The 56,794-nt window shown below is 38.0% G+C and carries 63 protein-coding genes and 1 pseudogene (1 of these 64 cut by a window edge); 18 read left to right on the top strand and 46 right to left on the bottom strand.

What is annotated here, in order from left to right; translation table 11 throughout:
* Positions 1 to 505, bottom strand: partial view of a ribose-5-phosphate isomerase RpiA gene (rpiA, locus tag EXE10_RS10440; protein WP_130113311.1) — the 5' portion only. The gene continues 167 nt to the left of window position 1, outside the view; only the first 505 of its 672 coding nucleotides appear in the window; its start codon is at positions 503 to 505; its stop codon lies off the left edge, out of view.
* 115 nt (positions 506 to 620) lie between these two features.
* On the opposite strand from rpiA, the gene ilvA reads away from it, so the two are divergent.
* On the top strand, positions 621 to 2,159 hold the full coding sequence (gene ilvA, locus EXE10_RS10435; protein WP_130113310.1) for a threonine ammonia-lyase, biosynthetic: 1,539 nt from the start codon (positions 621 to 623) through the stop codon (positions 2,157 to 2,159).
* 73 nt (positions 2,160 to 2,232) lie between these two features.
* On the opposite strand, the gene EXE10_RS10430 is transcribed toward ilvA, so the two are convergent.
* The gene (locus EXE10_RS10430) at positions 2,233 to 2,829 is read right to left on the bottom strand and encodes a hypothetical protein (protein ID WP_130113309.1); all 597 of its coding nucleotides are present in this window, start codon (positions 2,827 to 2,829) and stop codon (positions 2,233 to 2,235) included.
* A 62-nt stretch (positions 2,830 to 2,891) separates the two neighbouring features.
* A complete protein-coding gene (locus EXE10_RS10425; RefSeq protein WP_087553039.1) occupies positions 2,892 to 3,437 on the bottom strand; it encodes a hypothetical protein in 546 nt (181 codons plus the stop codon).
* A gap of 226 nt (positions 3,438 to 3,663) precedes the next feature.
* Between EXE10_RS10425 and EXE10_RS10420 the strand changes: the two genes are divergently transcribed.
* Both EXE10_RS10420 and EXE10_RS10415 read left to right on the top strand, forming a co-directional pair.
* Complete coding sequence (locus EXE10_RS10420) at positions 3,664 to 4,314, top strand: potassium channel family protein (protein ID WP_068973166.1); 651 nt, start codon at positions 3,664 to 3,666, stop codon at positions 4,312 to 4,314.
* 8 nt (positions 4,315 to 4,322) lie between these two features.
* On the top strand, positions 4,323 to 5,675 hold the full coding sequence (locus EXE10_RS10415) for a TrkH family potassium uptake protein (protein WP_068973167.1): 1,353 nt from the start codon (positions 4,323 to 4,325) through the stop codon (positions 5,673 to 5,675).
* 84 nt (positions 5,676 to 5,759) lie between these two features.
* Here EXE10_RS10415 and zapE read toward each other — a convergent pair whose 3' ends face one another.
* Together zapE and EXE10_RS10405 are read right to left on the bottom strand one after the other, a co-directional pair.
* Positions 5,760 to 6,908 (bottom strand): cell division protein ZapE, encoded by a 1,149-nt coding sequence (gene zapE, locus EXE10_RS10410; protein WP_130113308.1) that lies wholly within the window; start codon positions 6,906 to 6,908, stop codon positions 5,760 to 5,762.
* 104 nt (positions 6,909 to 7,012) lie between these two features.
* Positions 7,013 to 8,023 (bottom strand): AraC family transcriptional regulator, encoded by a 1,011-nt coding sequence (locus tag EXE10_RS10405; protein ID WP_130113307.1) that lies wholly within the window; start codon positions 8,021 to 8,023, stop codon positions 7,013 to 7,015.
* 153 nt (positions 8,024 to 8,176) lie between these two features.
* Between EXE10_RS10405 and EXE10_RS10400 the strand changes: the two genes are divergently transcribed.
* Together EXE10_RS10400 and EXE10_RS10395 are read left to right on the top strand one after the other, a co-directional pair.
* The gene (locus tag EXE10_RS10400; protein WP_130113306.1) at positions 8,177 to 9,700 is read left to right on the top strand and encodes a flavin-containing monooxygenase; all 1,524 of its coding nucleotides are present in this window, start codon (positions 8,177 to 8,179) and stop codon (positions 9,698 to 9,700) included.
* 55 nt (positions 9,701 to 9,755) lie between these two features.
* Positions 9,756 to 10,664 carry a lysine exporter LysO family protein gene (locus EXE10_RS10395; protein WP_087553042.1) on the top strand — a complete coding sequence of 303 codons (909 nt, stop codon included), beginning with the start codon at positions 9,756 to 9,758 and terminating at the stop codon, positions 10,662 to 10,664.
* 106 nt (positions 10,665 to 10,770) lie between these two features.
* On the opposite strand, the gene EXE10_RS10390 is transcribed toward EXE10_RS10395, so the two are convergent.
* The 3 genes from EXE10_RS10390 to EXE10_RS10380 form a co-directional block, all read right to left on the bottom strand.
* The gene (locus tag EXE10_RS10390; RefSeq protein ID WP_087553043.1) at positions 10,771 to 10,980 is read right to left on the bottom strand and encodes a hypothetical protein; all 210 of its coding nucleotides are present in this window, start codon (positions 10,978 to 10,980) and stop codon (positions 10,771 to 10,773) included.
* Between the two features lie 162 nt (positions 10,981 to 11,142).
* On the bottom strand, positions 11,143 to 11,838 hold the full coding sequence (gene pyrF, locus EXE10_RS10385) for an orotidine-5'-phosphate decarboxylase (protein WP_171478502.1): 696 nt from the start codon (positions 11,836 to 11,838) through the stop codon (positions 11,143 to 11,145).
* Between the two features lie 88 nt (positions 11,839 to 11,926).
* Entirely contained in the window at positions 11,927 to 12,475 is a 549-nt protein-coding gene (locus EXE10_RS10380; RefSeq protein WP_068973174.1) for a helix-turn-helix domain-containing protein, read from the bottom strand.
* Between the two features lie 113 nt (positions 12,476 to 12,588).
* On the opposite strand from EXE10_RS10380, the gene EXE10_RS10375 reads away from it, so the two are divergent.
* Both EXE10_RS10375 and EXE10_RS10370 read left to right on the top strand, forming a co-directional pair.
* On the top strand, positions 12,589 to 13,251 hold the full coding sequence (locus tag EXE10_RS10375) for an AzlC family ABC transporter permease (RefSeq protein WP_130113304.1): 663 nt from the start codon (positions 12,589 to 12,591) through the stop codon (positions 13,249 to 13,251).
* Between the two features lies 1 nt (position 13,252).
* On the top strand, positions 13,253 to 13,585 hold the full coding sequence (locus tag EXE10_RS10370) for an AzlD domain-containing protein (protein ID WP_068973176.1): 333 nt from the start codon (positions 13,253 to 13,255) through the stop codon (positions 13,583 to 13,585).
* A gap of 80 nt (positions 13,586 to 13,665) precedes the next feature.
* Here EXE10_RS10370 and EXE10_RS10365 read toward each other — a convergent pair whose 3' ends face one another.
* The 27 genes from EXE10_RS10365 to EXE10_RS10235 all read right to left on the bottom strand — a co-directional run bounded on the left by EXE10_RS10365 (position 13,666) and on the right by EXE10_RS10235 (position 35,159).
* On the bottom strand, positions 13,666 to 14,031 hold the full coding sequence (locus EXE10_RS10365; protein ID WP_068973177.1) for a lipopolysaccharide assembly protein LapA domain-containing protein: 366 nt from the start codon (positions 14,029 to 14,031) through the stop codon (positions 13,666 to 13,668).
* A 22-nt stretch (positions 14,032 to 14,053) separates the two neighbouring features.
* Positions 14,054 to 14,356, bottom strand: a complete 303-nt coding sequence (locus tag EXE10_RS10360) for an integration host factor subunit beta (protein WP_068973178.1) — start codon at positions 14,354 to 14,356, stop codon at positions 14,054 to 14,056.
* 159 nt (positions 14,357 to 14,515) lie between these two features.
* Positions 14,516 to 16,192 carry a 30S ribosomal protein S1 gene (rpsA, locus tag EXE10_RS10355; protein WP_068973179.1) on the bottom strand — a complete coding sequence of 559 codons (1,677 nt, stop codon included), beginning with the start codon at positions 16,190 to 16,192 and terminating at the stop codon, positions 14,516 to 14,518.
* Between the two features lie 128 nt (positions 16,193 to 16,320).
* Positions 16,321 to 17,010, bottom strand: a complete 690-nt coding sequence (gene cmk, locus EXE10_RS10350; protein ID WP_068973180.1) for a (d)CMP kinase — start codon at positions 17,008 to 17,010, stop codon at positions 16,321 to 16,323.
* Between the two features lie 11 nt (positions 17,011 to 17,021).
* A complete protein-coding gene (locus EXE10_RS10345; RefSeq protein WP_130113303.1) occupies positions 17,022 to 17,453 on the bottom strand; it encodes an SRPBCC family protein in 432 nt (143 codons plus the stop codon).
* 106 nt (positions 17,454 to 17,559) lie between these two features.
* Positions 17,560 to 18,102, bottom strand: a complete 543-nt coding sequence (tadA, locus tag EXE10_RS10340; RefSeq protein WP_130113302.1) for a tRNA adenosine(34) deaminase TadA — start codon at positions 18,100 to 18,102, stop codon at positions 17,560 to 17,562.
* Between the two features lie 5 nt (positions 18,103 to 18,107).
* Positions 18,108 to 19,229, bottom strand: a complete 1,122-nt coding sequence (locus EXE10_RS10335) for an enoyl-CoA hydratase/isomerase family protein (RefSeq protein ID WP_130113301.1) — start codon at positions 19,227 to 19,229, stop codon at positions 18,108 to 18,110.
* Positions 19,226 to 19,939: a uracil-DNA glycosylase gene (ung, locus tag EXE10_RS10330; RefSeq protein ID WP_068973184.1), complete on the bottom strand. Its 714-nt coding sequence runs from the start codon at positions 19,937 to 19,939 to the stop codon at positions 19,226 to 19,228. Before ung ends, EXE10_RS10335 begins: the two co-directional genes overlap by 4 nt.
* 72 nt (positions 19,940 to 20,011) lie before the next feature.
* Positions 20,012 to 20,608 (bottom strand): 6-pyruvoyl trahydropterin synthase family protein, encoded by a 597-nt coding sequence (locus tag EXE10_RS10325; RefSeq protein ID WP_068973185.1) that lies wholly within the window; start codon positions 20,606 to 20,608, stop codon positions 20,012 to 20,014.
* A 223-nt stretch (positions 20,609 to 20,831) separates the two neighbouring features.
* Positions 20,832 to 21,794 carry a type II secretion system minor pseudopilin GspK gene (gspK, locus tag EXE10_RS10320; protein WP_130113300.1) on the bottom strand — a complete coding sequence of 321 codons (963 nt, stop codon included), beginning with the start codon at positions 21,792 to 21,794 and terminating at the stop codon, positions 20,832 to 20,834.
* A gap of 49 nt (positions 21,795 to 21,843) precedes the next feature.
* Positions 21,844 to 22,455, bottom strand: a complete 612-nt coding sequence (gene gspJ, locus EXE10_RS10315; RefSeq protein WP_130113330.1) for a type II secretion system minor pseudopilin GspJ — start codon at positions 22,453 to 22,455, stop codon at positions 21,844 to 21,846.
* 47 nt (positions 22,456 to 22,502) lie between these two features.
* On the bottom strand, positions 22,503 to 22,883 hold the full coding sequence (gene gspI, locus EXE10_RS10310) for a type II secretion system minor pseudopilin GspI (protein ID WP_130113299.1): 381 nt from the start codon (positions 22,881 to 22,883) through the stop codon (positions 22,503 to 22,505).
* Positions 22,870 to 23,436, bottom strand: coding sequence for a prepilin-type N-terminal cleavage/methylation domain-containing protein (locus EXE10_RS10305; protein WP_130113298.1), 567 nt, complete (start codon positions 23,434 to 23,436; stop codon positions 22,870 to 22,872). Before EXE10_RS10305 ends, gspI begins: the two co-directional genes overlap by 14 nt.
* 5 nt (positions 23,437 to 23,441) lie before the next feature.
* A complete protein-coding gene (locus EXE10_RS10300) occupies positions 23,442 to 24,056 on the bottom strand; it encodes a TetR/AcrR family transcriptional regulator (RefSeq protein WP_130113297.1) in 615 nt (204 codons plus the stop codon).
* Positions 24,057 to 24,128: 72 nt separating this feature from the next.
* Positions 24,129 to 24,902 carry a TatD family hydrolase gene (locus tag EXE10_RS10295; protein WP_130113296.1) on the bottom strand — a complete coding sequence of 258 codons (774 nt, stop codon included), beginning with the start codon at positions 24,900 to 24,902 and terminating at the stop codon, positions 24,129 to 24,131.
* A 38-nt stretch (positions 24,903 to 24,940) separates the two neighbouring features.
* On the bottom strand, positions 24,941 to 25,282 hold the full coding sequence (locus EXE10_RS10290; protein WP_068973192.1) for a PilZ domain-containing protein: 342 nt from the start codon (positions 25,280 to 25,282) through the stop codon (positions 24,941 to 24,943).
* 37 nt (positions 25,283 to 25,319) lie between these two features.
* Complete coding sequence (locus tag EXE10_RS10285) at positions 25,320 to 26,300, bottom strand: DNA polymerase III subunit delta' (protein ID WP_130113295.1); 981 nt, start codon at positions 26,298 to 26,300, stop codon at positions 25,320 to 25,322.
* Positions 26,301 to 26,376: 76 nt separating this feature from the next.
* Positions 26,377 to 27,138, bottom strand: a complete 762-nt coding sequence (gene kdsB / locus EXE10_RS10280) for a 3-deoxy-manno-octulosonate cytidylyltransferase (protein WP_130113294.1) — start codon at positions 27,136 to 27,138, stop codon at positions 26,377 to 26,379.
* Positions 27,139 to 28,158: a tetraacyldisaccharide 4'-kinase gene (gene lpxK, locus EXE10_RS10275; RefSeq protein ID WP_130113293.1), complete on the bottom strand. Its 1,020-nt coding sequence runs from the start codon at positions 28,156 to 28,158 to the stop codon at positions 27,139 to 27,141.
* Positions 28,159 to 28,164: 6 nt separating this feature from the next.
* A complete protein-coding gene (msbA, locus tag EXE10_RS10270; protein ID WP_130113292.1) occupies positions 28,165 to 29,895 on the bottom strand; it encodes a lipid A export permease/ATP-binding protein MsbA in 1,731 nt (576 codons plus the stop codon).
* A gap of 3 nt (positions 29,896 to 29,898) precedes the next feature.
* Complete coding sequence (locus EXE10_RS10265) at positions 29,899 to 30,321, bottom strand: ExbD/TolR family protein (protein ID WP_068973197.1); 423 nt, start codon at positions 30,319 to 30,321, stop codon at positions 29,899 to 29,901.
* Positions 30,322 to 30,337: 16 nt separating this feature from the next.
* Positions 30,338 to 30,970, bottom strand: a complete 633-nt coding sequence (locus EXE10_RS10260; RefSeq protein ID WP_087553060.1) for a MotA/TolQ/ExbB proton channel family protein — start codon at positions 30,968 to 30,970, stop codon at positions 30,338 to 30,340.
* Between the two features lie 32 nt (positions 30,971 to 31,002).
* A complete protein-coding gene (locus tag EXE10_RS10255) occupies positions 31,003 to 31,893 on the bottom strand; it encodes a ParB/RepB/Spo0J family partition protein (RefSeq protein ID WP_068973199.1) in 891 nt (296 codons plus the stop codon).
* Positions 31,890 to 32,672: a ParA family protein gene (locus tag EXE10_RS10250; RefSeq protein ID WP_068973200.1), complete on the bottom strand. Its 783-nt coding sequence runs from the start codon at positions 32,670 to 32,672 to the stop codon at positions 31,890 to 31,892. The genes EXE10_RS10255 and EXE10_RS10250 overlap by 4 nt, the downstream gene beginning before the upstream one ends.
* Before the next feature lie 22 nt (positions 32,673 to 32,694).
* Entirely contained in the window at positions 32,695 to 33,327 is a 633-nt protein-coding gene (rsmG, locus tag EXE10_RS10245) for a 16S rRNA (guanine(527)-N(7))-methyltransferase RsmG (RefSeq protein WP_130113291.1), read from the bottom strand.
* Positions 33,328 to 33,453: 126 nt separating this feature from the next.
* On the bottom strand, positions 33,454 to 34,146 hold the full coding sequence (gene murU, locus EXE10_RS10240; protein WP_130113290.1) for an N-acetylmuramate alpha-1-phosphate uridylyltransferase MurU: 693 nt from the start codon (positions 34,144 to 34,146) through the stop codon (positions 33,454 to 33,456).
* Positions 34,146 to 35,159, bottom strand: coding sequence for an aminoglycoside phosphotransferase family protein (locus tag EXE10_RS10235; RefSeq protein WP_130113289.1), 1,014 nt, complete (start codon positions 35,157 to 35,159; stop codon positions 34,146 to 34,148). Before EXE10_RS10235 ends, murU begins: the two co-directional genes overlap by 1 nt.
* A gap of 119 nt (positions 35,160 to 35,278) precedes the next feature.
* On the opposite strand from EXE10_RS10235, the gene EXE10_RS10230 reads away from it, so the two are divergent.
* The gene (locus EXE10_RS10230) at positions 35,279 to 37,729 is read left to right on the top strand and encodes an LPS-assembly protein LptD (RefSeq protein ID WP_130113288.1); all 2,451 of its coding nucleotides are present in this window, start codon (positions 35,279 to 35,281) and stop codon (positions 37,727 to 37,729) included.
* On the top strand, positions 37,729 to 39,048 hold the full coding sequence (locus EXE10_RS10225; protein WP_130113287.1) for a peptidylprolyl isomerase: 1,320 nt from the start codon (positions 37,729 to 37,731) through the stop codon (positions 39,046 to 39,048). The genes EXE10_RS10230 and EXE10_RS10225 overlap by 1 nt, the downstream gene beginning before the upstream one ends.
* Before the next feature lie 596 nt (positions 39,049 to 39,644).
* Here the strand turns inward: EXE10_RS10225 and hfq are convergent.
* The 4 genes from hfq to tsaE all read right to left on the bottom strand — a co-directional run bounded on the left by hfq (position 39,645) and on the right by tsaE (position 43,797).
* Complete coding sequence (gene hfq, locus EXE10_RS10220; RefSeq protein WP_130113286.1) at positions 39,645 to 40,157, bottom strand: RNA chaperone Hfq; 513 nt, start codon at positions 40,155 to 40,157, stop codon at positions 39,645 to 39,647.
* A gap of 91 nt (positions 40,158 to 40,248) precedes the next feature.
* The gene (miaA, locus tag EXE10_RS10215; RefSeq protein ID WP_130113285.1) at positions 40,249 to 41,193 is read right to left on the bottom strand and encodes a tRNA (adenosine(37)-N6)-dimethylallyltransferase MiaA; all 945 of its coding nucleotides are present in this window, start codon (positions 41,191 to 41,193) and stop codon (positions 40,249 to 40,251) included.
* Positions 41,194 to 41,199: 6 nt separating this feature from the next.
* Positions 41,200 to 43,242 (bottom strand): DNA mismatch repair endonuclease MutL, encoded by a 2,043-nt coding sequence (gene mutL, locus EXE10_RS10210; RefSeq protein ID WP_130113284.1) that lies wholly within the window; start codon positions 43,240 to 43,242, stop codon positions 41,200 to 41,202.
* Between the two features lie 96 nt (positions 43,243 to 43,338).
* On the bottom strand, positions 43,339 to 43,797 hold the full coding sequence (gene tsaE / locus EXE10_RS10205; RefSeq protein WP_087553067.1) for a tRNA (adenosine(37)-N6)-threonylcarbamoyltransferase complex ATPase subunit type 1 TsaE: 459 nt from the start codon (positions 43,795 to 43,797) through the stop codon (positions 43,339 to 43,341).
* Positions 43,798 to 43,941: 144 nt separating this feature from the next.
* Here tsaE and EXE10_RS10200 point away from each other — a divergent pair, with 144 nt between their 5' ends.
* The 3 genes from EXE10_RS10200 to EXE10_RS10190 all read left to right on the top strand — a co-directional run bounded on the left by EXE10_RS10200 (position 43,942) and on the right by EXE10_RS10190 (position 45,817).
* Positions 43,942 to 44,859: an RluA family pseudouridine synthase gene (locus EXE10_RS10200; protein WP_130113283.1), complete on the top strand. Its 918-nt coding sequence runs from the start codon at positions 43,942 to 43,944 to the stop codon at positions 44,857 to 44,859.
* A gap of 105 nt (positions 44,860 to 44,964) precedes the next feature.
* A complete protein-coding gene (locus tag EXE10_RS10195) occupies positions 44,965 to 45,276 on the top strand; it encodes a type II toxin-antitoxin system RelB/DinJ family antitoxin (RefSeq protein WP_068973210.1) in 312 nt (103 codons plus the stop codon).
* Between the two features lie 97 nt (positions 45,277 to 45,373).
* Positions 45,374 to 45,817, top strand: coding sequence for a GNAT family N-acetyltransferase (locus tag EXE10_RS10190; protein WP_068973211.1), 444 nt, complete (start codon positions 45,374 to 45,376; stop codon positions 45,815 to 45,817).
* A 70-nt stretch (positions 45,818 to 45,887) separates the two neighbouring features.
* Here the strand turns inward: EXE10_RS10190 and EXE10_RS10185 are convergent, their stop codons facing one another.
* The gene (locus tag EXE10_RS10185; protein ID WP_087553070.1) at positions 45,888 to 46,604 is read right to left on the bottom strand and encodes a pseudouridine synthase; all 717 of its coding nucleotides are present in this window, start codon (positions 46,602 to 46,604) and stop codon (positions 45,888 to 45,890) included.
* Positions 46,605 to 46,821: 217 nt separating this feature from the next.
* Between EXE10_RS10185 and EXE10_RS10180 the strand changes: the two genes are divergently transcribed.
* Positions 46,822 to 47,280, top strand: a complete 459-nt coding sequence (locus EXE10_RS10180; protein ID WP_068973213.1) for a DUF441 domain-containing protein — start codon at positions 46,822 to 46,824, stop codon at positions 47,278 to 47,280.
* Between the two features lie 135 nt (positions 47,281 to 47,415).
* On the opposite strand, the gene EXE10_RS10175 is transcribed toward EXE10_RS10180, so the two are convergent.
* The 3 genes from EXE10_RS10175 to ftsY all read right to left on the bottom strand — a co-directional run bounded on the left by EXE10_RS10175 (position 47,416) and on the right by ftsY (position 50,194).
* Positions 47,416 to 48,009 carry a nitroreductase family protein gene (locus EXE10_RS10175; protein ID WP_087553072.1) on the bottom strand — a complete coding sequence of 198 codons (594 nt, stop codon included), beginning with the start codon at positions 48,007 to 48,009 and terminating at the stop codon, positions 47,416 to 47,418.
* Between the two features lie 188 nt (positions 48,010 to 48,197).
* On the bottom strand, positions 48,198 to 48,881 hold the full coding sequence (locus tag EXE10_RS10170) for a nitroreductase family protein (RefSeq protein WP_130113282.1): 684 nt from the start codon (positions 48,879 to 48,881) through the stop codon (positions 48,198 to 48,200).
* 203 nt (positions 48,882 to 49,084) lie between these two features.
* Positions 49,085 to 50,194 carry a signal recognition particle-docking protein FtsY gene (gene ftsY, locus EXE10_RS10165; protein ID WP_087553074.1) on the bottom strand — a complete coding sequence of 370 codons (1,110 nt, stop codon included), beginning with the start codon at positions 50,192 to 50,194 and terminating at the stop codon, positions 49,085 to 49,087.
* Between the two features lie 240 nt (positions 50,195 to 50,434).
* Between ftsY and EXE10_RS10160 the strand changes: the two genes are divergently transcribed.
* Positions 50,435 to 51,781: a M16 family metallopeptidase gene (locus EXE10_RS10160; protein ID WP_416346103.1), complete on the top strand. Its 1,347-nt coding sequence runs from the start codon at positions 50,435 to 50,437 to the stop codon at positions 51,779 to 51,781.
* A gap of 12 nt (positions 51,782 to 51,793) precedes the next feature.
* Positions 51,794 to 53,392 carry a M16 family metallopeptidase gene (locus EXE10_RS10155; RefSeq protein ID WP_130113280.1) on the top strand — a complete coding sequence of 533 codons (1,599 nt, stop codon included), beginning with the start codon at positions 51,794 to 51,796 and terminating at the stop codon, positions 53,390 to 53,392.
* A gap of 46 nt (positions 53,393 to 53,438) precedes the next feature.
* Here EXE10_RS10155 and EXE10_RS10150 read toward each other — a convergent pair whose 3' ends face one another.
* Entirely contained in the window at positions 53,439 to 53,765 is a 327-nt protein-coding gene (locus EXE10_RS10150; RefSeq protein WP_130113279.1) for a hypothetical protein, read from the bottom strand.
* A gap of 290 nt (positions 53,766 to 54,055) precedes the next feature.
* Positions 54,056 to 54,412 (bottom strand): hypothetical protein, encoded by a 357-nt coding sequence (locus EXE10_RS10145; RefSeq protein ID WP_068973220.1) that lies wholly within the window; start codon positions 54,410 to 54,412, stop codon positions 54,056 to 54,058.
* 225 nt (positions 54,413 to 54,637) lie between these two features.
* Between EXE10_RS10145 and EXE10_RS10140 the strand changes: the two genes are divergently transcribed.
* The 3 genes from EXE10_RS10140 to EXE10_RS10130 all read left to right on the top strand — a co-directional run bounded on the left by EXE10_RS10140 (position 54,638) and on the right by EXE10_RS10130 (position 56,018).
* Positions 54,638 to 54,871 (top strand): hypothetical protein, encoded by a 234-nt coding sequence (locus EXE10_RS10140; protein WP_068973221.1) that lies wholly within the window; start codon positions 54,638 to 54,640, stop codon positions 54,869 to 54,871.
* Positions 54,872 to 55,072: 201 nt separating this feature from the next.
* Positions 55,073 to 55,450 carry a DUF2750 domain-containing protein gene (locus tag EXE10_RS10135; protein WP_068973222.1) on the top strand — a complete coding sequence of 126 codons (378 nt, stop codon included), beginning with the start codon at positions 55,073 to 55,075 and terminating at the stop codon, positions 55,448 to 55,450.
* Between the two features lie 136 nt (positions 55,451 to 55,586).
* A complete protein-coding gene (locus EXE10_RS10130) occupies positions 55,587 to 56,018 on the top strand; it encodes a CBS domain-containing protein (RefSeq protein WP_130113278.1) in 432 nt (143 codons plus the stop codon).
* 60 nt (positions 56,019 to 56,078) lie between these two features.
* Here the strand turns inward: EXE10_RS10130 and EXE10_RS21475 are convergent.
* Positions 56,079 to 56,794 (bottom strand): annotated as a pseudogene (locus tag EXE10_RS21475) (MoeA protein); the annotation flags it as partial.

Here is a 56,794-nt window from a genome sequence, read left to right as displayed (position 1 = left end):
TGCCGTTATCCGTTACCACACCTTCACGGTAAACAGGATCACCACCAAGTGATACGATTTTACGCGCTACAGCAGAACGTGCCATTGGAATCACTTCGACAGGAAGCGGAAATTCACGTCCAAGTTGCTCAACCCATTTAGAGTCATCCACGATACAAACGAATTTTTTTGCAATTGAAGCCACAATCTTTTCACGGGTTAATGCTGCACCACCGCCTTTGATCATGTGCATGTGACGATCAATTTCATCAGCACCATCCACATAAGCATCTAAACCGCCTACATGGTTCATATCAACCACTTCGATGCCAAGTTTTTTTAAACGTTGTGCAGTTGCTTCAGAACTTGCCACCGCAGCTTCAAGTTGTAGCTCAGGTAAAAGCTCGATGAGGAAATTCACAGTACTGCCTGTACCTACACCCAAAATGCCCCCTTTTGGTAAGTGTTTTAAAGCAGCTTTGGCTGCTGCTTGTTTTTTCTCATCTTGGGTAGCATAAAGACTCATGACATCTCTCAATAAATTTTCAAATTTCTGCACATTTCGCATAATTTTAAATCGCAAATGCGCAGGGGTTTGTTACAATCAATGCTCATTTTAAACTGTTATATGGAAAATTAACATGCTGTCTCGTTTGGTTCGACAAATATTACAGGCAACGGTCTATGACGTTGCGATCGAAACCCCACTCGAAGCAGCGCCACGAATTAGTGAAAAACTAAACAACAACATTCGCTTCAAACGCGAAGACTTGCAACCTGTCTTTTCCTTCAAACTGCGCGGTGCCTATAACCGCATCAGTCAATTACCGAAATCTCAGTTGGAACGTGGCGTTATTACTGCTTCTGCGGGTAACCATGCACAAGGCGTGGCACTATCTGGTCAAAAGTTGGGTATTACCGCCATTATTGTGATGCCAAAGACGACACCTGATATTAAAGTTCAAGCCGTAAAACGTTTGGGTGGTCAAGTTGTTCTACACGGCGATTCTTTTGATGTTGCCAATAAATATGCAATTCAACGTGCTGCCGATGAAGGCATGACCTTTATTCCACCATACGATGATGAATTGGTCATGGCAGGTCAAGGGACGATTGCAAATGAAATTTTACGTCAATGGCGTGATGTCGATTATGTATTCGTCGCCGTTGGTGGTGGTGGTTTAATCGCAGGTGTCGCTGCTTATTTGGGTGATGTCGCACCACATGTCAAAGTCATTCCTGTGGAATATGATGAATCAGCATGTTTAAAAGCCGCTTTTGAGCAAAATGAACGTGTGATTTTACCCACTGTTGGCTTATTTGCCGATGGTACAGCTGTTGCGCAAATTGGTGAAAAACCATTTGAAGTCATTCAATTACAAAAATCAGATAACTCAGGTCCAATTGTTGAACGTGATGTTGTACTTGTGAATACCGATGAAATCTGCGCTGCGATCAAAGATACTTATGACGAATGTCGTAGCATCGTTGAACCATCGGGTGCAATGGCTTTGGCAGGGATTAAAAAATACGTTGCTGAACATGGTTTAGAAAATAAAAATATGGTGTCGATTGTTTGTGGTGCCAACATGAACTTTGACCGTTTACGTTATATCGCAGAACGTACTGAACTTGGTGAACGTAAAGAAGCGATTTTTGCTGTGACCATTCCTGAAGAAAAAGGTTCATTCCTCAACTTCTGCCGTGCCTTACAAGGTCGTAACATCACTGAATTTAACTATCGTGCGAGCAGTTCTTCTGCAGCACAAGTTTTTGTGGGTATTAGCTTAAAATCGGGTGACAAAGAACGTCATGACATTTATGAAGCACTAAAAATGCATTATGACGTAGATGATTTATCAGATGATGAAGTGGCTAAACTACATATTCGTTATTTGATTGGTGGTCATGCAAATATTGAAAATGAACGTCTATTCCGTGTCGAATTCCCTGAGCGTCCTGGTGCATTACTGACTTTCTTAGAACGTCTAGGACCAACGCATAACATTACCCTATTCCATTACCGTAACCACGGTGCTGCGGAAGGTCGTGTATTGGTGGGCTTGGATGCAGAAGATGCACAACAAAATCCAGATGGTTTGATCGAGACTTTAGAAACGATCACTTATCCATATCAGGAAATTACCAATAACTTAGGTTATCAGCGTTTCTTAAAATAAATTTGTCTTCCAATGTATCTCAGGCTCTTGTCAAATAGAGCTTGAGATATCTAAGTATTTTTAACTTGGACTATCAATCATCATCTGACAAAAAACTACTCAAATTGAATGGTTTAAATCGTTCATAATATTCGATAGATGGACGCGATCCAATAAATTGCTTACGAAATAACTTTATAAATTGTGCTATTTTTTTCGGTTGATCTGGTACAGCCATCCAAATCTGTTCAGATGCGTAAATCAACAACATTCGATAGCCGTGCTTTCTCACCTCGTTGTAAATTTCTTCCAAAACAATATCGTAAACATGGCTTCGTAAAGCATAAAAATTACCAATTAAATCTTTATATTTTTCATAATGTTCGAATAATGGTGCTGTCCTCAACTCGATCCTATTTTGTATTGCTTCAACATCTACATTTAAATCCTGAAATAAAGCACAAACCTCAATACCATTATCAAAATGCTGATCACGGTCAATACTTAAGAAATACCCACGATATTTATATTCTTGAAGATCATCTTCAGTCGTAGGCTCAGTAATATCTTGAGGGGACAACCAATAATAAAAAGTTTCAAAATCCCTTCTCATTTTTTTCTTTGGAATTTTCAGCGACTCCAACTCTGGAAACCACGCTTGTAAGAGTTGATATATCTTTTTATCATCCATTGTTTGTTCAATTTAAAAAAGAAAATAAAACTATACTTTAAAAAACCTCAAAGAATCAAATATTAAGTCGATCTTGAGCAATCGAATAAGGCATAGTGTTCAATACTCACGTCTTGATCATGAAATTGTTTATTGAAATGTTTACAGAATTTTTCAATCTTATGGTCTTGGTTGGGTACAAGTAACCAATGATAGTCTTCAGCATAGATCAGCAACAACTCATAATCATGTTGCCTTGCAACTTTTAATATTTCTTCAAAAACAATGTCATAAACTTGATCTTGTACATTGTAATAACGCCCTATTACTTCTTTATGTTGTTCATAATGCTCAAATAGAGGTTTTGTGCGCTCGCGTATTTGAGTCTGAAGATTCGAGCTATCAACTGCATATTCATGGAAAATCGCACTTCTCTCAATTTCATTTTCCTGAAATTTCATTCGATCTATTTTCATTAAATAGGCACGAAAGCGCCCACCAAACTTTTCAGCTTCAAGCCAATCTAGAAAAACGTCAAAACTTTTACGATTTTTCTTTTTGGGAATATCTCTTTGCTGCAACTCAGGAAACCAATGTTGCAGGATTTTGAAAATTTTTTTATCGTCCATTTTTTTCTACTTACATTCCGCCATGACTTGGCATAGATCTATTTTTGCTTTGATTTTTATATTACGGGGCAAATTTTAAGTTTTTATGACGTCTGCTTGAGTTTTTTTACATTATCCAACTTTATTCTTCGTTTTCAGATTGGCGATGCAATCGTTTAAATATAAAATATATAAAAATTGAATATGATAATGTCACACAAATCTTGTGCATTGATAAGGATTTAAAATGGCACTGTTTGCTGTCATCGGTTTAGGTAGTTTTGGCGAAGCGGTTGCATTAGAGCTTACTAACTTAAATCACGATGTGATTGGTATAGATACACTGAAAAAAAATGTAGAAAATATTGCAGATCAAATTAGTCATGCGGTAATAGCAGATGCAACAGATGAACATGTCCTAGAAGAACTGAATGTCAAAAACTGTGATGCTGTTGTTGTTGCGATTGGTGATGACATTGAAGCCAGTATTTTATGTGTACTTCATCTAAAAAATTTAGGCATTGATAAAATATTTGTGAAAGCAAAATCTAAGTCACATCATATGATTTTGTCACATCTAGGGATTACTAAAATCATTCACCCTGAAGAAGACATGGGCATTCGCATCGCGCAGAATCTGAGCTATCCAATGGTTCGACGTTATATGGCGCTGAATAATGATCGCTATATTGTCAAAATTGAAATTGCTGCAAATCTACAAGGTGCTCAGTTCCAAACGGTGATGGAAAATACACCTGAAATTAAAACACTATTACTACAGCGTGGCTCTCATGTACTTTATGAGATTGCACCTGGAACCATTTTACAAGAAAAAGATATTTTGATTTTGGAAGGCCCTGTAGAAATGTTAAGACAATTTTCAATTCGTTTCTTATAGTTGTTACTATGCGTCTATCTAGAAAAGAACTGATCAATAAAAATCATAATCGCATTAATCTCAGCCCACCGAGTTTACTTGCCTTAGGTTTTTTAAGCTTCATCGTCATTGGGACATTGTTGCTCAAACTCCCTTTTTCCCATAAAGGTGATTTGTCATGGCTTGATGCCTTATTTACCGCAACTTCTGCTGTGACAATTACAGGCTTATCTGTGGTCAATATTGGCGACTCACTGACAACATTTGGACAAGTGGTGGTCATGCTCCTCATCCAATGTGGTGGTTTGGGTTTCATGACCTTTGCGATCTTGGCTGCACTAAGTCTTTCATCCAAAGTTGGACTTAAACAGCAAATTATGGCGCAAGAAACCATCGGGCAAACCAGTTTAGCCAGAGCAACATTTACCGTAAAAGGAGTTTTCCTCTACTCATTGTTCTTTGAAGCCATTGGTACAGGGATCTTAACCATGGCGTGGTCAAACTATTATGACCTTGATCGTGCTTTCTTTTACGCCTTGTTTTATAGTATTTCAGCGTTTAATAACGGTGGATTCTCTTTATTTCCCAATAGCTTAATGAGCTTCTCTGACCAATACATGGTCACATTGACGATTAGTTTGCTGTATATCATCGGTGGTATTGGTTTTGTCGTACTAATGGATATTAAACGTGCCAAACGTTGGAAAAAACTTTCAACAAATAGCAAGTTAATCCTCTCAACCATTGCAGGTTTAAACCTATTTGCATTCATTGTAATTTGGTCAATAGAAGCATCGAACCCTTTAACACTCGCACCGATGTCCGTGGGTGATCAGGCTTTAAATGCATGGTTCCATGCCACAGTACCACGTTCATCAGGCTTTAACAGCTTAGAAGTCAGTAGCATGACCAATGCTTCAACGCTTATCACGATGGTGTTAATGTTTATCGGCGGTGGATCACTCAGTACCGCAGGTGGGATTAAAGTTGGTACATTTATCATCATGATTTTAAGTGTACGCTCTTTCCTAAAACGCTCATCTGAAATTACAGTATTCGGTCATTCTGTCTCACACCAAGCCACTTTTAAAGCACTGGCGGTCATTTCTATCACATCATTACTCATTCTCATTGGTTTCTTTACCCTATTGGTTTTAGAGCCGAATAAGAAATTTTTAGACTTATTATTTGAAGCCGTTTCCGCTGCTTGTACCGTTGGTTTATCACGGGGCATCACTGAAGATTTACATGCGGGAAGTCAAATTGCTTTGATATGCTTAATGTTTGCAGGTCGCTTGGGACCTTTAACACTTGCATATTTGATTGCGACACCAAATAAAAGTCGTGTTAGTCATCCCAATACTGAAATTCAAGTGGGTTAATCTAAATCATTTATACATAAAAAAAGCGACCTCATTAGGTCGCTTTTTAAATCAATTACTTAGCAATCCACAATGCTTAAGTGTTTATTCCACTGCTAAGTCACTATCACCTTTGATCAAGCGATGTTCAGACTGTAAATACTCATCTGACTGCATTTCAAGTAAACGCGAACGAGTACGCTCAATTTCAAAGGCAAGTTTTTCACCGTCATAGATCTCAATAATTGAATCTTCCGAAGTCAATAATAACTTCACGCCACGATCATAAAACTCATCGACCAAATAAATAAAACGACGTGTTCCCTCAGAAAGTAAATCTGTTAAATGCGGTACATTACTCACTAAAACTGTATTATAAATATTAGCAATTTCAATAAAATCAGATGGGCTACGTGGTTTTAAGCACAATTCACGATAGTCACACCACAATACATCTTCAGTATGCCCGAGTGTTTCAACAACACGATTATTAATATTAATCGGTTCTTCCGAGACTACTTGAGAAGTGGTTAAAGCAGTAAAACGCTTTGCCATCCACACTTTATTGTCATCACTTAATGGCGATTTAAATAACTGTGCTTGCTTCAAAACACGTAAACGGTAGTCCACACCTGCATCAACATTCAAAATCGCGCAATGAGTTTTCACCATTTCAATGGTTGGAAGAAAACGATCACGATGGATGCCATTTTTATACAAACCATCTGGAGCAATATTTGATGTTGCCACCAATGTAATGCCACGGTTGAATAACTTTTGGAATAAATCGCTGAGAATCATTGCATCTGTCACATTCGACACAAAAAACTCATCGAAACAGATCACCACAGCATCTTTATAGATTTGATCTGCCACAATATCCAACGGATTACGTTGACCTGATAATTTATTCAACTCTTTGTGAACAAACTGCATAAAGTGATGGAAATGCATACGGGTTTTACGACGAAATGGTATCGAATCAAAGAATTGATCCATTAACCATGTTTTACCACGCCCTACACCACCCCACATGTACACGCCTTTTGGTGCTGTTTGACGACGGAAACGACGAAATGCCTTTTTCGATGCTTTATAACGATTAATCAACTCTTGCCAGACACGCTCTAACTCATGCACAGCTTCAGCTTGCGCATCATCTGGTAAAAACTGCCCAGAGGATAAAGCTTTGGCATAACGCTCAGCAGGTGATACAGGAGTAAACGAGGTAGGATTTGAATTGTGATCAGACATATGGTTTTGTTACTTTTAAAGGCTAATGGAAGTATAGCGAATATTCATTTTCGATAAATAAAACTTTGGCATTATTATGTACATAAATTACATATCATCACCAATTATTTACCATATTGACGTGGGCTTTGCCCAAACCAACGTTTAAATGCATGATTAAATGCTGCTGGTTCAGAATAACCCAACAATTCAGCAATCACCTCAATTGAATATTCTTTATATTCAATTAAACGGAGTGCCTTGTTCATAATGAGTTGTTCGCGAATCTGTTTATAACTGGTGTTTAACTGTTGTAACTGATGACGTAAAGTTCGCTCAGGAATACTCAATGCCTGAGACACTTCTGCCATCGAAGGGATAATGCCCTGTTGTAATTCTAAATAATCATTTACACGTTGAATCAAAGGCGCAACCTTTTGTTCTTCTGCATTTAAACGTTCAATTTCAGCAATACACTTAGCTTCATACACACGATGCGTAATCAGATCCGCAGATGGAATCGGCAGTTGCACTACATCTTCATTCATCCAAAAAGCTGCTTTACTGCAACCAAAATGTAGATCTGCACCATAATAGTCATGGAATTGCTTTAAGGTTTGAGGATCTTGTGGTTGCTGAAAAGGCAATTCAATCCGAATACTTGGAACTGTTAATCCCATCATTCTATAAATATCATCTAAGAACTTATAAGTCCCTGAAATTTCACATTGCGCTCGCAACAACCCCATTTCAGTGTCGAGATCAACAGGTGCATAAGTCAATGCAACTTGATGGTTCCCCTGTTCTAAACCCAATACACCATATAAATAGGTCAAGCCTTGATATTGAATACCATTTTTAATTGCATCATTCACAGTACGACTAGTAACCAACAGCATAAGCAAAGGACCATAACCTGCCAAAGAATAATGCTGCCCAATGAACAAACCTTTTTCAGGCGCAACATCAACACCGACAACTTTGAGAATATCCCATTCTAAACTTGGATGAATGATTGAGCTTGGATCAAGCGCATCCGCCTTAATCCCAATACTATTCAATCTTGAATCCACGTCAATTCCTGCATTACGCATACCATGAATTAAATACATTAAGCCGAGAATTGATCGTTTCATTTTTTCAACATTTCATTTTTACACAGATGTTTTACTACAAAGACCAAATATTGAAAATTGCCGAATATATCAATTTTTCTGTCAGAGCTATCATATTCCAAATCAATAAAAGTCGATATTCTAGGCAAAATGAAAAATTAGAGTAAATAAAAAATGGACGATATCTCGACGAATGTTGTGAAAACACAAACCACACAAGTCGCAATCATTGGTTCTGGTTTTGGTGGTTTAGCTATGGCTATTCGACTCTTACAGGCGAATATTCACGATTTTATTATCCTCGAAAAAGCCGATGCTGTTGGTGGCACTTGGCGTGAAAATCAATATCCAGGCGCTGCCTGTGATGTGCAATCACACATGTACTCTCTATCTTTTGCACCTAAAACCGATTGGTCTAAGCGTTATGCGGAAGCACCTGAAATTTATGATTATATTCAAGATTTAATCCATGACTATGATTTAAAAAAATATATTCAGTTCAATCAAGAAGTCGTTTCAACCCAATATGACGAAGATCATTTCAATTGGCATTTAACTTTAAAAAATGGACAAAAAATTGATGCTCAATTTGTTGTATTCGCCTCAGGGCCTTTACATGTGCCACAAATTCCAAACATTAAAGGCATAGAAAAATTCAAAGGTGAAGTATTTCATTCATCACATTGGAACCATGATTATAATTTGAACCAAAAGAATGTAGCATCAATTGGTACAGGCGGTAGTGCGATTCAATATATTCCTGAAATTGCACCCAAAGTCGAAAACCTATATGTATTTCAACGTACCCCTGCTTGGGTGATTCCACGTGACGAACGTGCCTATAATGCCCTAGATAAAAAATTATTTAATCGTTTTGAATGGTTTACAAAACTACACCGTGCTCGTTTATATTGGTCAAATGAATCCCGAGTTGTTCCAATTGTCAAACCTGCCGCCATGAAATATATGCAAAAAGCTGGTGAGCTTTTTATTCGCTACCAAGTCAAAGACAAAGCTTTGGGCAAAAAACTCACCCCAAATTATGTGATGGGTTGTAAACGTATTTTAGTATCAAATAAATATTTCCCAACTTTTAATCGTAAAAATGTCGAGTTAGTAACTGATGCAATCCAAGAGCTGACCGAGAATGGCATCATCACAAAAGATGGTAAAGAGCGTAAAATCGATTGCTTAATTTATGGTACAGGCTTCATTACAGACCCTCGCATCTATTTAAAATCATTTGAATGCTATGGTGAAAATGGACTTGAACTGAAAGATGCGTGGAAAGATGGAGCTGAAAGTTTCTATGGCGTGTGTACCAAGGGTTTCCCTAATTTATTTCAACTATTAGGGCCAAATACAGTGCTTGGACATAATTCGGTTATTTTCATGATCGAATCTCAGGTCAATTACATTTTACAATTGATGCAAATGGTAGGAAAAACCAAGACCCAAGCCATCGCAGTCAAAGCGAATGTTCAAGACCAGTTTAATGAAGATGTACAAAAAAAGCTTGAAGGCACAGTTTGGCAATCTGGTTGTGTCAGTTGGTATCAACAAGATGGAGGAAAAAACTTCTCACTTTGGCCAACGTATACTTGGAAATTTTGGCTACAAACCCGTAAGGCCAACCCTGCTGATTATCGCCTACTAGGTACAATGTCACAAAGCAAGAAAAAATCAAAAGCTGCTTAGGCTACACTTTTAATTCAGCTATAATAGATAGGTATTCATTGCCTATCTATTTTTCATGCAATCTCTTTGGCTTATATTCCAACTTTTATTCTGCCTTTTTCTAGGTTTTATCCTCGCTCGCCGTATTCCGCAGAGTATTGAAAAAATTGCTTTTAAAATATTACCTTATTTTACTTATGTGCTACTTATTGCAATTGCGATTGAGTTTTCTCAAACTATTCATAATATTGCCAGCCCTGCGCAAATTTTAACAAGTTCAATCACCATCGCTCTAACAACGTCCATAGGTGCTTTTTTGTGCTGTTATTTGCTATTTAAAGCGATTGGTTACCAACCCTCTCAGGGGAAAGTGTCTGCTGAATTGTTAATGGGTTCATTACTGAATATCAGCTATGCATTTATTGCTCTTGCCGCTGGCTATGGCGTGGCTGAACTTGCGCACTCTTTCCAATTCCCATTACATGTCAGCACGTGGCATTTATTATTGGTATATATGTTACTGATCGGGTTAGATTTAGCCTATTCACCTTTAGACAAGTCTTGGCTCAACTGGAAAATCATGCTTGTTCCTTTAGCATGTATCATCGGGTCTTTACTGGGTGCGGTTGCAGCATTTTTTATGTTAAAAAATATCAGCATGCAAGACCTTGTTATGCTTTCACAAGGTTACGGATTTTACTCAATGACAGGTATTGTGATCACAGAGTTAAAAAATTCTCACTTGGGGAGTATCGCTTTGATGAATGATTTATTCAGAGAAATCTTTGCGATTTTATTTATGTATATTATCGGTTGGCGCTATCCACGCTCTGCAATTTCTTCTGCAGGAGCAACAGCCATGGACGTTACACTCCCTATGGTTAAACAAGCCTGTGGTAATGATTTTATTCCACACGCAATGGTCAGTGGCTTCGTGCTTTCAGTTCTTGCACCTATTGTCGTCAGTGTCTTGGCTGCCTTATAAATGCTGAAATAATAGAATGGAAAGGAATTATCAAAACTTGATCATTCCTTTTTTTATTCAAAATTTAGTGATTCAGAAGTTCTATAATCTCGTAAATATGACTGTACTAAAAATCTATATCAAGACCACTCAGCAAATCTCCTACAGCATCTAAAACAGTTGAGCCCAATTCCACAACATCTATTCCAGAAGTCCAATCACTTTGCTGATTTTGTTGCTCTTCCTGTTCCTGCTCTAAATTTTCTAATGGCACAACATGATCAACTTGATTAACATCACTTTGTACTGGTACATTTTTTTCAGAATCAGTAGACATTATTCACCCAAGATTAGCTTATTATTAAAAAGTTCTTCTGATCAGCACAATATAAAAAAGCTCTCCAATTGTCTACTCAATTGAAAAGCTTTTTAAGCAACCCAATACATCAACTTTAACGATGCATTTGAATTTTGAATGTCAAATAATAAGCAGACTAAATTACAAAGTCGCTAAAATATCTTTCAAAGTCTGACTTGGATTTGCTGATTGTGTAATCGGACGACCAATCACCAAATGCGTAGAACCGTCTTGCATCGCTTGGTTTGGTGTCACAATACGCTTTTGATCATCTGCATTTGAACCTGCTGGACGAATGCCTGGCGTCACCAAAGCAAAGTCCTGACCCAAATCTTGACGTAACATTTTCGCTTCTTGTGCAGAACATACAACACCATCCAAACCGCTTTCTTGAGTCAATTTAGCCAATCGCTTAACTTGCTCAAAAGGTTCAACGTCTAAACCAATATCGCGTAAATCTTCACGCCCCATAGACGTTAACACAGTTACAGCGATCAGTTGAGTCTTGTAATTTCCTGCTTTTAAACGTTCAACACAAGTTTCCATCATCTTACGACCACCTGATGCATGTACATTCACCATCCATACACCCATATCCCCAGCAGCGCATACAGCTTGAGCCGTTGTATTTGGAATATCATGGAATTTAAGATCTAGGAAAACTTCAAAGTTACGATCATGTAATGCTTTAACAATAGAAGAACCTTCATGAGTAAATAATTCTTTACCTACTTTTAAACGACAAAGTGATGGATCAAGTTGATCAGCAATTGTTAGGGCGTCATATTGGCTTTTTGCATCTAAGGCAACAATAATACTCACAGATCTCAGTTCCATCACATAAAATTGGGCACATTATAAAGCGATTAACTTAAGCATAAAACCAACTTTGTCAAAAAACACAGGATTAACTCTACAAATTGTATTAGCGTTGCTCAGAAATCAAAATTGCACGCGTATCAGGTTCTAAAGCTTCAAATATATGTGCTTGATCTGCAGGATAGGACATATAATCCCCCGCTTTTAAAGTTTCATAACTATTCGTTAAACCTACTTTGGCTGACCCTTGCATAATAATAATATGTTCTACACTGCCAGTAGGATGTGGTTGACTACAGCGCGGTTCACCTGGCTGAGTCGTTAAAATATAAATATCGCGTCTCGCATTGGGCGGGCAAGTCGCTAACAAAACAGCTTGATAATGTGCGACCTCAGAAGTAACCGAAGCTCCTTCTCCATAACGAATGACTTGTGCAGACTGAGTTTGTGTTTCTACTAATTTCGCAAAAGGAATATTTAAGGCTACGCATAATGCCCATAAGGTTTCTAAACTTGGATTACCTTGTCCAGACTCAAGCTGTGAAAGCGTAGATTTGGCAACTCCTGCACGCCTAGCAACTTCTCCTAAAGATAATCCAGCATTTTTCCTTTCTCTCTGCAAATTTAATGCAATGGTTTCTATCGGTATCGACATTATTCTTCCAAAAAATACAATCGTTCGATTTGACGAACAAAAACAAACACTCTAATATAAAAAACACTTGTTTGATATAACGAACAATTCAACAAATAACTAGGTTGTGCCAGATGAAGTATAAAGAATTTATTAAATTACCCAAGCCCCTGATTAAATCAATTGCAATCATTTGTTTTGCAACTGCACTCATCGGTATGTCACTCGGTTCACTTGCTGTAACGTACCATTTACCTATTTGGATACCACTACTACTTTCGAGTTTAGTTTTAGCTGGCGCTGCTGAATTTACCTTTATTGGCATGATTGCTTCTGGCAGTAGTCCTATTACGGCTGCCATAGCAGGTCTATTCATTAACTTACGTCATCTACCTTTTGGTTTAGCCATCCAGCATTTTATTGAAGATAATAAGTTCAAGTACTTTGCTACACATATCATGAATGATGAAAGTGTATTATTCGGTTTAACGCAACCCACTGATGAGCTTAAACGGTGTGCTTATTGGTTATGTGGCATTGGAATTTTATTCGCTTGGCCAATTGGTGTTTTAGCTGGCTACTTTGCTGGAAGTCATTTTGCTTATACAAAAATATTGGGAATAGACACCATTTTTCCAGTTGTATTGTTTGCTCTAACCTTTAAGTCGCTAAAACAAAAAGAGACTCGTCAATCAGCAATGCTTGGCGCTGTGATCAGCGTGGGTACAGTCCCATTTTTGCCTACAGGTATTCCAATCTTAATGTCTCTTTTTGCTCTATTAGCAAGGAGAAAATAATATGAATCAACACTTCATCATTTTTATTGGCATCATGATACTTGCTTTAGGCACTTATTTAATTCGATATTCTGGACTTGCCTTTCACCAATATTTCTCAATCAGTAAGCGACAAGAGCAGTTATTTAACGATGCAGCAACTACTTTACTTTTTTCTATTGCAGTATTAAGTACTTTTTTTGAAGGTCGCGTATTTACAGACTTTGCTAAAATTGCAGGTGTATTGGTTGCATTGTATTTGATCTGGAAGAACTATTCACTGATTAGTATTATTCTGATCGCAACATTGGTCACGACAATGTGTAGATTTATACAATTAAACTATAGCTATTAAATTACAGCTTCTAAATTATGGCTTTTAAAAATGCAAAAAGCGCCTAACCAAGACAGTTAAACGCATTTTTAGCATACAGATTAAAGAGGATTAGAATTCTTACTTTCAGGTTGAATATCTAACACCGTCTTTTCATGACGTGCATTTGCAGCGGCTTCAGCGGCAGCCAACTGTGCAGTCTGAATTTGTTCTTTACGGAGATGATCAATATCTTTTCGTAAACGTTTAATTTCCCATGCATTTTGAAAAACACGGAAAATTTGTACACCTAACAATAATCCCAAAACAATTCCGAGGACTAAAGTTAATAAAAGCAATAATCCCAAACGCATTGCTGGTACTTGAGTAAACAATAGATCTACTGGCAGTTCAGCTGGATTTTGTAGGACCAATGCTAAAGCATAGCCAAAGATTACTAAAAGTAATGCAACTAAGAAATAGCGCATAATCACCCCATTCGAATTTTACTTATTGTGCAGATTCGTTTACTGCATCACGTAGTGCTTTACCTGGTTTAAAGTGAGGTACAGCCTTTGCTGCAACTTCAACTGATTTACCAGTTTTAGGGTTACGACCTACACGTGGTTCACGGTGGTGTAATGCAAAGCTACCAAATCCACGGATTTCAATACGATCATCAGCAGATAATGATGCAATCATTTGATCGATCATTATTTTAACAGCTTCTTCGACTAAAGGCTCTGCTAAATGCGGGTTTTTTAGAGCAATTCTTTCTATTAAGTCAGACTTATTAAGTGCTTCAGTTGTCATTTAAGACCTCATTAATTTTAATGCTATTTGACATACACTAGATAATATCCTTTTTAAATACAAAAAGGTAGCGCAGTCATCATATACTACGCTACCTTTTACAGTATTTGAATAAAAAATATTAATTAATTACATTAAATAATACTTCTTAACAATAACTTAGTGGTTCATTTGAGCTTTAATCAAATCACCAATAGTCTTAGGACCATTGTCTTGACCGTTTGTAGCAACTTTAAGGTTAGCTACAGCTTCTTTCTCTTCAGCTTCGTCTTTCGCTTTGATCGACAAGTTGATAGAACGTGATTTACGATCTACGTTGATGATTTTCGCTTCAACTTCTTGACCAACTTCTAAGAATTTAGTTGCATCTTCAACGCGGTCGCGGTTGATTTCAGATGCTTTCAAAGAAGCTTCAACTTCGTCAGCTAACTTAATCGTTGCGCCTTTAGCGTCAACTGCAGTTACTGTACCTTTAACCAACGCACCGCGTTCGTTAGCAGCTAAGAAGTCATTGAACGGATCGCTGTTCATTTGTTTGATACCAAGGCTGATACGGTTGCCTTCAGCGTCAACAGACAAGATAACCGCTTCAACAGTGTCACCTTTCTTGTAACGACGAATTGCTTCTTCGCCTTGTTCGTTCCAAGAAATATCAGACAAGTGAACTAGACCATCGATACCGCCAGGTAAACCGATGAAGATACCGAAGTCAGTGATTGACTTGATCGTACCAGAAACTTTTTCACCTTTGTCGTGAGCTTTAGAGAACTCTTCCCATGGGTTAGCACGAGTTTGCTTAATACCAAGAGAAATACGACGACGTTCTTCATCAACTTCAAGAACCATAACATCAACTTCGTCACCGATCTGAACAACTTTAGATGGGTGGATGTTTTTGTTAGTGTGATCCATTTCAGAAACGTGTACTAAACCTTCAACGCCTTCAGCGATTTCAGCGAAACAACCGTAGTCAGTTAAGTTCGTTACACGCGCTTTAACGATAGAACCTTTAGGGTAACGGTTCATGATCGCTAACCATGGATCTTCGCCAAGTTGTTTAAGACCTAGTGAAACACGGTTACGTTCTTTGTCAAATTTAAGTACTTTAACAGTAACTTCTTGACCCACTTCAACAACTTCTGAAGGGTGTTTGATGCGTTTCCAAGCCATATCTGTGATATGTAGAAGACCATCAATACCGCCAAGGTCAACGAATGCACCGTAATCAGTAAGATTTTTGATAGTACCAGTAACTGTTTGACCTTCTTCCAATTGAGAAAGAAGCGCTTCACGGTCAGCTGAAGATTCAGCTTCCATAACAGCACGACGAGATACAACAACGTTGTTACGTTTAGCATCAAGTTTGATTACTTTGAATTCTAACTCTTTACCTTCAAGGTGAGTTGTATCACGGATAGGACGAGTGTCTACCAATGAACCCGGTAAGAATGCACGAACTGGACCGATGTCAACAGTGAAACCGCCTTTAACCTTACCAGAGATAACACCAGTAACGATTTCGCCGTCTTCAAAGATTTTTTCAAGTTTAGTCCAAGTTTCAGCACGTTTTGCTTTTTCACGTGATAAAACTGTTTGACCCATACCGTTGTCAAGCGCTTCAACAACAACATCAACTTCGTCACCAACGTTTACTTCAAGTTCACGTTGTTCGTTTAGGAATTCTGAGCGTGCAACAACACCTTCAGATTTAAGGCCAGTGTCAACAGTAACCCAGTCAGAGTCGATGCTAACAACGATACCTTTAATAACGGCACCTTTGTCGATATTGAGAGTTGATTCGCTTTCTTCAAAGAGGGCTGCAAAAGATTCGGTCATGATATACCTAGTAAAGTCAGCGGTCTTGGATCAGACAAGGCCGGTTTAGTTAAGCATCTACATAGTCCATATAAAACTGATCAAGCTATGCTTCTGCTGATTTTAAATAAAATTTAAAACAAAAATAGTTATTTAGCTAAGTGTGCATCGACATAATCAGTCATCAGTTTAAACACTTCATCAATGTTCAATTCAGAACTATCAATAATATAAGCATCTGCTGCTGGCTTGAGTGGCGCGACTGTGCGCTCCATATCTCGCTTATCTCGAGCTTGTATATTCGCTAAAATGTCGCCTATTTTAACATCCAGCCCCATCCCCTGCAACTGTTTTACACGGCGTTCAGCACGTGACTCTGCTGAAGCCGTCAGATAAATTTTAGCTTGAGCTTGAGGAAAAATAGAAGTTGCCATATCACGACCATCTGCAACCAAGCCAGGCGCTTGTGCAAATGCATGCTGACGATCAACCAAAGCTGCTCTAAGTGCAGGGATTGCAGCGACTTTTGAAGCAAACTCACCCACTCTTTCGGTACGAATCGTTTGCGTCACATCTTCACCATCGAGCAAAATTGTAGTTCCGCTTTCGGTGCTTTTAAATACGATGTCTAAATTTGTTGCAATTGTAACGCCTTGTTGAAGCACAGACTCATCGTCTAATGTATCCAATAAGCCTTTTTGATGTAATGACAACCCAAGCAAGCGATACAAAGCGCCTGAATCTAAAAGATGAAATTGATAATGGCTTGCAAGTTTCGCTGCAAGTGTACCCTTACCTGAACCACTTGGCCCATCAATTGTGATAATTTGAATTGTCATTGAATTTCCAATTAAACCGTCTTAGCAAGTTTCTTAAAGCCAAGTGTAATCGCTAGTTTAAGCTGTGCAAGTATTAATTTGCTTACAAATGGTGCACGTGCTTGTAATTCGATCGTATAATCGACACGTGTTTTATTCGGCGCAAGCTCAGTAAACTCAATAATACCAATATGATGCTTAATCAATGGGTTCTTAATGAGCTTATATTCAATGCGCTTATTGGTATCCACATAAGTAATTTGTTCTTGAATCGGTTTTACTGGACCAAAACCCATACGACGTACAGAACCCAAACCATCCGGACGTTCTGGATCAGCAGAATCTTTAACACGTACCACTTGAATTGGCGCAAAAGCAACATTATAAGTTGCATGTTTAGATAACAAATCAAAGACTTGATCAATTGGTGCATTAAACTCTTGTTTTACTTGAATCGAATTCATTTTTAATACCCTTAATTTTTAAGCTTTAAAATTACAAATCATAAAAGCATTCTTGTGAAACATTTTTGACAATACACATTGTCAATAAAATCATCTGTATTCTAGTTCATTTTTGAATCAGATTAAATTGCATTTGTTGCTTCTTCATCTGTTTTTTTTGTTCACGACGCATTTTAAAAAAATCTGAAAGTTGGCTTGAACATTGTTCATTTAAACATCCACCTTCAAATTGAAAAATATGATTGTAATAACCTGTATCCAATAATTGACGACTACTGACCAATGAACCCGCCTTGGGTTCAAGTGCACCAAAAACCACGCGTTTGATACGTGCATGAATCAAAGCACCAACACACATGGTGCACGGTTCTAAAGTCACATATAAGGTCGCATCATCGGGCAAACGATAATTTTCAATATTTTGGCATGTATTGCGGATTGCTTGAATCTCAGCATGTGCTGTTGGATCATGCTGACAAATCGGTTGATTAAAGCCCTGTCCGATCACTTTATTTTGACTGACTATAATTGCACCTACAGGAATCTCCCCCATAGAAGCAGCAAATGCAGCTTGCTCGAAAGCTAGCTGCATCCATTGTTCATCAATTTGCTTTTGTTGATCTTGCGGATCAAACTCTTGTTCAGACATATCGCCTAGATAACACCGTATTGACGAAGTAATTCATTCCAACTTTCAATCGTTGTTACAGGAGGATTTTTCGCAAGAATACCTGCTAAAGTGAGTGTTTCAACTTTATCCCATTCAGGAGATAGATCTTTATCAACCAAACGTGCACGAACACCTTCTACAAAATCAGGGTGACGAATTTTCCAATCAGAAATTTGACGTTCTAATTCAAACACTTCAGCCCATGAGTGTACTTGACGCCCCCATTGCCATAACAACCAAGTAATTGCCGCCGTACTCGGTGAACCTTTTTGTAAATTTTCACTTGCTTGACGCAACCAGTCACTACGCGCATCACTTAAACCAATAATGGCTTCATAATCGTGTTCAAAATTAACACCGCGACATACACTGTGAATCACATCCAAAGAGTTTTGTAATGGTCCTGGCGATACTGGTCGGTGCATACCATTCAAAGTATCATCCAAAGCACGGAAGTCTCCAGCTGGATAATGCCCCCAATCAATATCTAATAACTTCTGTAAAACAGTATCACGCTGTGCATCACAAATATGCGTCGCCCAACCAATTCCATAACCGCCTGCAGCAGTCATGATTGAACCTGTTAATCCGGTAAATAAGCCAATCGGACCACGATCTGCTAAGAAACGCGTTGCACCAACATCTGAATAAAGACCAATATTCACTTCGGGCATAGCCAAACGTGAATAAGGGGTAACTAAACGGAACGGTGCAGCCATGAATAGCCCTAATCCACCACCCATCACATAACCTTCACCCCATACGACAATTGGTTTTGCATAATTATGCAACAACAAATCTAAATCATATTCTGTGGTAAAGAACTTATTGGCTGTTTCAACTTCATTATTGATCACCAATTGACGAAGCTTACGTACATCCCCGCCCGCACAAAATGCTTTTGGTGTGGTTGAATCTAACCAAATTGCTTTGACCGTATCATCATGATGAAAATCCTCAAACAGTTTCAGCAACGCTGCAACAATAGATTCATCAAGTGCATGAAGCGACTTAGGACGATTTAAGCGAATGATTCGCCATCCATTGTTCGCTTCTTCAATAATCAGATCTGGGTGATAGTCATTTGTATCGGGAGAATTTGTCATGCGTCCAGCTGCCAGTCAATCGGCTCAATGCCATTTTGTTTAAGATAATTATTCGTTTTCGAAAAAACTTTACAACCAAAGAAACCACCACGGTTTGCTGCTAAAGGAGATGGGTGTGCAGCTTTTAAAACCAGATGTTTAGTTTGATCAATGCGTTGTCCCTTTTTCTGAGCATAAGCACCCCAAAGTATAAATACAATATGCTCTTTACGCTCATTCAACACATCAATCACATAGTCAGTAAAATCTTCCCAACCACGTTTTTGATGTGAAGTCGGTTGCCCTGCCTCAACAGTTAAAACACTATTTAGCAAAAGCACGCCTTGTTGTGCCCACTTGGTCAAATCACCATGACGAGACACAGGAACACCTAAATCAGTGTTCAATTCATGAAAGATATTACGCAATGATGGAGGTAATGCAAGCCCTCTTTGCACAGAAAAACTCAAACCATGCGCTTGATCAGGTCCATGATAAGGGTCTTGACCCAAAATCACGACTTTCACATGGTTTAGTGGCGTGGTATCTAATGCATTAAAAATAAGTGAACTCGGTGGATAGATCGTCTTATTTGCATTTTTTTCTTCAAGCAAAAAAGATCGCAAAGCATCCATCTTTTGACCCAGTAAAAACTCAGCCAATTCATTTTTCCAACTTTGATCTAACCGAACTTGATTTAATTTTGTTTGTTCAGGTTCAGACAACTGCATTAACTTTCATCCTAAATTTCTACATCCAATAAAACATATACAATATTTGTGAATTTATGCAGAATTCACAAATTAAATTTTAACTTGCAAATCCACTTCAGGGTTTTGAAATTGAATACCTTGTTTCAATTTTTCATACATCTCTGAATCAGACCATTCTGCTTGAACTTGTTCAGAGAAAATAATTTGATCTAAGCTCAACAACCCCATTTGCTCATTTTCAATATCTTCAATAAAGCTTTGCGCATAACCTGTATCCGTTTCATGCACAATTACAGAATAAACTTCAACATCGCCTTCACCATTTTGGGTAATGGTTGACTTGAGCACTTGTTGCGCTAAATAGAAGAAAACACGCGAAAATTGTTCTGCCGATGGTGAAACAGGCAAAGCCACCCAACGTGCACTAAACGTTTTACATGCTTGAATATATTCAGGGTTATCATCTTGCCAAAAGCAAATTGCATGATCAAAACTGTCAAAAATTTCTTTAATCACACCTTTCAACAGACCAAAGTCATACACCATTTGACCATGATCAAGTTTTGAAGCTTTGAGCAATAATTCAACTTTATAGCTATGCCCGTGGATAGATCGTTTGCAACGATCTGACGTGCAATTCCGCACGATATGTGCATTTTCAAACTTAAATAACTTACGAATTAACATGAGCCAAATTTTATAAACAAATCGGTAATTAATTTCGATTATAAAGCAAAACTCAATTCCTGAGCATTAAATTTAGCGTTCAATGCAATAGGCAAAAAGGATAATTCGATTTTCAGTTTAATTTGAGTCTATTTAATGCTAAAAGTAAAATAAACCTACCTTTCTACAACCCTGCATTAAGAAATATAACTTATATAAATTCAAATATTTATATATATTTTATTTAAAATGGCGCAAGACTCCGTGCATAGATATAGACTTGTCCTTGATCATTACGCACTAAATGACTGGTGAATTGACGCTTGCGTTCACTTAACATGACTTCAATTTTGGCTTGAAAATAATTTGTTTTCACATCAAATAAAGCATCTTTACTTTTCACTGCGAAAGATTCAGCGACCAATGTATCAAACGGTGGCATTTTCATCAGATCATTTACATTTGCAAAGTATTCCATTTTTTCTTGTCTGGCATTTAATGCTGTTTGTATTGTATTGACATCCAACTTTTCATCAATCGCAGCCAAAACCATGGCTGGTGCAGTATTGATATTAATTTTAGTCGCAATATCGGGTAAGGCTGAAATATAAGGTGCAATTAAGTCAAACTTTTCATTTTCAAAACCACGAACCAACTTTAACTCATCAACGCTCATAAACTTGCGATTTGCTGCCAAATAAGGATTTGGTAAACCTTGATAGTAACTATCCTCAGCACCCATTGCACCTAACGTGTCTTTATCTGGATCTTCCCAGTCAATCACCGCTTCCACAATCTCTGCGGGCAATCCAACTCTGACCAACAGTTTTGAAAAATACGCCTGAGCTTGTGGATTTGGCTTTCCTTCTTTATCTACCAAACTATTTAAATTGAATTTTCCTGATTCATCTTCAAGTGTGCCAGAAACATAACCATCTTCCACAGGAAATGCAGGCATTGGTTTTGCCCAAGTCTCTTGTAAATAATCTGCTTCTTTACTGGTTTCGGTATCTTGCGCTAATAATTCTGAATAAAATGCCTCTGCACTTTTCGCATAAAACAGTGCTTGGCTCTGACGTTTTAAAAATGCTGTATTTTCATTGGTTAAATTTTGACGTTTTGCAATAGTTGCAGCAATAATGGTCGCCAGTGCGACCATCACCAAAATCGTAATGAGTGCGATACCTTTTTGCTGCTTAAACTGCATAAATATTTGACCTCAACAATCATCACCATCACATCAGTATGGAAAATAATTAATTATCCTTTTTATCCTGCAAATAATCTGTATTGAGCAAGCTCAATACCCACTCATATTCAACATCCCGAATTGTGACTTTCATCAAAATCCCGCGTGGCAATTGTCTCTCGTCTTTTATATCCCCATCAGGCCAGCGATCAGTCTCATTGGGATTTAAAATTTGAATTTGATATTGATCTACATCAGAAAGTAAAACACTCGACAGAGGCTGATCTGAACGGATTCGGTTTAAATTTGAATATTTTAAGCGATATATTTTTTTATCCTGTCCATTATAGACATATTCCACACGCTCATAAGGTGATAAACCTTGCTTCAATGGATCAGAAACACCTGATTTACTAAAAGCTAACTTTTGGTTATCTAAACGCAATGCAGGTTCAATTTCATCACCATTACGTGCAGAAACAGGCACGATTTGCAATGTATCACGTTGTATTTGTTGATATGCACCCTGTAGTTGCCCAAGATTTTCTTCATGCATTGCATTACGATCTTTGACTTTAATCAGATAATCAAAAATCTTCCAACCGAGTGCAGAAAGTACAGCGAAAATAGCGATCGCAACCAATAGTTCAACCAGTGTAAAACCTGATTTTTTTTGCATCTTCATTATAGATGTCTTGGACGTCGACTGAGTTTTATTGATCATTATTATTCTTTAATCACATAATTAAAAAACACCATATTGGTAATTCCCGCTTCGACTTTGCCCGCATCAGGATCGAATAAACTGACTTGTACATCTATTTTCTGCACCAAAGGGCTAATCGTCGCTTCTGCTTTTTTATCAATCTGCCACGTCTCGCCTTGTGCCGTAATTTGTTTTGATGCTGTCCCAGTTAACCTTTCACGGTTAATAATCATCCGAGAAATTTCATTCTGCGCAACAAATTGTGCTTTGGTTCTTAAAATCGAATTGGCGGTCGATTGGGTATATTGCATCGCCACTTTGGTTAATGCCATCGCTGCCACGGCAAAGATCGCCAAAGCGACCACAACTTCAATTAAGGTAAAGGCTTTATTTTTCTTCATCGACTTTACCCAAATAATCAACACGTATCACATCACCGACAGGCTTCTGCTGATAGTACATTTGAATCGTGGCTGGCTTCGCTTCACCATTTCCAAACCAAATCAACTTCGGTGCATTATTTCCTAATAAATCAGCATTATTGGCATTTTTAAATTGATGGTCTTCTGTTTGTACTGATACAGACACTTGATCAGGCAATGTCCGTTTTTGAAATTCTGGTACAGCTTTCCACGGCGTATTTTCAATCACACGTACGGATTGTTGCGTATTTTGTTTTATCGGAATGTATTCAACAATACCATACTGTGCCTGTGCAACATCAGTCGCATTTTGAAAGTCTAAAGCATAGATCCGTGATTGATCATTGGCCTCACGATTGATTTGTTTTAAATCCAATAATAACATTTCACGAGCTTGCATGGCTTTACGCTGATCTAAGCCATCTACATTCAAAACAATCAGTGAAGCAACGATGCTAATAATCACGATAACAACCATCACCTCAATCAAGGTAAAACCTTTTATATGATGAGGAAATGGCATGCGTTTCATCAGACTTAAGCAACCTGCTCTGTGGCTTGTTGATGTTTTGGCATTGCCAAAGCTTGATCAATCAAAGCAACTCGGAGAGTATCTCGACACCCTAAATAACGCTGATAAAAACTAGAATTGAGAATCGCTGCACCACCATGGGTAATCGACCAAATCGAAGCCAAATAATCTCGAACCGACATCGCACTCTGAAGTGATTCTAAATAGCTTTCCGTCATGCGAATAATCAAACGTAGACGCTGTTTTCGTACTTGATATAGTTCATTAAATAAGAGATGAATGCCTACACCTGTGGTCGATAAACGCTCTTCAATCTGGTGAAATAACACAGCACGTTCAGGATGGTGTAAATGATGCAACATGAAAAAAGCCAAATGCTCTGGAAAGGCTTTTTCTGAGTCGCGTACCATTTCCAATAACATACGCTCATTGCGAATGATCAATAAAATATAGAGTTCATCTTTGCTTTGAAAATGCTTATACAATGTTCCTTTTGCGAGATCTAACTCCGCAGCCAGTGCATCCAAAGTCATTCCCGCTTCACCATTTTCCAGAAGCAACTGCTCTGCAACTTGAAAAATTAAAGCTTCTCTTGCTCTAAATTGAGCCTGTCGATCCATCTTCACCAGTTAAACTCACTTATTTTATCCGTTAACGCGATGTGTCTATATTCAAATACTGACTGGTCTTAATTACTGTTGTTTAAGTAGATTTTCAAAATTTTGCGTGGTAATGAAAGCGATCTCCTCAAGCGTTTTATCATATACATCACTTAAGGCTTTGGCTACATAGGGAACGTATTTTGGTTCATTAGACTTTCCTCTATAGGGCATCGGCGCCAAATAAGGACTGTCTGTTTCAATCAATAGTCGATCAAGCGGCACTTGCTTTGCCACATCACGTAAATCTTGCGCATTTTTAAAAGAAACAATTCCTGAAAAGGAAATGTAATATCCACAATCTAAAACGGCTTTTGCCGTTTCCCAATCTTCGGTAAAGCAATGCAGAATCCCATGTGTAGATTTTTCAGCGCGGATAATATCCACTGTATCATGCTTCGCTGAACGGGTATGAACAACAACAGGTTTTTTAACAATTTGAGATGCATGAATATGACGCGCAAAACATTGTTTCTGTTCTGGAATAAAATCAGTGCTATGAAAATAATCTAGTCCTGTTTCACCCAACGCCCATGCCTTTTCAGCTTGTGCAAGTTCAACCAACTTCTCAACGCTTGCACGTTGCATCACCGCTGGATCTTCACAAGGATGAACACCCACACTATAACCGACATCTGCATGACGCGAAGCAATTTCAGAAAGTGCGATATGATCATCCAAATCTACAGAAATACCCATAAACTTAGATACACCACCTTCCCTCGCTTGTTGCAATGCAGCATCTAAATCACCGGCATAAGGTTCAAGGTTTAACATGGTCAAATGGCAATGTGTATCTACAAACACGGTATTTCCTACTTGGTTTAAATAAAATAAATAACAACTTACATGGTAAAGCTAGGTCGATCCAAAGACATACTGCCTGCAAGCAATCTCTCTGCTTCAATCTTGTAAGCAATACCTTTTTCACCTGACAATTGAATCGCAAAACCTTGAGGTTTCATCCCATTTTGCTTTGGAGAAATCCAAATCACTTTACCCGTCAATGGAATTTTTTGCGATTGATCAGGCAACCCCGCCAAGATAAAAATTTCTTCACCCATTTTCACAGGGTTTTTAGAGGGTACAAACAAGCCACCGCCCGTAATATATGGCATATAACTGGCTTGTAAAGTTGCACGATCTGCAATATTGACTTGAATCAAACCGCCCATACGTGGTTGCATAATCATCTTCCCCTTAATTCATTTTAATACGTCGTTTTTATGTCACATTCATTAATTGAATCGACAATTGATCAATAATTAGATTTGTTTGTACATTTTGATCAACTTTTAACTTGGCTTGTTGTAAATCAGCATAGATTGAAAATAATTTCTCTAAATTATATTGATCTACAATTCCACTAAAATCTAAATCTAGATTTTTTACAGCTTGATTCAGCTTGACACAAATTATATCTGACAACAAGTATTCAAACATCTGGATGAAATCAGAAAAATTTAGTTCTTTATTCCATTTCGTTGCAAACTGCAAAGGCATACTTTTTTGATGGACTAGCTTTTGCCAATCTTGCAAAAATGCTGCACGACGATTAATCCAATCCAACGCCGCCAATTCAATCGCTTGCAATGGCATCTGATTGGATAAATTCATCAATAAATTAATTTTAGCATGTTGCTCAACAGGTAAATGCTGTTGCAAATACCCTAAAGATTGCTCAGGTAAAATACGATCCATCGCAAAATGCTGTAAACGACTGCGAATCGTTGCTGGAAGTTTTAAATAATGATCTGCAAGAAGAATGATTAAGACCCGCTCACCTGGCTCTTCTAATGTTTTCAGCAACGCATTTGCCGAAGCAATATTTAAAGCTTCGGCAGGCTCAATCACAATCACGCGCCAACCATCTACCGTTTGTTGCACAAATGGTAATAAATCACGGATCTTCTCGATCTTAATTTTCGCGTTTTGCTTCTTATTCTCTTCATCGGTGGTGATATTGACATAGTTAGGATGGGTATCCGATTTAAGCCACTGACAACTACTGCACTCACCACAAGCACCTTGTGGTTGCTTATTTAAACATAAAACCCATGACAAAAAGTGCTGTGCAAATGCATGTTTTCCACAACCTTTTTTACCATAAAATAATAAGCCATGTCCAAGTTGCGGGAAGCGACCAGTTAAAGTCTCCCACGTCTGTTGTTGCCAAGGATAAACTTGAGAATTTTGAGCATCCATCAACTGATTATCCCTACACCAAATTTAAAACCAAATACCAAAGTCAAAAAACACTCTATCAATGCACGACAATCTATCATTCAAATACAGAAACATCTAAAGCATTTAAACGATCTAAATCCGCTTGCGTATCCACCCCAGGCGGTAAATTTACTTGTGCAATATCAATCGCAATACGATGACCATTTTCCAAAACACGTAATTGCTCAAGACTTTCTAGGCTTTCCAATGTCCCCATATCCCAAGTCACATATTCTTGTAGAAGTTGCACACGATAAGCATATAAACCTAAGTGACGATATGCATTTAAATGCAATTGAGGTTCAGCGAGTTTTGCACCTTCACGATCATAAGGAATCGGTGAACGGCTGAAATACAATGCCTCATTGAATTTAGACATCACTACTTTGACAATGCTGTCACGTTGAAATTCGTCGATTTGATGAATAGATTCACATAAAGTCGACATTGAACAATTCGGCTTTTGCTCTAACAATTCAGCGACTTGTATCACCAACTGTGCAGGCAATAACGGTTCATCACCTTGTACATTGACAATAATATCTTGTGCATCCCAACCTTTGATTCGAGCGACTTCACTCAAACGGTCTGTGCCCGACGGATGATTCGGATCAGTAATTACGACATCCACACCTTCCGCGCGACACACCTCTGCAATACGCAGATCGTCGGTTGCCACACAGAGATCATCAAAACCTTGCACTTTACGGGCTTGATCAACCACACGTAAAATCATTTCACGACCATGAATTTTTAATAGTGGCTTTGCTGGAAGACGTGAGCTTGCATAACGTGCTGGAATTACAATATGTTTCATTTAATAACCTTGTATTAAATCAATACCAAGTTGAGTTAACTGTTGATTGAGTACTTGATAACACTCATCTGACAAAACTGCTTCGACTGGAACAACCCAGATTTCACGATTGAATTCAGGGTGCTTTTTCAATAAAGGTAACAGTTTAACTGCATCCTTTTCTGTCGTGATAATCGGATTGGTATCTTCAAACTGCAAATCATCAATTTCATAATCATAATGATCTGGAAATTCATGACATTGAAACTGATCGACACCCATTGATTCTAGTGTCGTATAAAAACGCTTCGGAAAACCAATCCCCACCACAGCATAATAATCTTGTTTAGGGTCAAAGGTTTCAGACTGATCAAAAAAGGGATTCAGCAAATAGGGTTCAGCCACTTCTAAGTGCATATTGAGCGCTGATTTTGGAGCGTGCGCATGCTCAATCACTGTACCCTGCGCTAAACGACTTACAGGTTCACGCAAATAGCCTTCTGGCAATAGTTTTTGATTACCTAAACCACGATTATTATCAAGAACAATCCATTCGATTTGACGATCCAAAGCCCAATGTTGTAAGCCATCATCACTGATGATCAAATCCAATTCATGTTGTTTTAATAATAACTCTATACTTTCTTGACGATTTGAACCTACTACCATAGGAACATCCGTAGACTGCACAATCAAACATGGCTCATCACCAACCGTATCTGGTACAGAATCTAAAGTAACGAAAGCAGGAAAAGGGCCATTTCCGCCATAACCACGACTGATTACACCAACACGTATTTGATTGGCCTGTAAATATTTAACCAACTGGATTAACAATGGTGTCTTACCACTACCACCCACAGTAATATTCCCAATGATCATGACGGGTATTGGTGCTGTGTAAACGTTCTTAAAGCCTTTTTTAAAAAGTAGCTTGTTTACACTAAAACCGAATTGATATAACCATGACAATGGGCGCAAGACAATCAACCACTTGGATTGTTTATTCCAAGCATCTTGAATGGTTTGCGCAATAGACATATCAGATTATTCCTCAAAATTGCGTTCATGCAATTGATAATATGCTCCATGCTGTGCCAAAAGTTCAGCATGTGTACCTTGCTCTATGATACGCCCTTTATCCATAACCACAATCTTATCTGCATTTTCAATGGTCGAAAGACGGTGTGCAATCACAATCGTGGTTCTATTTTGATCTCGCATTGCTTCATCAAAAGCTTTTTGAATAAAGTGTTCAGATTCATTATCTAAAGCGCTGGTTGCTTCATCTAGAATGAGAATCGGTGCATTTTTCAAAATTGCACGTGCAATCGCAATACGTTGACGTTGACCACCTGAAATACTCTGACCTTGAGCACCAAGTGGCGTATTATAGCCTTGTGGTAAAGCCATAATAAAATCATGTGCATAAGCCGCTTTAGCTGCTGCGATAATTGCTTCATCGCTTGCACCTTCGGATTGCCCATAGGCAATATTCTCACGTACAGTACGATCAAACAGTACCACTTGCTGATTCACCATCGCGACTTGCTTACGCAAGCAACTCAATTCAATATCATGTATCGGATGATCGTCCAAATAAATTTGCCCTGCGCTAAACTCTTGGAAACGCACCAACATATTGACCAATGAAGACTTACCTGCGCCTGACCTACCCACTAAGGCAATGGTCTGACCCGCTTGAATATTTAAGGTAAAATCATCAATCGCTTTCACTTGATTTTTATAAATCAAATCAACATGATCAAATTTAATATCGCCTTTTAATTTCGGGGTCAAAGTGCCTGTATTCGATTCTTGAGGAAGATCCAATAATTCAAATACCGAATGCGCTGCCGCCATACCACGTTGAAGCTTCTCATTGATATCTGTTAAGTTCTTGATCGGCTTCGCAAGCAAACCCGCTGCAGTAATATAAGCGACAAACTCACCCGCAGTCGTATTACCTAGAATCTGCGGACGCAAAGCCAGCCAAATAATAATACTTAACGCTACAGCCATGACCAATTGAACCAGTGGACTATTTAAATTTTGCACCACCACCATTTTCAGGCCACGTTTTAAATTCTCTTGCGAAGAGTCATAAAAACGCTTTTGCTCGCTCTCTTCACCTGCAAAGCTTTTAACTACAGCTTGACCATTCACGGTTTCTTGAACAATGTGGTTGACATCACCCATCGTGTTTTGCACTTGGATGGATAATTTACGCATGCGTTTAGAAGCTTTACGCACCAATAAACCAATGATCGGTAAAAAGATAAAAATACATAGGGTTAAACGCCAGTTGGTATAAAGCAAGAAGCCCAATAAACCAATTGTGATCGCACCATCACGGATCAATGTCTTTAAGGATTCAGATGAAGCTGCTGTTAACTGCTCCACGTTATACATGATTTTGGCTGTGATATGACCAGATGAATTATCTAAATAATACTGTGATGGCAATCGAATGAGCTTAGCGAAAACTTCTTGGCGAATACTAAAAATCAGATTTCGTGAAATAACTGCTGTGTAATACCCCCCCATGAATAAACCTAAGCCACGGAAGAAAATCAACAAGACAATTAAAACCGGAAACCAATCAAGATCTGCACGACTACCTTTTTGAATTGCATCAATAATAAACTGCAATAACTTTGCCACAGACATTTCTGTCACAGCATTGATACCAAATCCAATAACAACGAGTAACGCAATTCCCCAATACGGTTTAAGGTAGGATAAAAGGCGTAGGTAGACCTTAAAGTCTTGATTCACTGATTAATAACCTCGAGATGGAACTTTAGTACTGATATTGATATTCACAAAACCAAGCTGCCCAGCCACATCCATGACACGAATAACATCTTGATGGGTTGCTTTCGCATCAGCAGCAATCACAAACATGAGATCCCGCTTATCATTAGATGCTTGCTTAATCGCAGTACTTAAATCGACAGTTTCTTTGCTTGAAAGCGCCTGTCCGTTTACAGCATAGTGACCCGTTGAGTCTACCATGACTTCGATTTTATTTTTATATTCTTTTGGTGGTACACCTTGTGCATCGGGTAAAGATAGATTAATACGACTTTGCTGATTAAACGTCGTCGTTAATAATAAAATCACCAAGATAAACAATAAACAATCAATCAGAGGTGTGAGATTGATATGAATATCTTCTACCGTTTTTCGTTTAAATTTCATGTGACACCCCGAGTGCTTAACCCACTTTCTTCTTATTTTGATCTAGGTGCTTTTGAAAAAATAATGCTGCATGAAACAAGGTTGATTGTTGTTCCAACTCAGCCACATACTCTTGTACCAAACGCTGAAAATAACGATAAGCGAATAACGCAGGAATCGCAATCAGCATCCCCGCTGCTGTAGTAATTAACGCTTTTGAAATCCCTGGAATCATCATGGTTGGGTTACTCGCAGAACCCAAATCAATCATTAAAAATGACTCAATAATCCCGATCACCGTTCCTAACAAGCCCAATAAAGGCGCTACAGCACTTAATGTCCCTAAAAAGTTGATATTTTTTTCTAAATAACCAATCTCACGAGAAGCTGTTGCTTCCATTTGCGCACGTGCATATTCTTCACCTTGTGAATAGCTATCAATACCATCCTTGAAGATATAGCCTAATGATGATGAACGAGCAGATGAATTACGCTCCATCTCATCTAAGACATCATCAACACTGCGCCCTTTTTCCAACATTAATGATTTAGGAAGAACTAAGGATCGTTTTAGCCGTATAAATCGTTCAATAGAAATCGCAACGGTAAAAATTGAACATAAAACCAATGGCAGCATCAACCAACCGCCAGCTTTGACAAGTTCCCACATCCCTAGTTCCCCCAAAAAATATTTATTAAAAATTATTGTTCTGCTAAACAGATATTTAAGATTCCATCCAACTCATCCAATGAGTTATAACTAATCACAAGTTTTCCTTTTCCTTGCTTGTTATAATCCAACTTTACACTTGCACTAAAACGCTCAGACAGTTTTTGCGTCAATTGCTGTACATCGGGTGCTTGCGGATCTTTGGCTTTTTCTTGCTTAGGTGTATTCCAATCGCGCACCAATTGTTCGGTTTGACGAACTGATAAACTTTTTTCAATCACAATTTTTGCAATTTGCAATTGATCTTTGGCTTTCAAAGTCAAAATTGCACGTGCATGCCCCATGTCCAACTGACCTTGTTGCATTAAATCTTTAATTTCATCTTCAAGACTGAGTAAACGCAATAAGTTACTCACCGTGGTACGGGCTTTACCAACAGTATCCGCTATTTCCTGATGACTTAAACCAAACTCTTCATGAAAACGCTGTAAAGCCAAAGCTTGATCAACTGGATTCAAATCTTGACGTTGAATATTTTCAATCAATGCCAAAGCAATCGCAACTTGGTCGGTTAAATCACGTACAATTGCAGGAACTTCCGTCAAGCCTGCTAACTGTGCAGCACGCCAACGACGCTCACCTGCAATAATTTCATACGGTGTTTCATCATTTTCGATTGGACGAATCACAATCGGTTGCATCACACCATGCTTTTTGATCGACGCTGCGAGTTCTTGTAAATCTTGCTCATTGATAAAACGGCGCGGTTGATATGTACCACGTTTTAATTGATTGACATCAATTTGTTTGAGCTGACCATGATCTAGCGCCTGAACTTCAAGCTGTAATTTTTCTTTTTGGATTGACCCTAACAACGCATCTAAGCCACGACCTTTAGCCAAGCCTCTTTTTTTTACGGTCATGCTTTATTTCCTTTTTTCACTTTACTCTTTTTCAACATTTCAGCCGCTAAATTTAAATATGCAATTGCACCTTTAGAGCTTTTCTCAAAATAAATAATCGGTAAACCATGTGCAGGCGCTTCAGCCAAACGCACATTACGCGGAATCACTGTATCATAAAGCTTCTTGCCAAAATACTGCTCTAACTCTTCAGAAACATCACGTGTCAAAGCGTTTCGAGCATCGTACATGGTACGAAGTACACCAATAATTTCAAGTTCAGGATTTAAAGCTTGCTGAATTTTATCAATGGTTTGAGTTAAATCTGCCAAACCTTCCAAAGCATAATATTCACACTGCATCGGAATCATCACACCATCTACAGCAGCCAAAGCATTGACTGTAATTAAGCTTAAACTTGGCGCACAATCGACGATTATATAATCAAAATCTTTTTCAACTTCACGCAATGCTTTACGCAAAATGAATTCACGTCCTTCTTGCTCAGCGATTGCCAATTCAACACCCGCTAAATCACGGTTTGAACCTAGAACTTTATAGCCGACTTCTGCTTTAGTGATTGCTGTTTCAATCGGCACTTCACCCAATAACACATCTGTTACAGAATAAAGTAGATCATTCTTTTGAATGCCTGACCCCATCGTGGCGTTACCTTGGGAGTCCATATCGACCAATAAAACACGCTTTTTTAATACGGCTAAAGAGGCAGCCAAATTTACTGCTGTCGTGGTTTTACCTACGCCACCTTTTTGGTTTGCGATTGCTATAATTTGAGCCATGGTAACCCCAACCTTCTGGTTTTTAAATCTGTTTTAATAAAAGTAAATGACGTTGTTCGTCTAATCTTGGCACATGCAATTCAACAATGTCACAACTGAACTTGTCTTTCAATTCAGCAATTTCATCAGAAGGAACTAAACCTTTCATTGACGCAATAATACTTTTTTCATGCATATACGGTTGTGACGCTGCAACAAAATCAGTGAGTGAGGCAAATGCACGACTGGTAATGACATCGAATTGCCCGAGTTCATTGATGCTATCTTCATTTTCTACACGCGTCTGAACTGCGACGACATTTTTTAGTTTTAAGTCTGCAATAAATTGTTTAAGAAAACGAATTTTCTTACCATTTGAATCTAATAATACACATTGGCGCTCAGGTTGACATAATGCAATGATCATCCCTGGCATACCACCGCCAGTACCAATATCGAGCAAACGACCTTGTGGTAAATCATTTAAAATACTTAAGCTATCCAATAAATGCTTGACTAACATTTCTTTCGGATCACGAATGGCTGTTAAGTTATAGGCTTTGTTCCACAGCACGAGCGCATCTTGATACTTCAACAGTAAACCAAGTGCTTCATCACTCAAATTTAAGCCAAGCTTTATACTGCCTTGCTTTAACTCTTGAAAAAATGGATGCATGATCAATAACATCTCAAAAAAATTTGTATGAAGTATACCGATTTCTAGCGCGTGGAACAGTAGTTAATGATGAGTTAATATGCACTTAAGCATGCAGATTCATACTTAAATGCACAGTTTCATACATCAATTGGCATAAACACCCTGTCTAATTTGCAAATCTAAAGCAGTGAGACGCTCAGGTGTGCCGACATCAACCCATGCTGCTTGCATTTTTTCGGCTGAAATTTTTCCATCCAACATGCCTTGTTTAAACAAAGGCAACATTGGACGTTTACCAGCTTCTAAACCTTTAAACATTTTTGGAGAATAAACCGCAACACCACTATAGGTCAGGTTTTCACCTTCTACGTTTTGATCAAAGGTATAGGCACGACCATTGGCAAGTGTGAAATCACCATTCGGATGCTGTTCAGGATTTTGCACAAAAACCAAATGTGCTAAATCATCACCTAATTTCACATCGAGTAATGATGCAAAATCAAAGGTTGTCCACACATCACCATTGATCAGAATAAACGGTTCATCACCTAATAATGGCAATGCATTGATGATACCACCCGCAGTTTCCAAGCCTTCTTCTTCACGTGTCCAGCGAATGTTGACACCGAATTGTGAACCATCACCCAAAGTACCAATCAGAATATCAGCCAACCATGCAGAGTTGATGACAATTTCAGTCACACCAATATTTTTTAATTTTTCAATGTGCCACACGATCAGGGCTTTACCACCCACTTCTAATAAAGGCTTTGGCTTGTATAAAGTGAGTGGGCGCATGCGATTGCCCAAACCTGCTGCCAATATCATTGCTTTCATTAAGCTACAACCTCATATTTACCGTATTTCTGCTCAAATTTCGGCAAGACTCTAGCATGAATAAATTGCATGAATGGTTGTAGTTCTGCATACGGTTTTGATTCTTCAAGTAAATACCACATCACACGTGGTAAGTCTTTGAGATAACCTGATTTTCCATCACGTTCGAATAAACGCACAAAAATGCCAAGAATTTTAATATGACGTTGAATCGCCATAAAATCCGCATCACGTTTAAACTGTTCAAAATCACGCTCTTCTTTGGCAGAAGCTGGCAATAGGTCATAGAACACTTTAAACCATGAATAAACACGTTCAGGATTCCATTGTACATAGGCATCACGGGCAATCGAGATCAAATCATAGGTATCTGCACCAATCACTGCATCTTGGAAGTCAATGACACCTTGATCCGTTTCACCATTGAGAATCATCAAATTACGGCTATGGAAATCACGATGTACGATCACTTGTGGTTGCGCCAAAGCGGCATTAGCAAGAATTGCAAAGCTACGCTTGATTAATGCTGACTCTTCATCTGTGGTTTGAATGTTTAAAGATGGTAATAACCAGTCTGTGAGTAACTCCATTTCTGAAATTAGCTTTTCATAAGCATAGGCTGGTAAATGTGATTCCCCTGCAATGCTTTGAAGTTGCACTAACTGTTTAAAACTTTGTGCATAATGTGTATCTACAGTTTCATCAGTCAATTTGGTAGACAATAAAACATCGCCAAAATCTTCCAACAATAGGAAGCCTTGATCTAAGTCTTTTGCGATAATGTGCGGTACACGTACACCATTTACATCAAAGAATTCATCAATAGCAACAAAAGGACGACAATCTTCCTTCTCAGGAGGTGCATCCATCAGCATAAATGTTTTATTATTCAAGATAATTCGTGCATAACGACGGAAACTCGCATCGCCTGCTAAAAAATTGATTTCAAATTGATCTGAACTGAGTACAGATGTTAACCATGTTTGTATCAATTGTTCACGTTGTGTATTCATTTGCAATTTAATCTAATTCAGGCTGAATTTTTGAAGTGCTAAGTGTAGCTACTTATCAACTTTTTCTCTATGATGCGACAATAATTAATTGCGATTAGCAGATTTGGTTAGTGATACAAATGAAGCATCAGTTTAAATTTAATCCTTTGGCTACCGCTGTTTTGACTCTACTTTGTGGAAGCTCAATATCAAGCTATGCTGAAACAGCAAACAATGTTTCAGATGTTGCGACATCCAAAGTAAATAATACGCAACTTAATGCTGCAATTAAGGAAAGTTTTGCGGGACAAAACTTTTTTGAACAATATTATGTCGACAAAAATTCTGCTGAAGCGCAAGTCCGTGATTCAAAGAATCCAAGCAATCGCTACTGTGAAGGTGTCTGGGTTACGCCGTTTAGCACTCAATACACATCTGTAAAACCTGAAGAAGCATCCTCCATCATTACAGCGGATAATGGCTACTACAACCCGAATGGTGACTCAATCCTTTCTGGTGATGTGGTCATCGACCAATCTGGTCGTATGATCCGTGCTGATGAAGTGACCATTGATCAAACTCAAACCTTTGCCAAAGCCAAAGGTAATGTGCAAATGGCGCAAGGTGGGATCATTGCACAAAGTGATCAAATTGATTACAACCTGAAAGATGAAACTGGGCAACTCAATAATAGTTTTTATATTGCCGAACTCACACATGCGCATGGTCATGCTCAACGTATTGAACGCCCATCACAAAATAAAATCATTTTAGAAGATGCAAGCTATACCACTTGCCCACCTGATGAAAAACCGACGTGGAACATCAAAGCGGATCAAATCACCCTTGACCAAGAAACCGGTCGTGGTGTTACACGTGGCACAAAACTGTATGTCAAAGATGTTCCTGTACTCGCAGTTCCCTATTTCAACTTTCCGATAGATGATCGTCGTACCACAGGGATTCTGAATCCAAATTTTGGCTTTACCAATGACGGTGGTTTTGAACTTTCAGTTCCAGTCTATTTAAATCTTGCACCAAATTATGATGCAACGATTACGCCAAGAATGATTACGGATCGTGGTTTAGTCGCACAAGGTGAATTCCGTTATTTAACTGAAAATTTCGGTCAAGGCAGTATTTGGGGAACCTATTTACCAAATGATCGTGAATATAATGATGAAGATCGTAAAGACCTACACTTCCTGCATAATTGGAATATTAATCCGCAATGGTCGACGAATTTAGAATACAACTATGTATCTGATAAAGATTTTTTCTCGGATCTAGACAACAATCCAAGTACAAGAACTGAATTAAACCAACGTCGTGCATGGGAACTTAACTATGCACATGGCATTCCTGGTTTAAAAGCACAATTAAAAGTTGAAGACTTCCAAACACTCGACGAAACCATACCTGATGTTGATAAGCCATACGCACGTCTGCCACAATTTTTACTTAATTATGTCGGTGGCAACCCACAAGGTTGGGAATACGAGTTTAATAACGATACTGCTTACTTTAAAAAAGACATCAATGATGCAGGCTTAGCACTCAGCCAACCAAGCGGTACTCGTTTATATAATCAATTTGCAACGCGTTATAATTTTAGAAACCCGTGGTCATTTGTGATTCCTGAAGTTTCTGTTCGTAGTCTGAACGTTTACTACGACCAGGACACACAAAATAATGGTTCTGATTCCAGAACAAAATCAGTAATCGTGCCACAATTTACACTGGATACTGGTTTAACTTTTGAAAAAGATGGTAAATACCTCCAAACAATAACACCTCGTGCTTTCTACGCATACGCACCTTATGAGAATCAAAATCTAAATCCGAATTTTGACTCAACAACGGCATCGATCAGCTATGACCAGTTATTTAGTCCGTATCGTTTCTATGGGCATGACCGCCTAGAAGACTATAATTTCATGTCTTTAGGTGTGAGTTACAGTTTGTTTGATACAGTTGGCTTAGAGCGCTTAAGAGCAAGTGTTGGGCAAAGCTATTACTTCTCTGATCGTAAAGTGGGACTACGTAGTGGTCTAGATGAAATCGATCGTGAAAAGCATACCGGCCCTGTTTTAAGCTTATCCAGTCAACTTTCACAAAACTTTACCATCAGCACCAACTCCGCATGGATGTCGAATGGAGATAGTGCTCAACAAGACCTGCAACTGTACTACACAGGTGCAAAAGGTAATTTATATAATGTAGGTTACTTCTACAGAAAAGACTTGCCAGATCGTCAAGATAAATATGATCAAGCAGTTGCATCATTTATACAACCTGTAAAAGACAACTGGCGTATCATGGGTCATGCACAATATGACCTTGATAATCGTGTTGCTCGTGAATATTTACTCGGTGTAAATTATGAATCTTGTTGTTGGGGGATTTCTGTCTATGGTCGTTCTTACTACAACGATCTAGATGATGTTTCTTCTCCAGATACCAAACGTAAAAATGCGGTAATGGCTGAAATCACATTAAAAGGACTTGGTGGTTTAAACAACAAGTTAAGTTCATTACTTGAAAATCGTATTTTAGGTTTTGATAAAGCTAATCAATCTTGGACACATTAATGAAGACGCAAAATTTTAAAAAATTATTTAAAGCAACAACTTTAGCTTTACTCATTGCTACATCCATATCTACAAATGCGAATATCCCTAAAGATCAAATTATTGCAGTCGTAGGTTCTACTGCAATTTTAAAAAGTGATTTGGATCAAAGTATTGCTGAAGCAACACACAAGCTTCAAGCACAAAAAAAACCAATTCCACCACAAAATATTTTAGAGCAGCAAGTACTCAGTCAACTCATCACACGTGACACACAACTTGAACAAGTTAAAAAATATGGTCTAAAGGCTGATGAGAAAAGCTTAAATGATGCTGTATTAAAAGTCGCACAACAATCAGGCTCGAGTTCGCTCGAAGCTTTTCAACAAAAATTAGATGCAGTCGCACCAGGAACTTATGAATTGCTTCGTGGTCGTGTGTCTGAAGATCTACTGATTCAAAGACTCAGCCAACAGCAGGTAATGTCTAGAATTAAAATTACAGATCTAGATGTAGACAATTTCCTTAAATCCCCAGAAGGTCAAGCAGCTGTAGGCAGTCAAGCTCGAGTATTGCACATGCGTATTGCTGGAAATGCACCAGTAGCCGAAATTGAAAATATTGCTAAATCAGTGCGTGCGGATTTAAAAAATAGTAACGATGTAAAAGCAATTGAAAAAAAATATAGTACTGCTCAAATCAAAGTTGATGGTGCAGATATGGGCTTCCGCCCTCTTTCTGACATCCCCGCTGAACTCGCAGCACGTGTTAGCTCCATCGAAATAGGTCAAACAACAGACTTGATTACTGCAAAAGACGGTATTCATGTTTTAAAATTATTAGAAAAAAAATCAAATGATCAAAAAGCGCTTGTGCCACAATTTGAAACTCGTCATATCTTGATCAAAACATCAGAAGTTGTGAGTGCTGAAAATGCCAAACAAACCATTAACAGTATTTATAACCGTTTAAAAGCGGGTGATGATTTTTCTACACTTGCAGCAACATATTCAAGTGATCCAGGCTCCGCACGTGACGGTGGTAGCCTAGGTTGGGTAAGTCCAGGCATGATGGTGCCTGAGTTTGACAAAGTAATGCAAAGCGCAACTGTCAATGACATCAGTCAACCATTTGAAACTCAGTTTGGTTGGCACATTCTCCAGGTCACTGGCAAGCGCCAACAAGATATGACTTCAGAATACCAAAAACGTATGGCGCGCCAAATCCTCGGGGAACGCCAATTCGAATCTGAATATGATAGCTGGATCAGAGAATTGCGCGCCAACACATATATTGAAATCAAAGATCCAAATCTAGACCCGAAACAAGGCAAAAGCTAAGTTTTAGAGTTGATAAAAACCAGTGCAAGATCACTGGTTTTTTATGCGTGAAAACTAAATAACGTCAGTTCGATAAATTATTTTAATAATTTCAGTAGGGTAAGGTTTTTGTAAGGTTCATTGTGACAGAGTCTTATCGGTTTTGTTCATATATTAGGATTAGCCTTCGGCTCGACCACACTCTTACGAAACGATGTTTCTCATTCGGCAAAATGAGCAGTTAAACTGCGCAAGAAAACCATCTTGCGGACTCAAAATATATTTTGAGGATCCTCATCGCAGTACTCGTCAGCTACCGAAATATATCAAAATTATCGCAAAAACATTAACTTATAAATCTTGCGCCATGACTGACTCATGCCTCAAACAATTGCGAAGGACGTTTCCGCGTATCAATTTTTTGGAAGAAATCAACTTCGAACTCAGGTTAAATAGATCATTATTTTCAAATTCCAGCAAAAAAATTAAAATCACAATAATTAACACCTCACTTATAAACACTGGCTAAACTTTAGCCATAAAAAAAGACGCCCTAGAGCGTCTTTTAAGAATCTATTTAATTCATAGTGATCATCAAAGATGAATTTATCTACAAATTAACGATTGTTTTCATCTTCAGATGAGTCTTCAAATTTAGTTTCACCACCGAAATCACTTTGACCACCGAAGCCACCTTGACCACCGAAGCCACCTTGACCACCGAAGCCACCTTGACCACCGAAGCCACCTTGACCACCGAAGCCGCCTTGACCACCGAAGCCGCCTTGACCACCGAAGCCACCTTGTTGACCGCCGAAGCCGCCTTGTTGACCGCCGAAGCCGCCTTGTTGACCGCCGAAGCCACCAGCTTGACCACCGAAGCCACCAGCAGCGCCTTGAGCACCAGCAGGAGCACCAGCAGGACGTGGATTACGTGCAGGTACAACTGTAGAAATCGCATGTTTGTAAACCATTTGGCTTACTGTATTTTTCAAAAGAACTACATATTGGTCAAAAGATTCAATATGACCTTGTAATTTGATACCGTTTACAAGAAAGATAGAAACTGGAATGCGTTCTTTACGGAGAGAATTTAAGAACGGATCTTGTAAAGTTTGACCTTTAGACATTTTATACTCCAAAAAAAAATTAAAATCAGCGCAAAAACTATCTTTATTTTTCAATTAAAATTTATAAAAAAGATAGTTGTTAAATTTTGCTTTATCCGTGTAAGTTTCGCAAGTCTTCTTGAGCCTGCTTTATCGTTAAAAAAGTGTTGAATTGGTGTAATTCTTGCAAAGAACGTAACCAAGTGTATTGACGTTTAGCCAATTGTCGTGTCGCGAACAAAGATTTATCCTTCATTTGCTGCTCACTTTCATGACTAAAATCACAATTTTTCAAAAATTCAATTGCTTGTCGGTAACCCACCGAGCGGAATGCTGGCAAATTTTCATTGAGATCGTATTTTTCAATCAGGTATTTCACCTCATTTAAAAAACCAATATCCCACATTTTTTCTAAACGCAATTCAATACGTTTATGTAATTCTAACCGATCTGGTACCAATGCATAATTATGAAAATTGTAACGATATGGTTGCTTTTTGGGTTGTTCTGCCTGTAGTTGTGTAATTGGACGCCCTGTTATTTTATAAACCTCTAATGCACGAATAATCCGCTGTTTATCACTGACTTTAAATTTCTCACCAGCCAAGGCATCGACTGATTTCAATTCATCATAAACGGCTTGCCAGCCCTCCTGCTCTCCCTTGCGTTCAATTTCCGCACGAATCTCGTAATCAGCACACGGTAAATTGGATGAAAGCCCCTCTAACAGTGCTTTGAAATACAACATCGTCCCACCCACAAGAATCGGAGTTTTATCGCGTGCATGAATATCATCAATCAAGCTACAAGCATCTTCAACAAATTCAGCCGCAGAATACACGTCGAGTGGCGTAATAATATCGATTAAATGGTGCGGATAGCGCTCCTGTTCCTCTTTGGTGGGTTTCGCCGTACCAATGTCCATCTCTTTATAAACCAGCGCAGAATCGACGGAAATCAGCTCATAGCCACCGCGTTCATATAGTTCACATGCCAAAGCGGTTTTCCCACTCGCAGTCGGTCCCATTAAATTGATGACAGGCTTTTGATTTGACATGTACAACTACTCTCCTCGAGCAAATAATTTATCTAATTGATTAAGTGGAAATGCACGCCATGTTGGACGACCATGATTACATTGACTGGCAAACTCGGTTTGTTCCATTTGGCGCAATAAAGCATTCATTTCAGACAAACTCAACATTCGATGTGCGCGCACTGCACCATGGCATGCCATACCTGCAAGAATTTGATCACGTTTCTGTTGTAAAGCCTGTGCCTCATCATTCGGATCTAAATCATTCAGAAGCTCAGGGACAAGTGATTCAAAATCTGCTTTATGCAAAATCGCAGGCACACCACGTACAATCACTTGATCATCGCCATATTGGTCGATGTCTAAGCCCAAACGCTCTAATTGCGGTTTTAATTCATCAATCCGAGTCGCTTGCATGCGAGTAATTGAAATGACTTTTGGAATCAACAATTGCTGTGATGTCCAAAATTCAGGTTTATCCCAAGCTGACTTCATTTGTTGCAACAAAATACGTTCATGTGCCGCATGCATATCAACAATAATCAAACCTTCGGTATTTTGAGCAAGAATATAAATACCGTGCAATTGTGCAATCGCAATACCTAAAGGATGCTCATCAACATAGTTGCTGTGTTTATTTTCAAGATTTTGCACCGAGCGTTCATAAGAAGCCTGATCAGATAGATTTTGTGAATCAACATGATTATTCAAAGCTGAATCGTCTTGCTCACGTAAAGGTGCTAAATAACTTTTCAATGCATTATTGAGCTGTTGCGTACCACGATATTGTTGCTGAGATGACTGTGAATAATTGATGGTTTGCCCTTGTGGCTGACTAAAGTCAGTTAAACCATCATTCAACATCTGAGAATCAGAATTGCTTAGGCTATTTTGATCATGCAATTGTTGATGGTTATTTGAAGTGTTTGTTGCGTCACGATGTAATTGAAATTGCTCTTGATAACGTGGTTGAGCCTGTTGCCATTGCTGATTGGTGTCATCTTGATCTTGCTTCATTGCAGAAGACAATTCAGCACTCGCTGTTTGAAATTGCGATAAAGTTTCTTTGGCATAATGACGTACAAATTCATGCACCTCACGCTGATTTAAAAAACGAATTTCATGCTTGGTCGGATGTACATTAACATCAATATTTTCAGGATCGACTTCTAAAAATAGTAAATAAGCTGAATATTGATGCCCATGTAAAATACCATCGTATGCCATGCGCAACGCATGAGAAATGGTTTTATCTTTGACAATACGACCATTCACATAAACGTATTGCAAATCTGCCTGCGCGCGTGCATCTGAGGGATGACCTAACCAACCCGATAATCGCATACTGATACTGTCCGCATCAATCCAATAAGCATTTTCAGTAAATTGACGACCCAATAATTGTTGCACACGTTGATAGCGTAATTCACCACTATCTGCAATCGGTAGGTTTAAACGAATATTGTCATTATGTTCTAGAACAAAACGAATATCGAAATGTGTCAGTGCCATACGGCGCACGATTTCTTCAATATGACCAAATTCTGTTGTAGGCTTTTTCAAAAACTTACGACGTGCAGGCACATTAAAAAATAAATCTTGAATCCGAATATGTGTGCCTTGCTGTGCAGCAACCGCTTGAATATCCTGATGGTCGAATGCCGTGCCATTCACTTCAAGTTGATAACCTACGCCTGAGTCATCTTGACTACTGGTCAATGTCAAACGTGATACAGCAGCAATCGAAGCCAAAGCCTCTCCACGAAAACCCAAACTGACAATGGCTTGTAATTCTTCAGCATTTTGAATTTTACTGGTGGCATGGCGCGTCACCGATAAGGCTAAATCTTCAGGATGAATCCCTCGACCATTGTCGATGATCTCGATCAAGGTACTGCCACCATTCGCCACACGAATAATCAGTTCAGTCGCTCCCGCATCAATCGAGTTTTCTAGTAGCTCTTTGACCACAGACGATGGGCGTTCAATCACTTCACCTGCCGCGATTTGGTTGGCAAGTGCAGGATTTAAAGTTTGGATACGTCTTAAACTGATGTCTTCACGTTGCATTCAATTAACCTAAAATTAAAATGAATAGAATGTTGATTGGGCACGATTCTCAATACTCATTTCACCTAATTGAAATGATAATGAATAAAATAAAAATTAACTCAGCGCTTGAATCAGTGTTTCCGAAACACTTTCAATGATCACTTCACGCACGCTTTCATCGTCTGTTTTGAGAATTGTAATCACATGATCTGCTTGCGGAATTTCATCACCACCTTTCGATGGCCATTCAAATAGAAATAAAGCATTCGGCACATCTAAATAATCACGAATCCCCATCAATTCAAGTTCATAAGGATCATTTAAACGATATAAATCAAAATGAAAGACTTCTTTTCCATTAATGGTATAAGGTTCAACCAAGGTATAGGTCGGGCTTTTTACTGCACCTTGATGACCTAAATTTTGTAGCCAATATCGCGTTAAAGTGGTTTTACCTGCACCTAAGTCACCTATTAAATAAATCACGCCTTGGGCAATATGTTGCGCCAATTTTTGCGCTAACTTTTCGGTCTCTTGTTCATTGCTTAGACTTAATTTACATGAATATTGCATAGTGCTCACGACATGATTCAAACAAGACGTTATGATAGCATTGCAAGCGCATAAAACCTATGTTGCATTGTGTAGAAATAGTCCTTTGATGCTCAAAAACATACTCGCAATATCATCACGCCATTCATTTAATTCACTGTTCTTATGAAAAATACCGCACCCATTTTAGGTTATGTTCCACCCATGCGAGATGGCGTAACCGCATCTAAAGTCTTTTTGCAAAAAACAGATCAAACTTTCAATACAATCTTTGAATATTTAACTGTTCATTTTCCCCATATTTCGAGAACTGAGTGGCAACAACGCTTTGATGATCAATTGATTATTGATATGGCTGGACAATGCTTAAATATCAATAGTCCATTCCAAGCCAATACGCATATTTATTATTATCGCTTTCTCGCCCATGAAACCCATGTACCATTTCAAGAAAAGATTTTATTTGAAAATGACGACTTATTGGTGGTGGATAAACCGCATTTTTTAACCATCAGCCCAACTGGACAATATGTACAAGAAACCCTTTTGGTCAGGCTTAAAAAAACCACTGGCAATCCAGATTTAACTCCGATTCATCGCTTAGATCGTGAAACTGCTGGCATTGTATTGTTTTCAAAACGACCTAAAACTCGTGGTGCGTACCAACAAATGTTTGCAGAGCGTAAAGTGGATAAAACTTATCACGCGATTGCACCCTATCGAGCTGACTTGAAGTTCCCTTATTCCTTAAGTTTGAGACTGGATAAAGGGGAACTTTTTTACACCATGCAAGTGATTGAGGGTGAAAATAATTCACATACCGATATTGAAGTCCTTGAATGTAACGGACAATGGGCAAAATACTTACTCAAGCCCTCTACAGGTAAGCAACATCAATTGCGAGTACATTTAAATTGGCTCAACATTCCGATCAAAAATGACCCATTTTACCCAGTAGTTCAGCATAAAAATGATGCAGACTTCACCCAGCCTTTACAACTTTTAGCCAAAGAAATTCATTTCAAAGATCCGATAATAGGGGAAAATTTGCATTTCTGTTCTGAATTTGAACTCACACTGTAATTTTGACGTAATGACAATATACGACTTTTTGATGATTAGACATTGAAATTACTTAAGCTTTGATTAAAATAGGCACTCAAACTCAAATATTGTTTGGTTTTATTCATGAGAAAAACTGAAGTCTATCAAGTACGCCTTGATTCACAAGAAAAAAAATTAGCTTTTGCTGTTTTTAAGCAATTGGGAATTACACCTGCTCAAGCAGTTCGTCTATTTTTCAAACAAGTCGTGATCACCAAATCAATCCCCTTCGCGATTGAAAATCAAAATATTAATATGGATCAATTGTTAAAATTAAGAAAATTGAAACAAGAACAACAAAATGGGCAAGCCAATCCTACTGTTGAATTGAGTGATGACGATGAAGATTTATTTGCAGAGTTGAATGCGATCTTGGGTGAAAGTGACAAAACTTAACAGTGTCGCATTTTTAAACAATTCTTTGAGTTCACTTTTCACTTTTTTGGTTATGCTCTATTGCAAGGATAATAATTTACTTTGCAAGGAGTGATAAATGATCGTTCGTCGTGCGACCAAAGAAGATTTAAACCAACTTGCTATTTTATTTGATGAATACCGTCAATTTTACGGTGCATCCTCCAATATCAAACAATCTCTCAGCTTTCTTACTCAACGTTTTGAGAATAAAGAAAGTGTCATTTTTATTCACGTTAAAGATGATGTATTTACTGGCTTTGTATTGCTGTATTTGGGTTTTTCCTCTGTTGCCTGTTTAAAATATTATATTTTAGATGATGTCTATGTCACACCAAGCTATCGCAGGCAAGGTTCAGCCAAACAATTGATTGATACTGCAATACTTTTTGCACGTCATGAAAATGCGCAACGTATTAGTCTAGAAACTCAAAAAAGCAATTACCAATCCCATCAGCTTTATGAACAAATGGGCTTCGTTAAAGATAATGAGTTTCAAACTTTCCACTGCTTCTTAAAATAAAAGTATTATAGATACCAATAGATAAGGGCAAAATTTGCCAATATTTCAAGTCTCAATCTATTTTTTAAACTTAAATTTGATCTGCAATCAGGTTTTTCGCAGCATTAGCCTGATTTTCAGTTAGATAAATCCATTCACCTTCAGCTAAATCAGTTAATTTTAATTGTCCAATTTGTGCACGATGTAAATTTTCTACTTTATTTCCAACTGCTGCGAGCATCCGTTTAACTTGATGATAAACACCTTGATGCACTGTCATTTGCAATTTAAATTCATCTAAGCGGATAACATCTGTTGCCGAAAATATACCCTTTTCATTACGTAATTCAACACCTTGCTCAAGTTGTTGAATCTGTTCGTCAGTCACTGGATCAGCGGTTTGCATCTGATAAACTTTAGGCACATGTTTTTTAGGATGCGTTAAAGCCTGTAAAAATTGTCCATCATCCGTGAGCAATAACAACCCTGTTGTATCTTGATCGAGTCGCCCCACACATTGCATGCCACGATTCATCAATACATCATCAAATAAATCAAACACACTAAAGTGATGTGTCGCCTGATGTGAGCATTCATAATTTACGGGTTTATTGAGTGCGACATACACTTTTTCACGATATTGAAAAGACTGACCATGCACGGAAAATTCTAAATCTTGCAGATTTAATTTAAACTTAGGCTCTGTAATCACTTCATTTTGGATTGCAACCGCCCCATTCTTAATGAGTTGTTGACAATGCTTACGTGAACCAAAGCCTTGTGATTGCAACATTTTTTCCAAAAACATAAAACAGAACCTAAATAAATTGACATGTATTTTAATGGATCTCGGCTTAAAAACCTAACTGATATTTAAAGCAATCCCCATGTCACATCAATATTCAATCAATCCTCAAGTAAGCTTAATAATGCAATGATTTAGAATATTCCAATGCTGCGCCCTATCCTTTCTATCTTTTCAGTATAATGATCAGGTGTATTGAAATGAAAAATGTTGAATCAAAATGAGTCTTAGCAGTTTAGACCTAAACTTAATGGTGCTGATTGTATTACTTGCATGTGGCGTATTCAGTCACAACACAGCGGTGACTATAGCGGCAGCAGTATTGATCGTCTTTCGTATCACACCACTGAGTGAGTTTTTTCCACTCTTACAACGTCACGGTTTAGAAGTCGGTATTATCATCCTCACCATTGGTGTACTAACGCCAATTGCCAGCGGAAAAATTGCAGGTGAAGAGATTCTCAAATCATTTATGCACTGGAAATCACTTTGCGCTATTGCGATTGGCTTATTGGTAGCATGGTTAGGTGGTCGTGGTGTGTCGCTCATGACCAATCAACCCAATGTTGTGGCTGGTTTACTCATTGGTACAGTCGCTGGTGTTGCTTTACTACGCGGTGTTCCTGTAGGTCCACTCATTGCAGCAGGAATTTTATCATTGCTGATCGGAAAGTCTTAGTTTGTAATAATGAGGCTTCTTATAAATGTCGAATAGAAAAACAGCCTGTTAGACTCATCATCTAAACAGGCTGATTTTATTTCAAATCAAGCCAATCATATTGTTAATTGGCTCAAACTTTTAAAATATTTTCTATTAGTTAAAAGTTTTGAAACGTGCAGCATCATCGATAAATGCTTTTTCACCAGCAGGCGCTTCGATAGAACCGAATACCAATTGTGCACGAAGTTTCCAATCCGCAGGTACGCCAAATACTTCAGCCACTTCTTCGTCTACGATTGGGTTATAGTGTTGTAATGATGCACCGATACCCGCTTCAGACAATGCTGTCCAAGTTGCAAATTGCGCAATTGCTGTAGAATGTTCAGCCCAAACTGGGAAGTTGTCTGCATAAAGCGCAAATTGTTCTTGTAAACCTTTGATCACGCTCATGTCTTCATAAAACAATACTGAACCCGCACCAGCGATAAAGCTGTTGATTTTACCTGCAGTGCCTTCGAAAGCTTCAGCAGGAACAATTTTACGTAAAGTTTCTAGTACGATTGTCCAGAATTTAACGTGTGAATCACCAAATAAAATCACTGCACGTGAAGATTGTGAGTTAAACGCTGATGGACTTTGTTTCACAGCTTCTTTGATGATTTCTTCAATTTTCGCTTGATCTAGACTTACATCTTTACCAATTGCATAAATTGTACGACGTTGTTTGATTTGATTTAAAAATGACATATCTATATTCCTTCTGTGACCCTGTTGGCCGTTTTCTTTAACATGGTCTCAGTGTATTGCATATTCCGTTACTTCGTCAGGTTTATATCAATAACAAAGTGTTCCATATTTAGAACAATATAATAAATCAAATCTTTTCAATGTTTTAAATTTAAAGCACTCACTATAAAAATTTTAAAAAATTACGATTATGAAAGCACTCTGAATATAACTTCATCATTTAATTCATTTTTATTTACAGCAGTTTCAAGAATACTGCCAAAAACCAACTGTGCTTTGAGTTGCCATTGTTTCGGTAAATCCAGTAAATCTGTGGTTGCTTGATCTATAGATGGATTGAAATGATGAATCGAAGCACCTAAACCTGTACTCGCAATTGCAGTCCACACCGCATACTGTACCATTCCAGACGTTTGTTCAGACCACAATTGAAATTCTTCTGCTTGCAAAGGTTTACGCTTTTGTAGGCTTTGGATAATATCTTGATCTTCAAAAAATAAAACTGTACCAAACGCAGATGCACAACGATCAACTTTAATATCCATACTTTCCCAAATGGCTTCAGCCACGGCGTGATGTTGTACCTCTTTCACCATTTGCCAAAATTTGAAATGTGAATCCTCCAACAGAATGACGATTCGTGCACTTTGAGAATTCAGTGCCGAAGGACAGCAACGCGCAGCCTCTTTAATCAATTGGGTAAGATATTCAGGGCTTAAACTCACACGATTACTGAGTTCATAATAACTTCTGCGCTTTTTCATATCTTCCAAAAAACTATAGGTATTTTCTTCTAATTCTTTCTTTTTAAAAATTAAATCTTTGGAAATTTCAGTGTTTAGTACTTGCCCTATTTTCGCTAAAAATGCCATAAATCCCCCAAAGATTAAACCAAATAAAAACCATAAATTTTATATGGGTATTCTAACCACTAAAGTTTTTTTATTCTCAGTCTGGTCAGGCTATTCTGCTGTTTTTTAAAACAATTAAACATTTCTCAGAATCCAAATGAATAAAAACTCCGCATAAGCGGAGTTCTTTTATTCAATGTTGAATGATTGAAAAATAATATGAATTATTTATCTGTCTCAAAAAGCGCTGCAACAAAGGATTTTGCAGAGAACGGGCGAAGATCGTCAATCTTCTCACCGACACCAATAAAACGAATTGGCACATGGGTACGACTGGCAATATTAAACAACACACCACCTTTTGCCGTACCATCCAATTTAGTAATGGTTAAACCTGTTAAACCAACAGCTTCATCGAACATTTCAACTTGGTTAATGGCATTTTGACCTGTGCCTGCATCTACAACCAACATCACTTCATGTGGCGCAGTTGCATCAATTTTTTGCATTACACGCTTAACTTTGGTCAACTCAGTCATCAAGTTGCTTTTATTGTGCAAACGCCCTGCGGTATCGGCAATCAATACATCAACACCTTTGGCACGCGCACTTTCAAAAGCATCAAAAATCACAGACGCACTGTCAGCACCATGACCTTGAGCAACCACTTGAATATTGTTGCGTTCACCCCAGATTTGTAATTGCTCAGTAGCTGCTGCACGGAAAGTATCACCTGCCGCAAGCATGACTTTCTTGCCTTCACCTTGTAAACGTTTTGCCAATTTACCAATGGTTGTGGTTTTCCCAACACCATTGACACCAACAACAAGAATCACAAAAGGATTTTTGTTCGGGTCAATATGTAAAGGTTTTACACGTGGCGCAAGTAAAGCAACCAATTCTTCTTGTAATGCTTTATACAGTGAATGTGAATAGATCAAATCACCACGCGCAGTACGTTCAGTTAAATTGGTAATAATGGTTTTCGTCGCTTCTACACCAATATCAGCAACCAAAAGTTGTTCTTCAACTTCCTCAAGTAACTCATCATCAATCTCTTTACCACCGATCAGGATATTCACCATCCCATCAGCAAGATTTTTACGAGATTTAGTTAAACCTTCTTTCATACGACTGAAGAAGCCACCTTTGGCTTTTTCTTCAGTTTGGGCAGTTTCCTCTGAAAGACTTTCTTCAACTACTGTTTCAGTCTTAGGTGTTTCTACTTTTTCATTTTCAATAATAGGCACATTGACTGCGGGTAAACTCGGTAATGTGACATCATCATCACCAATATCCGCATCAATCAAGAATTTATTTTGCTGTTCCTGCATGCCGATTCCTTGAAAAGCATAGCGTTAAAAAAGAATGAGTTTAGCATATTTTAAGGCAATTTTTAGTGTTAAAGCAGTGATAAAACATCTCAACCAAAATGCAACATTCCTGCCTTGCTTTAAATCTTTAATTTTTTGAGAATAGTTATACGTTTAGAATAAATATTCAGGCAATTTGTGCGTATTTTAAAATCCAAATCTTTTAAAATTCTTGTCCGTTCTCGAACTCAATTATGGAGAATGCTAATTCCGCCTGTATGCTTTATTTCATTGAATTTTATACAAACATCACTTTATGCAGCGCCCGAAAGTCAACTTGCTCGTACCACATTTGAAACCACACTAAAGAATGGGCTAAAAGTCATCATTCGTGAAGATCATCGTTCCCCCATTGTCATGACTCAAATTTGGTATGGCGTTGGCAGCAGTGATGAATCTGGCAATCTATTGGGTATTTCTCATGTGCTTGAACATATGATGTTTAAAGGCACGCAGAAAGTCCCAGATGATGAATTTACGCGTCTTAGCCGAATCTATGGTGGACGAACCAATGCTGCAACATTTACCAACTACACCAATTATTATCAACTTTATCCAAAAAAATACTTCCCTCTCGCTTTAGAACTTGAAGCAGACCGAATGTCTAACTTGGTTTTAAAACAACAAGACTTTGATCCCGAAATTAAAGTCGTGATGGAAGAACGTCGCCAAAGAACCGATGACAATCCACGCAATCTTGCCTATGAACGTTTTAAATGGATTGCCTATCCAACCAGTCACTATCGTCAACCCGTGATTGGTTTTATGAAAAATTTACAAAATATTCGTTTAGAAGACCTCAAGCATTGGTATCAGACATGGTATACCCCCAATAATGCAACACTTGTCATCGTTGGCGATGTCAATGCTGAACAGGCATTAAAACAAATCGAAAAGTATTTTGGTGGTATTGCTAAAAAGCAACTTCCAGATCGCAATGATGTTCTCGAATATGACCGCGTTGGTTATCGTCACATGCAAGTACATTTACCTGTACAAGTACCAAGCTTATTTATGGCGTGGAATGTACGTTCCATTGCCACGGCGAAAAACCCACAAGATGCCTATGCACTTACGATTATCCAATCCTTACTCGATGGTGGAATTTCAGCTCGTCTACAAGATCGCCTTGTCCGCGATAAGAAAACGCTGACTGCAATTAGTGTCAGTTATGACCCATATAATCGTGGTGACAGTATTTTCATGATCTCAGCTCTTCCGAGTGAAGGTGTTTCATTAGAAGATGCGCAAAAAGCAATTGAAAAAGAAATGAGTTTATTTAAAACAGAATTGGTCAATCAAAATGAACTTGATCGAGTGAAGAATAATTTCGTTTCAAATTTGATCTATAGCCAAGATGATATTGCAGGGCAAGCCAATATGATTGGTAACTTAGAGGTCAATGGTTTGAGTTTTCGCTTGATTGATGAATTGCCAAAGCATTATGACAAAGTTACCCCACAAGATTTACTCAGAATCGCCAATATTTATTTCGTCAAAGATAACTTAAGTAGTCTTTATCTCCTGCCTGAAAACACAAAAGAATAAATAAGGTGAATTATGCGTCTGTCTATATTTTCAAAAAAACATTTAAAAACATCGCTTTTACTTATTATCACACTCTCTACGGCTAGTTTAAATCATGCAGAGGTCGAATTCGATGATCGTGATACGGATGAAATGATAGATAATACTGTTTTAAAATCCTATTCCACATTACAAAGCCTGAAAAATTTAGAAAAAAAGCAAAACTATCAGACACCTTTTGTTCAAGATTTAGAGAATAATTTAAAAGTTCGCACACTCTTTGTTTCAGCACCAGATCTACCCATTGTCGATATTCAACTGACTTTTAATGCAGGATCTTCACAAGATGAAGCGATAGGTAAAGGCTTGTTTGGTATTTCGAATATGACTGCAAGACTGATGACTGAAGGTACAGAGCAATATACAGCTAAACAAATTGCTTCGACCTTCGAGGGGTTAGGCGCACAATTTAGTGTCAATGCGTATCGTGACATGTTTACCGTACGCTTAAGAGTTTTGTCAGATCCAGACAAACTCAACCCTGCTGTGAACATGATGATGCACATTTTAAATCATGCACAATTCAATCCTTCAGGTTTAAATTTAGTCTTAAATAACACCAAGATTGGTCAAAAACAAGTCCAAGAAAATCCAAGCCGAATGATGAATATTCGCTTTTATCGCGCACTCTATGGACAACATCCTTATGCTGAACCCACGACAGGAACCAATGGTAGTTTAAAGAAGATAACCCCCGAATTACTCAGAACATTTCGTCAAAAGTTACTCATCGCTCAGAATATGAATATCGCAATCACGGGAAATTTAAGCGCCAATGATGCAATGAAAATTTCGAATACAATCAGCCAAAATATCACCCAAGGTGAAGCCGTTGCGCCTCTACCAACACCTGAAGATCAACAAGATTTTAATATTCATTACATTCCTTTTAACTCAAGCCAAGCCCATGTCATGATGGGACACTTAGCCATTCAACGAAATGATCCTGATCGTGTTGCTTTAGAAGTTGCCAATCAAATCTTTGGCGGTAGCGGATTTAACTCGGTACTGATGAAAGAATTACGAGTCAAACGTGGCTATACTTACGGCGCATATAGTTCGTTGGTCAGTACGCTCTCACAAGGTTTTTTTAGTTTGAGTTATTCAACTGAAGAAAAACAGCTGATTGATAGTATCCAAGTTGCACATCAAGCTTTGCGTGACTTTGTCAAAAAGCCAATTCAAAAGAAACAATTGGAAGAAACCAAAGAAGGACTTTTGCGATCATTTCCAATGACATTTAGTTCAAATGCCAATATCAATGCGCAGATTGCGGCGATTGGATTTTATCAATTACCTGCAGATTACTTAAGTCAATATCAAAAACAACTCAGTAGCATTACAGCCAAACAAGTCCAAACTGCCATCCAAAAACACTTACGTGCAGATCGTTTAACCCTTGTTGTTGTTGCACCTACACTTGATCAAGTCGCGTTGAAAGAAATGCTGATAAATGATCTTGAAGTACCGAATCAGCTAGAAAATAAAGATTTAAACTTAAAACCTGACACTCAGACAATGCCAGATATTCCAGCCCTGATCATTAAAAAGACCATTAGACCTGCTTCGTGAATCGTGAATCGTGAATCGTGAATCGTGAATCGTGAATCGTGAAAGCTTATTTAGAACTAGCCACATCTACAGCAGGATATTTTTTAATACCTTGTTTTTCATAATAATAAGCGCGCAACAACCGAAAATACTCGGCAACCGAAATACGCTCTTGTTGACTTAATTTTTTTGCGAGAACTTGCGTTTTCGGATAAGCCGCCTGATCAGAATATGCAAGGACATTTTTATACTGCGTCGGACTGATCGGACGCAAAAGCGCCAATGTTGCAAGTATTATCATTCCAACAATCATACACGCCACAAAAAAATTCAAAAACCGCTCTAAAGGAAAAGAACGATACAACTTTTGAAAATAATCTTTGAATTTAAGCATGAACTACCTCGAATTGCAGATAGTCTATCATCCTAGAGATAAAAAAATAGCGCTTTATCCAGACTTTTAAATGCCTAAACCGTTTATTGATCATTTTAAATGTACGAACCCATCTTTCGCCCTATTCCACCAACAAATAAAAATACACTTCAACAACAAGATCTAAAAAGAAAAACTCCCATCAGCAAATGATGAGAGTTTTGAGTAAATAAGCATGATACATAACACCAATAATTTGACCTTGACTACTGAACTTTTAAGTCTCCAAGAAAATCAGTTTAAATTAACTTTCATAAAACTGCCCTTAGAAATGCAAAATATAAAATTCCAGCAATAATCACCAACGCGATCACCACTGCGAAGATACTCACACCACCTTCCGCATGTACAGGATGTAAGTCATCATCATCTGCAAGGCGTCGCAATTCGTTATCATAAACACGGTAAAAACCTTTTTTTTGCGTTGCGTCAAGATTTTTGGTATAATCGTAAACACGCTTACGTTGGGCTAAACAGTAATCACCAAGATGTATTTCTTGATGGTAAATTGCTTCGTCCAATTGTTTTCGATGATACTGAGCTAATTCAACAATCTGAGACTCAGCAGCGGGTACATCAAAAGTAAATCCATCTATTGTATTAGTCATTTTTACTCTCCCTTTGTCATAATTCTCATATTGATTTTAATAAATATTATTTCTGATTATTGTTTAATCATGTAATCTTATATTCGTTAAGTAATCCCAGTAGATTACTTGACAAGTGAAGCATTTTGTAATATTAGTTTAATAAAGTTAAGTTAGATTAGTTAAGTATAAGCTCCGTTGGGGAGCTGTAGTTTTAAAGATCATAATTACAATAAGGAGTTATATATGATTCATCAAATCTCTCAACAAGACCTAGAACATGTTTATGCAGACGCTGTAAATACGATTCAATGTGAAATGAACTTTGTAGAAGCTGTAAAGGCATTAGAAGACGCAGCAAAAGCAGGACATGGTAAAGCAGCAACGTTCCTTGCAGAACTTTATTACCAAGGTTTCCGTGTAGAACGTGATTCGCTAAAAGCCCAATACTGGGAAAAGATGGCAACCATGCAAGCATAATAAAACGTCACCTCGGTGGCGTTTTTTAATGCCGCTTGTTTATTCTTTCATAGCGTAATACTCACAAAACGTTTCTCAAGCAGACATTCTTATAACATTCTTTGCTAATTTTAATAATTGCTTACGATTCAGTATAAAGCGCCAACGGTTCTTAGCGCTTTTTCAATTACAATAGAAATGTACTAAAAATGAATGCCGATTATGAAAAAGTATATTCATCTACAGCCGATTTCAAATGAGTTTTTTATCAAAATTTCTATTTTAAAATCACTGATGTATTGTGGTGTTCTTTGGGGACTTTATCATGAAGGTTGGGCAATGAAGTCTGGCTCAGATGAAGTATATTTCCCCTTTTGGCTGAATGCCGTTCAAGCACATCAATATGCAAAGATTCACTGGCCCAACTATACACCACGAAAAATCACACCAAAGGATTTTAAAGATTCTCTACTCCCGACATTGACACGTTTAAACATTAAACCGGCTTTGTTTAACTCATCTTCTCGTAAATTTAAACTTTCAACTTTGCAAATGGATCATTTCTTTTTTGCAAATTCACCCCAATTTCAGGCGATTTAATTTTTATTTTCCATTGATTTAAGAAAGCTGTAAAAAACAAGCACTATAATTTGTGACTGTAAAGTATTTGCAAAGTTTTAAAATACAGTTAATTTAAAGGTGTGCAGTAGAGGCACACTCAATAAGGAAAATAATTATGACTACAGTAGCACAAGTAATCCAAGATAAAATTGGTCGTGAAGTTTATACGATTTCGCCGTCTGCCACGGTTTTAGAAGCAATTACGCTTATGGCAAATAAAGGTATTGGTGCAGTAGTCGTAACAGAAGACAATAAGCTGGTCGGCATCCTTTCAGAACGCGACTATACCCGTAAAATTGCATTGATGCAGCGTACATCTGACCATACCACTGTCGCTGAGATTATGACATCTAAAGTAATTTCTGTGACCCCAAGCCATACTGTAGAACAATGTCTAGAATTAATGACTGATGGTCATTTACGTCACCTCCCTGTACTTGAAGAAGGTATGTTGGTCGGCTTTGTTTCGATTGGTGACTTGGTCAAAGCCACAATGGAAGATCAGAAAAAGCTGATTGATCAGTTACAGCAATATATTTCAGGTTAATTTTTTGAATTGATAGAACCCTCTTTTGAGGGTTTTATTTTTGTCATTTTTTAAGTACCATTAAATTTCCAAATAATATAAATAATCACCAGCTTTTAACGGATTATCCTCACCTGAAATAGGAATAAAACAATTACAATCTTTCATAAAAGAAAGCATATCTGGGCGTTCATTTTCTACAGTTATTATTTTTAGTTCAGGAGTGCTACCGATTCTCATTTCATTAAACTTACCATCATAATGAACATCAGATACAAATGCCCATAAAACTTGAGTATCGTGCGTATTTTTTAAGGTTAAATTATAATTATGTGTCAATATACCTATTTTCCAATCAGGTTGAAATGGTCGAGCGTATAAACGATTTAATATATTTGGTTTTACAATAACGTGCATATTTATAATAATGTCAAGAATATTACCTGGTAAATAAGTTATCACACAAAAATCATCAAAACTCTTTTGTATCTCTGCTCGAACCATTCCTTTTTCATCAGTAAATTTTATTTTTTTTCGTATAGTTGGAGCTTTCAATTCACCACAATACATTCGATATGAATTGCCAATTAAGGAATCCGAAGAAATATCATTATGAAAAAAACGGTTCGTTGCCATTAATCCTAAACGACTAAGTGTTTTATTATTAACCAACCCACATGCGACTATATAATCATAGCTGTTTGCGATGTCTTTCAATTCTTTTACATAAGTCTTTACATCAATTGTTGAAATTAAATCATCTTCGTTATCAATCTTAGTTTCACTTTCGAAAAAAG

It is taken from the genome of Acinetobacter sp. WCHAc060033 (genome assembly GCF_004209125.1).
In the GTDB taxonomy this organism is placed as follows: Bacteria; Pseudomonadota; Gammaproteobacteria; order Pseudomonadales; family Moraxellaceae; genus Acinetobacter; species Acinetobacter wuhouensis.
The sequence above is the reverse complement of the archived record's forward strand: the minus strand, read 5'-3'. Positions and strand labels throughout refer to the sequence as shown.

Excerpts from the sequence above, each read along its gene's own strand:
- EXE10_RS10200 (WP_130113283.1), top strand. The coding sequence starts at position 43,942 with ATGAAAAATACCGCACCCATTTTAGGTTATGTTCCACCCATGCGAGAT.
- murU (WP_130113290.1), bottom strand. The coding sequence starts at position 34,146 with ATGAAAGCAATGATATTGGCAGCAGGTTTGGGCAATCGCATGCGCCCA.
- tsaE (WP_087553067.1), bottom strand. The coding sequence starts at position 43,797 with ATGCAATATTCATGTAAATTAAGTCTAAGCAATGAACAAGAGACCGAA.
- EXE10_RS10145 (WP_068973220.1), bottom strand. The coding sequence starts at position 54,412 with ATGACTAATACAATAGATGGATTTACTTTTGATGTACCCGCTGCTGAG.
- EXE10_RS10390 (WP_087553043.1), bottom strand. The coding sequence starts at position 10,980 with ATGTCTACTGATTCTGAAAAAAATGTACCAGTACAAAGTGATGTTAAT.
- EXE10_RS10365 (WP_068973177.1), bottom strand. The coding sequence starts at position 14,031 with ATGCGCTATTTCTTAGTTGCATTACTTTTAGTAATCTTTGGCTATGCT.
- EXE10_RS10225 (WP_130113287.1), top strand. The coding sequence starts at position 37,729 with ATGAAGACGCAAAATTTTAAAAAATTATTTAAAGCAACAACTTTAGCT.
- EXE10_RS10305 (WP_130113298.1), bottom strand. The coding sequence starts at position 23,436 with ATGAAACGCATGCCATTTCCTCATCATATAAAAGGTTTTACCTTGATT.
- EXE10_RS10415 (WP_068973167.1), top strand. The coding sequence starts at position 4,323 with ATGCGTCTATCTAGAAAAGAACTGATCAATAAAAATCATAATCGCATT.
- EXE10_RS10300 (WP_130113297.1), bottom strand. The coding sequence starts at position 24,056 with ATGGATCGACAGGCTCAATTTAGAGCAAGAGAAGCTTTAATTTTTCAA.
- pyrF (WP_171478502.1), bottom strand. The coding sequence starts at position 11,838 with ATGGAACTGAGATCTGTGAGTATTATTGTTGCCTTAGATGCAAAAAGC.
- EXE10_RS10255 (WP_068973199.1), bottom strand. The coding sequence starts at position 31,893 with ATGACCGTAAAAAAAAGAGGCTTGGCTAAAGGTCGTGGCTTAGATGCG.
- EXE10_RS10135 (WP_068973222.1), top strand. The coding sequence starts at position 55,073 with ATGAAAAAGTATATTCATCTACAGCCGATTTCAAATGAGTTTTTTATC.
- EXE10_RS10230 (WP_130113288.1), top strand. The coding sequence starts at position 35,279 with ATGAAGCATCAGTTTAAATTTAATCCTTTGGCTACCGCTGTTTTGACT.
- tadA (WP_130113302.1), bottom strand. The coding sequence starts at position 18,102 with ATGTCTGAACAAGAGTTTGATCCGCAAGATCAACAAAAGCAAATTGAT.
- EXE10_RS10395 (WP_087553042.1), top strand. The coding sequence starts at position 9,756 with ATGCAATCTCTTTGGCTTATATTCCAACTTTTATTCTGCCTTTTTCTA.
- miaA (WP_130113285.1), bottom strand. The coding sequence starts at position 41,193 with ATGTCAAATCAAAAGCCTGTCATCAATTTAATGGGACCGACTGCGAGT.
- rsmG (WP_130113291.1), bottom strand. The coding sequence starts at position 33,327 with ATGCATCCATTTTTTCAAGAGTTAAAGCAAGGCAGTATAAAGCTTGGC.
- EXE10_RS10375 (WP_130113304.1), top strand. The coding sequence starts at position 12,589 with ATGAAGTATAAAGAATTTATTAAATTACCCAAGCCCCTGATTAAATCA.
- EXE10_RS10160 (WP_416346103.1), top strand. The coding sequence starts at position 50,435 with ATGCTAATTCCGCCTGTATGCTTTATTTCATTGAATTTTATACAAACA.
- gspJ (WP_130113330.1), bottom strand. The coding sequence starts at position 22,455 with ATGCAAAAAAAATCAGGTTTTACACTGGTTGAACTATTGGTTGCGATC.
- EXE10_RS10400 (WP_130113306.1), top strand. The coding sequence starts at position 8,177 with ATGGACGATATCTCGACGAATGTTGTGAAAACACAAACCACACAAGTC.
- zapE (WP_130113308.1), bottom strand. The coding sequence starts at position 6,908 with ATGTCTGATCACAATTCAAATCCTACCTCGTTTACTCCTGTATCACCT.
- EXE10_RS10370 (WP_068973176.1), top strand. The coding sequence starts at position 13,253 with ATGAATCAACACTTCATCATTTTTATTGGCATCATGATACTTGCTTTA.
- rpsA (WP_068973179.1), bottom strand. The coding sequence starts at position 16,192 with ATGACCGAATCTTTTGCAGCCCTCTTTGAAGAAAGCGAATCAACTCTC.
- EXE10_RS10170 (WP_130113282.1), bottom strand. The coding sequence starts at position 48,881 with ATGGCATTTTTAGCGAAAATAGGGCAAGTACTAAACACTGAAATTTCC.
- EXE10_RS10285 (WP_130113295.1), bottom strand. The coding sequence starts at position 26,300 with ATGGATGCTCAAAATTCTCAAGTTTATCCTTGGCAACAACAGACGTGG.
- EXE10_RS10265 (WP_068973197.1), bottom strand. The coding sequence starts at position 30,321 with ATGAAATTTAAACGAAAAACGGTAGAAGATATTCATATCAATCTCACA.
- EXE10_RS10180 (WP_068973213.1), top strand. The coding sequence starts at position 46,822 with ATGAGTCTTAGCAGTTTAGACCTAAACTTAATGGTGCTGATTGTATTA.
- EXE10_RS10140 (WP_068973221.1), top strand. The coding sequence starts at position 54,638 with ATGATTCATCAAATCTCTCAACAAGACCTAGAACATGTTTATGCAGAC.
- mutL (WP_130113284.1), bottom strand. The coding sequence starts at position 43,242 with ATGCAACGTGAAGACATCAGTTTAAGACGTATCCAAACTTTAAATCCT.
- gspI (WP_130113299.1), bottom strand. The coding sequence starts at position 22,883 with ATGAAGAAAAATAAAGCCTTTACCTTAATTGAAGTTGTGGTCGCTTTG.
- lpxK (WP_130113293.1), bottom strand. The coding sequence starts at position 28,158 with ATGTCTATTGCGCAAACCATTCAAGATGCTTGGAATAAACAATCCAAG.
- EXE10_RS10175 (WP_087553072.1), bottom strand. The coding sequence starts at position 48,009 with ATGTCATTTTTAAATCAAATCAAACAACGTCGTACAATTTATGCAATT.
- EXE10_RS10250 (WP_068973200.1), bottom strand. The coding sequence starts at position 32,672 with ATGGCTCAAATTATAGCAATCGCAAACCAAAAAGGTGGCGTAGGTAAA.
- EXE10_RS10405 (WP_130113307.1), bottom strand. The coding sequence starts at position 8,023 with ATGAAACGATCAATTCTCGGCTTAATGTATTTAATTCATGGTATGCGT.
- ftsY (WP_087553074.1), bottom strand. The coding sequence starts at position 50,194 with ATGCAGGAACAGCAAAATAAATTCTTGATTGATGCGGATATTGGTGAT.
- EXE10_RS10290 (WP_068973192.1), bottom strand. The coding sequence starts at position 25,282 with ATGCAACCACGTATGGGCGGTTTGATTCAAGTCAATATTGCAGATCGT.
- EXE10_RS10130 (WP_130113278.1), top strand. The coding sequence starts at position 55,587 with ATGACTACAGTAGCACAAGTAATCCAAGATAAAATTGGTCGTGAAGTT.
- EXE10_RS10260 (WP_087553060.1), bottom strand. The coding sequence starts at position 30,970 with ATGTGGGAACTTGTCAAAGCTGGCGGTTGGTTGATGCTGCCATTGGTT.
- EXE10_RS10345 (WP_130113303.1), bottom strand. The coding sequence starts at position 17,453 with ATGAATTCGATTCAAGTAAAACAAGAGTTTAATGCACCAATTGATCAA.
- EXE10_RS10325 (WP_068973185.1), bottom strand. The coding sequence starts at position 20,608 with ATGTTAATTCGTAAGTTATTTAAGTTTGAAAATGCACATATCGTGCGG.
- EXE10_RS10420 (WP_068973166.1), top strand. The coding sequence starts at position 3,664 with ATGGCACTGTTTGCTGTCATCGGTTTAGGTAGTTTTGGCGAAGCGGTT.
- EXE10_RS10150 (WP_130113279.1), bottom strand. The coding sequence starts at position 53,765 with ATGCTTAAATTCAAAGATTATTTTCAAAAGTTGTATCGTTCTTTTCCT.
- EXE10_RS10185 (WP_087553070.1), bottom strand. The coding sequence starts at position 46,604 with ATGTTTTTGGAAAAAATGTTGCAATCACAAGGCTTTGGTTCACGTAAG.
- EXE10_RS10335 (WP_130113301.1), bottom strand. The coding sequence starts at position 19,229 with ATGACAAATTCTCCCGATACAAATGACTATCACCCAGATCTGATTATT.
- EXE10_RS10195 (WP_068973210.1), top strand. The coding sequence starts at position 44,965 with ATGAGAAAAACTGAAGTCTATCAAGTACGCCTTGATTCACAAGAAAAA.
- EXE10_RS10380 (WP_068973174.1), bottom strand. The coding sequence starts at position 12,475 with ATGTCGATACCGATAGAAACCATTGCATTAAATTTGCAGAGAGAAAGG.
- EXE10_RS10235 (WP_130113289.1), bottom strand. The coding sequence starts at position 35,159 with ATGAATACACAACGTGAACAATTGATACAAACATGGTTAACATCTGTA.
- EXE10_RS10190 (WP_068973211.1), top strand. The coding sequence starts at position 45,374 with ATGATCGTTCGTCGTGCGACCAAAGAAGATTTAAACCAACTTGCTATT.
- ilvA (WP_130113310.1), top strand. The coding sequence starts at position 621 with ATGCTGTCTCGTTTGGTTCGACAAATATTACAGGCAACGGTCTATGAC.
- ung (WP_068973184.1), bottom strand. The coding sequence starts at position 19,939 with ATGCAGTTGTCTGAACCTGAACAAACAAAATTAAATCAAGTTCGGTTA.
- cmk (WP_068973180.1), bottom strand. The coding sequence starts at position 17,010 with ATGACAATTCAAATTATCACAATTGATGGGCCAAGTGGTTCAGGTAAG.
- EXE10_RS10155 (WP_130113280.1), top strand. The coding sequence starts at position 51,794 with ATGCGTCTGTCTATATTTTCAAAAAAACATTTAAAAACATCGCTTTTA.
- EXE10_RS10430 (WP_130113309.1), bottom strand. The coding sequence starts at position 2,829 with ATGGATGATAAAAAGATATATCAACTCTTACAAGCGTGGTTTCCAGAG.
- kdsB (WP_130113294.1), bottom strand. The coding sequence starts at position 27,138 with ATGAAACATATTGTAATTCCAGCACGTTATGCAAGCTCACGTCTTCCA.
- gspK (WP_130113300.1), bottom strand. The coding sequence starts at position 21,794 with ATGCAGTTTAAGCAGCAAAAAGGTATCGCACTCATTACGATTTTGGTG.
- EXE10_RS10425 (WP_087553039.1), bottom strand. The coding sequence starts at position 3,437 with ATGGACGATAAAAAAATTTTCAAAATCCTGCAACATTGGTTTCCTGAG.
- hfq (WP_130113286.1), bottom strand. The coding sequence starts at position 40,157 with ATGTCTAAAGGTCAAACTTTACAAGATCCGTTCTTAAATTCTCTCCGT.
- EXE10_RS10360 (WP_068973178.1), bottom strand. The coding sequence starts at position 14,356 with ATGACAACTGAAGCACTTAATAAGTCTGACTTAATAGAAAGAATTGCT.